This is a genomic window from Roseobacter denitrificans OCh 114, from assembly GCF_000014045.1.
Classification (GTDB): Bacteria; Pseudomonadota; Alphaproteobacteria; order Rhodobacterales; family Rhodobacteraceae; genus Roseobacter; species Roseobacter denitrificans.
In genome coordinates this window covers 4030548-4088218 of the sequence record NC_008209.1, presented here as the reverse complement: position 1 = coordinate 4088218, position 57671 = coordinate 4030548, and the positions used below count along the sequence as shown (strand labels likewise).

Genomic DNA, 57671 nt, shown 5'->3' with positions numbered 1-57671 from the left:
GCAACGTGTTCGGCTCCAGATCCCTGAAACTGTCTAGGTCGTTGAAGGCAGCAATGGCGAGGTATTTGCCCGCATCCTTGTAGATCCTGTAACACAGCATCGGCAGCGTATCCCCGCTTTGCACGCGCACCACATGGGTCAGGTCGGGCGAGCGGCGTTTCGCCTCCAGCGCCTCCTGTGCGGCCGTGCGCGCCTCGATGAAATTCATCGTGATCTTGGCCCGCAGCGCGGTCCCGTCGGGATGAAACAACGTGTAATCCACGGCCATGTCAGTCAGCCTGCCGAAAAACGCCTTGAGACCCTTGCCCCAGATGATTTTCACCGCCGTCGGTTCGTGTTCATCACCGTCATAATCATAGACGATCTTGCGCAACTGTTCGAGTTGCGCGGCGACGGTCTTGCCCTTGGCATCGGGCACGACGCCCGTGCCATCCACCGTGATCGAGAACCCGATCTTTTCAGGGTCGGCCATCGAGTATTTCGGCACGGTGCCGGATTTTCCGACGGGCGCGTCCTTGTTGTTCTTGGTCCCGGTGTATTGCAGAGAATAGTTGTGCTTATAGCTTTCGGGGTTGATCGTCGCCTGAAACGTATTGGCCGCACCGCTTTTGGGTTCGATCTTGCTGGATTTGATCGCACATTTGATGATCTTGAGCTTGGCCACTGATCAACGCTCCCGCGCGCGGCGTGCCGCTTGTTCCAGCTTTTGATCGACATCGCGCAACACTTCCTGCCTGAGCGCTTCAAGCGCATCGCTCAGGTCTGGCTGCGCTTGCGTGCTTTCCGGTTCGGCAGGCCCAAAGCGACCCTTCAGGACAAGCGTTCCAATCTCGACAGCCATCAGGTTTTCCTCTTCAGGGTGGTATAGGCCAGTTCGATTGTTTCGACGGCCAGTTCGTTTTTCATCGCGTCAAATCCTCCTACTGTCCACTTGACCGGATAGGCGTTCCCGATGGACCAGACGGCCACCGGGTCACGCTCTTCATTCAACAACGACACCGTAATGTCCTTGGGTTCGATCGGTTTCGACAGATCGTTTTCGATCGTGGCCTTGCACCATTTCACCAGACCACTGTCCGCAGGCGTCATCCCGCGCTTGAGCTTGAGGTTGCCCTGTTTCAGCGGCTTGGGCAGTTGGTGGACAAAGCGGTTCTCGCCGCCTTCCACCAGCGCTTCGGTCTCAAGGCCACTTTCGAGCCCTGACACCTCCTGAAATGCCGTATCCGACACGGGCGGCGTACCGCCCACGAACATGACCGAAAAATGAAACGCGACAGGCGGGCTAAGCGGGTCCATCGGCGTCAGGCGTTCTCGATGACAAAGCCTTCGTGCGCGATCTCGATGCTTTCCACCGCGACCTCATTGCCCTCGGCTTTCAGATCCGTGCCCGTGACCTTGATGGGAAAGGCGTTTTGAACCTTCCATACCATCGTCGGCGCTTGCGCTTCATCCAGCAAGGAAATCGTGATCGCCTTGCGCTTGATCACGTTCATCTTGATCTCTGCAAACCAGTCAAACAAAGCATTGTCTTTGACAAATACGCCTTTTTTCATGGTGATATTGCTGTATTTGATCATGCCCGGCATCTTGATCTTGGAAAAAACCGGGTTGTTGCCCGCGCGATATTCCAGCGGCTCGGACTCGATGTCGAGACCGGAAACCTCCTGAAACGCCAGTTCCGTATCGTCCCATTTCACCTGAAAATGGAACTTGGGAAGCGGCCAGATTGCCGTTGTTTGGGCGGAGCCATCATCTGCCATAGTCTATATCCTTCTTGTTCAATTCTTATGATTTCTGCATTTGTTGCTGGAACGTGATTTCGATGAATTCCGCAGGGCGCGAGACGGCCACCAGAACGGTGATCAGCAGCTTGCCTTCCAGAATATCCACCGGCGTCATCGTCTGACCCAGACCGACTTGGACACTGAACGCATCCGTCGGCACCGCACCGGCAAGACCGCCCGCTTTCCAGACCGAGGTCAGGAAGTTTTCGATCATCGACCGGATCGTCACCCATGTCTGCGCCGTGTTGGGTTCGAACACATAGGCCTTGGCGGCCAGCCGGATGGATTCCTCGATCATGATCATGGTGCGACGCACGTTGATGTAGCGCCAGTCCAGCGAGTTGCCGTCAAGCGTGCGCGCGCCCCAGACCAACGTGCCTTCGCCCACAAAGGGACGGATCGCGTTGATCGATTTACCGGTTGTCGACACGTTCAGGTTTTCCTGTTGTGCATGGTCGATATTGACCATGGGGCCTGTCACCCCGGCAACGGACACATTCGCTGGGGCCTTCCAGACGCCGCGGGTGTTATCCACGGCCGTGTAAATCCCCGCCATCGCCGCTGCTGGTGGCATGGTGTTCATGTATTTGGTGATGGCGTTCATCACATCGGTGTAAAGCGGGACCAATACGCGCATGGTTTTGTCTGTCGTCTTTGCCGCCTGATCTTCGGTCGTGTCGGTTGCCACGATACCGTCCACAAGAATCTTGATCTCCTTGGGGGCGGATAGTCCGTCGGCGGTCATGAATTTGTAGCGCACGGATGTCTCTGCCCGATCAAGGGCAGGGTCAGGCGTAAACTTGATGGCCTGCGTGCCGTCGACTTCCCAAACACCGATATCCTTGCGCGTCAGTTTTTTGTCCTTGACCGCAAGGATTGCCGCAGCTTCGGCGTCCTCCAGTGTTTTGGCAGCCTCCGCCTTGGCGGCATCTGTCGCATCCGGGGGCAATGCATCAACCGCCGCAAGCGCCTGCTGGACGGCGTCATTGTCCTTTTTGACGGCAACGGGGTCTATCTCATCCGCGCCCAGCAGAACCACGTTCTCGATGGTCACACCATCTTCATCGACGGGGATGCTTATGGTTTTCTTCTTTTTGACATCCGGCAAAGCGAGCACATCGCTGCCGATCAAGACGGCGATCTTTCGGGCAGATGTCTGCACGCCCTCGTTGTCCGTGATGATCAGTTCGAAAAAGCCCTTGTCGCTTGTGTCGCCCGTGTGAACGTAGCGTACCTTTCCGCTGTCGATGTCGTCTTGCGTAAAGTCATAGACCGGTGCCGCTTCTTTCAGCGCGTCATCCGTGGCATTTTTCGCACCAAGGACGATTTTGCCCTTCATGTTATTTGTCAACTCGGTGAGCGCCTCTGTATCCATCGCATTCTTTGGCGCACCGACGACTTTGTATTTCAGCTCTTTGGCATCGGCCAGATCATCGGCTGCGTGGATGTCCGAATTCTTGATGACGGATACGCCGCCCTTGGTGACGGAAACGGTGAAGTCACCGGATACGACCGCTGTCCCGACTTTCAGGATTTCCGGCACGATGGTCTTGTCCATTTTGACGCTGGACTTGAGCAATGAGATGAAAACGTTGCGGTATTTCTTCAGTTCGATGTTTTCAAATGTGAAATCGCGCGACTGGTAGACCGCGCTGTCGAGCCATGGGTAATAGGCCGCCCCATAGTCGAGATAGTTTGTACCTGCGTCATTGCGGAAACATTTGATCGGATCGCCGCGCGGGCTGCGCTCATCCAGATAACCGCCATGAATATCGAGGATCGCAAAACGGTTTTTCATCTTGAAGCCGCAATGGGCCAGCATCTGCTGCTGCACCTTGAGCGAATTCTGACGGGTCAGGCGCGTGGTTTCCGGAATGACCAGCATCGTCGGTTCGGGTTCTTTTTCCAGCCGCGTGATCGCATTGAGCATCTTTTGCGCGTCGATCTGGTCCTTGTAAGACCCGATGGAGGTTACATAACACGTACCGCCCCCATTCAGGAAAAACGCGCGCATGGCGCTGTAAAGCGTAAAGGCGGTATTTGTCTGGATCAGTTCGTATTTCATGGGCCCTGCCGGGCCGTCGACCGTAAAGACGGCCTGCGGCAACTCAGCCGCTGTGGCCATGTCAGCATCGTCACCGTAGGGCTGTGCGGATTTGCGTTCTTCGAAGGGCTTGATTGCGAAGAGAGGCTCGGACGCGCCGCCAAAGTAGTTGTGATACTCCGAGATCGAATTGATCTTCATCGGGGTCTCGTGCAAGGAGACGTTTCCGTTCACCGCTTTTTCTGTATAGCCGATAAACGCCGGAACGGCCGTGGCGACCTGTACGACGGAGTTGGGAAAGGCGTTCTTTTCGACAATGTAGACGCCGGGGGTTTTCATGACCATGCTGCAGGTCCTCCTTTAAAAGATCGAGACGTAGATGTCAGATTGAATGAGTGCGCCGGTCCCGTCAGGGGCTGGTACGGTTGCGAACAGGGGCTGCGGTGCAGGCAGTACGGGAATGAGAGTGCGTGGACCAAAGGGCCCGGGTTTTGAAAGGCTGAAGCGCTGGCCGGGCCGCGCCCGCGCAGGCAGGGCATCGCTGGAACGCAGGACATTTGCCGGTCTGCCGTCTGGCAGCACCCTCACGCCCAGAGGGGAAAAGGACACACGCCCGTCCGGGTCCTCGATCATCACGTCGTCATGTCCGGGGCCTATGACGTGATAGGCCCAATGCGATGCGATCGCCTTGAATGCCACATGCAGTTTGCGATGCAATCTGGGCGTGATCCCTATGTTCAGCTGCGCAAGCCGCAAGTGACCGGGTGTTTGAGCAGGCAGCGCGTCTTGCGTCAGCGGGTCCAGGGTCGCGTGATCGGTCCCGGTCGTCAGGTCGATTTGCGGGACGTTGTCCCAGTTTCCGCCTGCCGTGACGGTGATCACATCAGTGCTTTGCGCATGCAGGTCAATCGCAACCTGCGCGGGCAATTCAGGTGTATCTTCCTCGGCAAGAATGAATCCTCTGCCGCCTTGCTGGCGCAGCAACAGCCCATCCTTGTCAAAGCTGTGCGCATCATTCGGGCGCAGCGTCACCGGGGGCATATTGGGCGCATAATATTCATGCTCAACCGTCAGTTCTGCCAAAACGTCCCAGCCCATCATCCTGCCTCCGCTTTGGCAGAACTTGCAGGCGCGCGGATGAGCGGGGTGATGGATTTCACCAGACCCGCGTCGATCATCACTGAGCGGACCTTGAACATGACCGATGGCACATATCGCCCACCAAGGTTGCCCCACAGCTGACCGATCTCTTCAACTTTGAGATTGGCAATGTCGATTGACAGTTGCGAGATACCAGAGGGCATCTCGGGCGTATTCTGAGGGGTCATGACGGAATTCGACTGGAAGAACATCAGCGCCGCCGATACCAGCTTCAAACCCTCTTCGTAGATTTCAGCGTCGTGACCGGAGGCGAGCATGAAGTAGATATCAAGATGGACGGGCCGTGCCTGTCCAATCTGCGCAACCCCGCGTGCCGCGTCATTTCTCGGCATGCTGTCCTGTGCGATATTTGTCACAAAGATGGTTAGCCGGTTTCGCGCCTCTGCCGACGGTTTACCTTCTGCGTCATTTAGGGGTCCGATTGCCACAAGGTCTTCAGGAACTGAAAAGAGCGCGGATAAATGCGCGTTGAGCCGGTCGCAGATGAGCTTCAGCGTGAGGTCAATCATGAGGCTGACCGCCGTGCGGACACCAGATGGAAAAAACAAAAGCAGGCGCGAGACAAATGGCGAAAATACACCAGTCCACCTTTCAAGGAAATTTCGGGTAGCGTAACCTGAAGTTGTTTAAAAGCAACAAAACTCTCTGTTTTTTTCTAAATTTCTACGAGAGTTTTGGCGTTGAGCATCAACCAAGGGTCGTTTTTCTCTTACGAGCGGCGATTGGCGAAAGAATAATAGCGTGAAAAAACTGTAATAAAATCATTCAGATAACGGTTATCTCAGTTCTGGCGCCGCTACTTTTTCCGACTGTGTTGAGCAAAGGTCGTACGACCAGAATGTGAAGGTGGAACAAGTCAGCTTGAAACCGGAACGACCAGCAGATCGCAGCCATCACGGGCCGATTTAAATCGAATGCAGCATAAACACGCTCAGCAGGATGCCTCGGCATAAATCCCATATCCCCAACGGGGCGGACACAGCGGCGTCAATAGCGCATCGAGCCTTCTTGCGAGGCCATTGCGCAAAAGCCAGCTTTCGGGGAGAACGCTTTCACACCCGATGCGGCGCAGGTTGAAGCCCGCTGCTGCAAGCTCCTGCACCAGTTTTTCAGGGTCAAAAAGCTGGTAATTCAATACGACATTCTGACCGTCCTCTGTCCGCCGACTATAGCGCACCAGCCCGCTGGTGTCTCTGTTTCTGGCTTGTTCGGCGCGAAAACGGCGCGCCCTGTTGGGCACGGAGATCAACACCCTGCCACTGTCTGGTTTCAGAGCCTCGCGCATGCGCAGCAGGGCCTGCGCGCGGGCCGTTTCATCCGTAATGTGCCCGAGAACACCAAACAGGCACAGCACGAGGTCCACCTGCCCATACGCTTTAGTATGGTCAGCAATATCCGCCTCGTCAGGGCCGAGGACATGCAGATCGTGCCATTCAGACCGCGCCGCGCGCTCACGAATTGTTTCCAGTGCGGTCGGGCTGACATCAAACCCTGCGGCACGTGCAACACGCCCCTGCAGACGCATCAGGTAGCGACCACTGCCGCAACCGAAATCCAACACCGCAGCACCAGCGTGCAAAAACTGCTCAATCCGTTGCCACATGATCCGGTTGGGACTGGGATAGCGCAGGTCGTAAAGGCCGGATGAAAAATAGAGGTGGTAAGAAGCCTGTGTCGTCGCATCCGCAGTGGTGATCGGCGGCGTCGCGGACGGCGGAGGCTTATGTCCCTGCATCGTCAATTTGGTGACACGCTGCCTGTGCCAAGCTCATCTTCGAGGTTTTTGCGCCAGTCCCTGTTGCGCATCTCGCGGATCAACGCGCGATCAATATCGCGCCGCATGCTTTGTGTGACCGATGCGCGGGAAATTCCCCAACCATAGGGCTCATTGCGATAAACGTTTGGCAGAACCGATATCTTGTCGCTGTATTGATCCTGACGGCTCAGATATGTGAGTGCGATCCAGTCACCAAGCACTCCGTCGACTTCGCCCTTCGCGAGCAGGTTCGCAGCTTTGGGCCAGCTTGAAACCAGTGTCACATGTCCCTTCAGTGTGGGGTCATTGTCAACGGAAATGTCTTCTCGCTCAGGATCCTCGGGCCGGCAAGTGAGTTGTGCCACACGCGTCCTCAATGCCGCAGCTTCTGGCGAAACAGGGTCGGCGTCCTGAAGACGTTTGCGATACTCCACCAACAGCAGGTTCTGCGAAGTCGAGCAGTCGAGTGTTGCAATTGACATTTCCGTAAGTTCTTGCGCCGCAACCCGTTTTTGTCCGCCGACAGAACCGACAAACGCGGATGTCAGAACGCCCAGCAAGGTCGCGGATAGTGCAGTTCCGACCACGGCCAGAAAAATCTCAAGTACTTTTGCCATCGCTGTGCTGTATCCATCGCCAACACCGCGCAGCCCAATGGTTCGAATAATCGACTCAAGTATCGATCGCAGCCATAGCGAAGCGGTTGTGTGTTCGCCATCCGCTGTTTTGCCGAACAAAAGCCAGCGGATCAGGAATGCCATCAGCAGATTGAAACTCAGGAACAGCAGCACGGCCCGGGCGACCGTCGGGTGAAAGATTGTTTCTGAAACGATGTCTTTGGCTTGCGAGAAGTCGATTGCGTTGGACGGCGGTAATGCAAGTGCAATGCCGGATGACAGGTACTGTTGGGAAAAATCATAGGACTGCATGCGCTCGGACGTGATTGTGAGCGGTGCAATCACAACGTCGATGCGACCGCTCACCAATCCGATTTCCTGCCCATCAATGGTGTTGCAGGGGACAAAATTCACATTAGGGGCAACGGATCTGCCGTCACTGTCGAGGACGGACAAGGACCGTTCGACATTGCGCCAGAGATCATAGGCAAAGCCTGCGGGGTCGCCATTCGCTTTGAAATAGGAGAATGGCTCGGCATCATCGCGCATTGCCACGATGATGTCGCCTTCCGGTCGCGTATCAGGACAAGCATGCGATACCGGCGCGAGGGTGAAAATCGCGCAAGACAGAATCAGGACAAAGAGGACGGCGCGGGTCATCGCTTGCTTCTTCTCATTTGTATGGTTTTGAATGAAACTGATTAAACGGGCATTAAAAAGAATTGGCCAATCGTAGGGCACTTTTGCGTTTTGGCGCAAGAAAACAATTCAGGGTAGAATCCCCTTTGCAAATCGTAGCGCGGGTGCAGTGGCTTTGATGAAAACGGATACATTGAAAAGAGGTTGGCGAAGAGCGGTTGATCATGATCACCATGCTGACGGATCGCTCTGCGGTGAATTCCCGGCAGGCGCTCTTTTGCAACGAGCCTGCGTTTGACGCACAAACGAGCCCGCTTCAACCATGTAAATGCACAACGTGGTAGCCTGCGAAACACATAGGTGTTTTTTCAATTACTACGTGTTATCGTGACACGAACGAAAGGACCGCAAATGGCTCAAATATTCGCGTCGGAACGTAGCAACACATCTTCAGGCACACCGAAAAAGGCCACAACTGCGTCACCTCACAGCAGTGCAGAGAAGTCGCTGGCCGCGTTGCAGCGGAAAGCGGATCAAAGCAGTGCAACCGCTTATTTATCGCATTTGCAGGGTCAATCCATTCAGCGGATGGAAGACGAAGAAATGCTGCAAGGCAAGGTGATACAGCGGATGGAAGACGAAGAGATGCTTCAGGGTAAGACCATCCAGAAGATGGAAGAAGATGAAATGCTTCAGGGCAAGGCACTTCAGCGCGAAGAAAAAGCGGGGGCCGTTTCTGATGGGGGACTACCCTTGCAATTGCAGGAGGGAATTCAGCAACTGTCGGGTACCGATATCAGTGGTGTGAACGTGCACTACAATTCATCCGCACCGGCGGCTGTGAACGCCCATGCTTTTGCGCAGGGCAATGACATTCATCTGGCCAGCGGACAGGAACGACATTTGCCGCATGAAGCTTGGCATGTTGTACAGCAAAGACAGGGTAGAGTGAGCCCTACAACATCTGTTGCGGGCACTCCCGTCAATGATGATCCGCGTCTCGAAACAGAAGCTGACGTCATGGGGGCGAAGGCGAGCCAATTCGTTTCGCGCGACAGAAACCTGTGAGCCGTGTTTGATGACTTGGGCGTCTGCGTCGGTTCGCGCACCTTGTTGAAGGGGTTTACGGTCTGAGCGACACGCTTTCTTCGCGGCTGCCTGCGGTGTTCGTCCCCGCTGGCCAAAAGCGTGTTTCGATGGGCTGCTGAACCGGCCAGATGATACCCGGACGTTGTTACTTGTTGTCGCTCGCTTGGTCGCGGCGCACGGCAATGGATGCGATCCCGTCCAGCTTGGAATCATAGCCATCCTTTATGAATTCGCGAAGCTGACCAAAGTCCATCGGGCGCGCAAAATAGTAGCCCTGAAACGTGTCGCAGCCCAGATCACGCATGATGGCGGCATGTTCGGCAGTTTCGATACCTTCCGCAGTCACGGAAATCCCCAGTGCCTTACCGATGTCGACCATGCTTTTGATCAGCGTGCGGGCAGATGCGCTTTCCGTAACCGGCGACACGAGGACGCGGTCGAGTTTCATGATGTCGGGGTTGAGCGCTTTCAGCCCTACTACGGACGCATGGCCTGAACCGAAATCATCAACCTCAATGGTAAAGCCCATGTCGCGCAGCTCTGAAATCCGTGTCTGGAACCCGGTCGCATCCTCCTCAACGAGCACACTTTCGAGGACCTCAAGCGACACGCGCGTGTTCCCAATCTTAACCTGGCCCGCAAGGTAGTCTATGACCGGGTTCATCAGTTGATGCATGCCCACGTTGAACGAAATTTTCGGAACTCTCAGGCCATCTTCGTTCAGGATTCTCATGCAATCGAGGCCATATGCAAAGACCTGGCGGTCAATGTCGGAGAGAATACGCAGCTGTTCAGCGACTTTCAGAAACTCATTCGGTGGAAGAATGCCGCGTGTTGGGTGCCACCAGCGAACGAGAGCCTCCACGCCGACCAATTCCTCTGTCAGCGCATCAATCTGGGGTTGGAAGAATGCTATGAACTCGCCGCGCGCAATGCCATGTTCTATCTCTGAAGACAGCTGCCGTTTCGCGAGGACAGCATGGTGAACATCGGGGGTATAAAGGGTTGTCGTATTCCGACCCGTGTCTTTGGCGACATACAGAGCCGCATCAGCACTTTTGAGCAGGTCCTCATTCCCGACCAGACCTTCGGATGCCGTGGCGATTCCAAAACTGGCCCCGATCCTGCAGGTTCTCCCCTCGAAAACCATATCTGTCCCGAGTTGAACGCGGAGCTTTTCCGTCAGCGCCGTTGCAGCCCTCGTATCGCCATCGACAGCGAGCAGTATAACAAACTCATCGCCGCCAACCCGCGCGGCCAAATCGCTTGGCCCGATCGACCGTCGTAGACAGTTTGCGACTTCCACCAAAACAAAATCCCCGGCAGCGTGCCCGAGGGTGTCGTTGACGTTTTTGAAATGGTCCAGGTCTACCCGGATAAGGGTGCGCGGAGCGGCTGAGTTGCACACTTCGGATTCCAGAACTTCGTCGAGGTAGCGGCGATTTGGCAGCGCTGTCAAAGGATCGTGTCGCGCCTGATGTTCCGTTTCCCGTTTCGCATCGGAGATCGCGTGTTGCGCTTCTTTTGATTCCGTCACATCCGTTGCGATCGCTGTAAACCGAAGTTCCCCGGTGCGCAGCGAGATCAGAGGCGCGATGCTGAGTTTGATCCAGTAGCGCGACCCATCCTTGTGATAATTCACAATTTCAGTTTGCACGGGGCGACGTGCTTTGACCGCCTGTCTGATTTCATTTCGGGCCTCCGCGCTGGTTTCTGGCCCTTGTAGGAGTTGTCGCGGCGTTCTGCCCACGGCTTCCTCAGTGGAGAAGCCGGTCATCGTTGTGAACGCCCGATTGACCCAGAGTATCCGCTGATTTTCATCCGTGACCGTAACGCTTTCTGAAGCCATTTCGGCAATTTGCGCCAGTTCTTCCAATTCTCCTTGCTTTTCGGCGAGCAAATCTTGTGACTGAAGCAGGTCTTTGTGGGGCCTTACGATGGCGCGCATACCTGAGACGGCCATCAACGCAAAAGGCAGAAGCAAGGCGACCATTGCTACTGAAATTGCCGTGAAAACAAGTTCAAAACCAATGGACTCAAACACGTTGCGCACTGTTGGGGAAGCGACGAAAAAGCTGCGATCAGCGACCCGAACGTCGATGATCTCTCCACCATCATTCCATGCGGACCACTGCGCTTTTTGGAAGGGCGTAAGCAGCATTGTGACCAGAACACTGTCTGCGCCACTGAGGACCGCAGATAAGTCCATATGTGCTTCATACACCAGCAGGGCGACAACAGCTTCGTTTGAGAGTAATGGAATAGTGATCTGAAAAACTGCATCGAATTTCGAACTGCCGGGGCGATATGTGATCTGAGGGACGGCGGGTTGTTTTCCCGCAGCCATATCTGCAAGTCCTGCCAGACCTTCAACTCTGAGGAATGGCGATGGTGTCTGGCCAGTTTGCTGATCAAGCAGCAGCCGTCCTGAGGCGTCGAAAAGCCTTGCATTCACGAGACCTGACAACTGCGTTCTTGCTTCGAGCTCCCTCACGCTTTCACCGGTTGCAAAAGCGATGACGTTCGCATCGGATACGGCTTCGCGTCCAAGCGCAACAACATCATCCAAAAGGCCCGAGATAACGTTTGCCTTGGTTTCCAAGTGAACCCGTTTGGCATCATTTTGTATGTCCTGGAGCACCGGGGCTGACGCAAACCAAACGGCGGCGGCAACGGTCACGACAGAGGCCAAATAGCCGGCGACTGTAAGTCTCAAAAATCGAGCGGTGAACCCGTACCTGACCATCACATAACTCTCTACAACGTCGATGTGCCCACAGTGCGATTTTGGCCGACTGTCATGGTGTAAAAGTCAGGAGTGCTGAAAGTGTAAAATTCGGCGGAACCCAGACCCGTTTCGTGCGTATTGCCTAATGTCGTCAAACAAACTGAACGAACCCTGAATCTCGGTTCGGAATTAACGGTTCTGGTTAATGGTTTACTACCCGGCACAGGCGCGGTGACGGTTGACAAACTACTTTGGGTTTGGACAAAGCCGCGCCGCTGGTTCTGAAGCCTCTGACGAAACACCTGAAACATCGGGTATCACGTAGCGCGTTGAAATCATTTGTTTCAGGCAGCGTTACGTGGTTCGGGGTTTTCGCATGACGCTTTAGGTGGCTGCCCTCGATGCATGCAACCGCGCAGGCTATAGGGCCATATCAAATGTACCATCGCCCGATTTTAGAAGGGCCGACATCAGATTTGTCTGCATACGCAGTCGGAATGCCCCAAGCCAAGGTGCCGGGTGTCAGAAATCGAGGCGTTCCAGCATGCGCGATACGATGGCTTTGTTGCTTCGACCAGCGGTCTCATGCAGCCCCCTTTCGCGCAGCAGGCGCCGCAGGTCGGGCGTGTCGATCAGGGTCTGAATATGGGCTGCGATCGTCCCGGGCCCGGCCAGCGACCCCATCCCGATACTGACCACACCAAACCGCGCGGAGGCATGTGTATGGGTAAGTTCCTTGCTGTTCTGGCACATGCACAGGACGGGAACGCCGAGGCTGACAAGCTCTGTGATCGTCCGACCGGCGCTTGAAACGGCCAGATCAGCGGAGCGCATGACCGCGGGCATGAACTTCAGGTTTTGATGTATGGTGCCCTTTAACCCGTAATCGTCCAGCGCAAGCGGGCGTCCGAAACCGGGGCCGATCACGACCGTGCACTGCCCGCCGTAGTCCACATCCCTCAGCGCTGCCAAGGTTTTTTCCGTCAGTTGGGATGGGTCCGTACCGCCGAACAGAACCAGGATGTTCTCCACCGTCTCACGAAAAGGGGCCGCGCCGGTTATGGTCTCAAAATTTGGCGCAAGGATCGCATTGGACAGGCCCGAAAGTTGCCGTGCATCTGGGACATTGAGGTTTTTGTAAAGGTCAGAGACGACGAGATCGGCCTCCATCGCCCCTTCGCCGAGGTCTTCGAAAGTCACGACGCGGTGGCAATGCGCCTTGATGGCGCGCACATAGGGCACATCGGTGTCCAACTGGTCGAGGATGACCAGATCGGCCGGATTATCCTGCAGCCATGCCAGAAAACCGCTGTTGCCATCCACCTGAACCACGTCGAAGGGCGATTGTGACAGCAGGCCAAAGGCGATCGCCTCGGCTTTCTCAGTCACGATCCGCACGCGGTGTTGCGCAAATTCCTGTGCCAGCGCCAAGGCGCGAAACACATGACCCATGCCCAGCTTCTTGCCCGCGTCCGCGCGGATCACGATGTCGCGGCGACCGATAAAATATTCCGCAACCACCCAATCGGCAAAGGTGTCAATATCAAGCGCTTCCTGCTTGCTGACTTCAATCAGGTGAATGGGTTCAATGATCCGCGTGCCTTGCGCGGCCAGATCTCTGATCCGGCAGCCGATCACGGCCCCGGTTTCACGGTATTGCGGGGGCAGCATCTGGCGGTTAACGCGTGCTGCGTAATCTGGGGTGGGTGCGCCCGCGTCATCAATCTGCCAGCCGAGGTGGCGGTCATCGACAACCGTGACAACAGAGCCGGCACCGTCCCGAAATTTCCTGACCGCTTGCGTTATGCGGTCTGACTTGATGAGGGGGCAAGTCGGTTGCACCGTCAGGAATATGTCGTCCTCAGCGGAGCCAAGCGTGCGCAGAAGCGGCAGGACTTTGGCGGCCACATCATCAAGGGTGGCCTTGCCGGTGGTTTGTTCTTCGCGCATCACCCGCGCGGAGGTTTCGGTCGCGATGGCGTCGATTTCGTCATCATCCGTCACCACAATGATCTGCCCGGCTGGAACAACTTGCAAACAGGCTTCGACCACATGGCGGATCAAAGGCCGCCCGCCCAAAAGACGCACATTCTTGCGCGGCAGCCCGCGCGATCCCCCGCGTGCCGGGATCATGATCCATACGTTGTCATGGCTCACATCCGTCCCCTCCGTTTCGCGTGATACCTGCATCCAGACGTCTGCGCGTAGACTGCTGGTCGAACCTTGAAATGAATCCTTGCGACATGCAAACGGCGGAACTTGGCGTCAAATCGTTGCAAGAAACTGTTTCATGACGGGATAAGTCTCTCGCATGGTCTCTATGCTGGTCTCGATATTGGCCCCTTTTGAGGTAAAGTGTTCTTCGACTGCGGCCTTGATGTGTTCGATGTCGCCTGATTTATCCGTATTGAGGCTCGGGGCGTTCAGTGCCTTTGCCTGACCCTCGCCACGTGAATCCTCGTTGATCAGGATAGAGGCCTTGCGTTGTGACAAGCATAACAGATGGGCATGAACACGATATCCGACGTGCATATCTGCACCGGCATAGAGCGCTTCCATCTTGTCAAGATTTCCCCCAAGGGAGGACATGGTCCAGCCTTTGAGGCCCGCGGCCGCGGCAAACTTCAAGAACCCTCTGGCGCGTTTGAACCCTGCCTTGTCCCGCGTCGGGAGGAAACCGTGATGCAGGCTCGCAATTTTGCGCGTTTTGGGAAACCGCTTCGACAGCCATGCCATCAGATCGAAAAGATCGGGCTGTATCTTTGGTGGCATGCTGAGAACGAGCGTCTTGGGGGTTTCCTGGAACTGATAGGTTTTTTCAAAATGCGCCAGATCATACCAGGCCGGGCATCCGGTCATCAGAACATTGTCGACACCGTTGGCCGCCAGAACGGTCTTGGTCAGCGGGTCCCGGACGCTTGAGGTCTCGATGTTCGAATGTATGGCCTGAACGAAGGCTTTGGCTTGCGGTTCAAAGGAAAACGCATCGCTCTGGATGTCCAGATGTGCCTTCCAACCGAGCCCATAGGGGATAATCCGGCTGGAAACCCTTTCGCGATCAATAGGGTAGATGTCGGGATAAATGCCGATCTGATAGGCAGGTCCCCCCGTCAACAGCACCGCGCGCGCGTCGTTGAAACGGGCGTAGTCTTCAGGCGTGATTGCCTTGCGGTCTACGACGAGAATATCCTGCTCCACATGTTCCCGGAGCAGGGACCTTGCACGCGCACCAATCAGGTGGTCGCCGCAATTCACATAGGCACCGCAGACAGTGACGATCATGACAGGTCGTGCCACTGCAGTGGAGTGCCACCGGCGACCTCCCGGGCGAGGCTGCGCCCGACCACACGGTCCCAATGTGCGATCTCTATTCCGTCGTCCGACCGTAGGGCGATCAGATCGTTTTCTGTCAATGTCGTACCGGCGGTCAGGGGTCTGGCGGCCACAACCCGGCGCCGGGCGTTCTTGATCGCGGTTGCCTCCCCGGAGATGTCACGCTCTGCGCTGCCATAAAGATCCCGGTAAACCGCCAGCTTGTCCATGAAGGCAGTGCAATCCGCCTCATCCATGGCGTGGTAATGGTCATTTCCGACACCGGATTTATCATCGGTAAAGTGTTTTTCGATCACGACGGCGCCCATCAGGGCAGCCATTTCCAGCGCGGGCATGCTGCCGTCGTCGTCAGGTTTGACGTGATCGGAGTAGCCGATGACACAGTCCTGTCCAAAGGTCTTTTGCAGCAGGGGAATCTGCGCCAGTTGGGCATCTGCGGGCAGGGTAGGGTAGTTCAATACACAGTGCAGCAGGGCGATCTGTCCCGCGCCGGCGGCTTTCAATTCCGCGCAGCCGGTGGCGATTTCATCCAGACGGGACGCGCCAGTGGACATGATGGTTGGCAACCCTCTGGCCCCGATCCGGCGCAGTAGCGGGATATTGGTCAGGTCAGCGGATGCGACTTTGATGACCGGAGAGATATCCGCCACCATATCAACGGCTTCGAGGTCGAAGGGCGTCGACATGAAATCAATACCGCAGTTGCGGCACTCGTCTGCCAGCGCCTGATATTCCTTGGGGCCGAAGGTGTCCCACCTCTGGAACAGTTCATGCTGGCTGGATGCGGCTTCCTTGGTGCGGTCCCAATAGGCGGGGCTGGAGGTGCTGGTGGCCAGTAAATCGGCCTTGTAGCTCTGGAATTTTGCCGCATGCGCACCGCTTTTCGCGATGCTCTGGATCATCGACTTGGCACGGTCCAGATCACCCTCGTGGTTGACGCCGATCTCCGCGATCACATAGGGCGACAAGACACCGTAGCTGTGTGTGTTCAGCAAAAACTGCGCCATCATGTCTCCGTCCTATTCTGCTCGCGCCGCACGCACCTGTTCCATAACCGATGCGACAGGTGGCGCATAGTAATAGGAAGGATCCGTGGCATAAGGCGCGTCATCTACACGGCGCACCAATTCCTCAAGCGATTGAACCATCAGAGCATCCCCGCGGTCAATGATCGGTTTCATATACTCTATTCCGGGCAGGTTGATGACAATCGTCCGGCAATCGAGCACCATGCCCTCGAGAAGCGTGGTCGAGAAGGCCCCGACCAGAATCTCGGTGCGCGCCAGAACCTCGAAAATCACGGGCGTGCGATGCGAGATTTCAAAGTTTGCAGGTGCATCGCCATGGGTTTTAAGCGCTTGCTCGTAATCTTCGACACTTTCACTGGGATGCAGGCGGAACATGACCTGCTTGTCACTGCGCGCCTGCGCGAAACGAACGGCCATATCGAAAAGCTGGCGACCGACCACACCTTGTGACGTGAATGTCACCAGACCGATCCGGGAGTCCGTGTCCGACAGCGCGGCCATATCCTTGACGTAGGGCGCGCCAATGGTGCGCGCATTCATGTTCTCAGGCAATGGGGTCACATCCGGCCAGTAGTCGCCGAACGTCAGCAGTGTATCCGCCACATACGGTACGTGATCCCTGTTTGGCCAACTGTAGCCGAGGTGAAACTGCGATATGAAACCATGCTGAAGCTCGACCACCTCGATGCCCCGGTCTTTGGCGGCTGCCAGCGCGGCGCGTTCTCTGAAGCCGTATCCATTGGTCAGAAACAGTGTTTCAACGGGGTGCGCTCGCCAGAACTGATCGAATCCTTCGTAGAGGAACAGGAAGTTCTGGACATTGCGTCGGACCACTTTGATCAGGTCATCCGGTGCCACTCCCAGACGGCGTTCAAAAAACATGCGCAGGTTTGCCAGTGCTTCCAACGCGTTTTCCTCGATCACCAAATCACGAGAGTTGATCCTGTATCGCTTGAACTCTGTGAGCAGCGCGTCAAAGTCTATCGCATCATCCGCAGCCCCGGCGCCACTGTGGGAATCCAGCAGTAACGCATGCGCGCCTGCCTCATCCCTGAGGGCCTTGGTATATGTATCCTCGCCCTTGAGTTTGCGCGCGTTCATGATCACAGCGATGGTTTTGCCAGACTGCGACCAATCCGAAACGGGATGACCGGCAGCAACATTGGCGCAGCGCTCAAGCGCGGCGGCAGTCAATGGATCGGCGGTCGGTTGCTCGTTCTGCCGCTTCAGGTTCGGGTGTGGCGCATCGTAGAGATTGAGGCGCTGTGCGGTGCTGTAAAAAACGCTCATCCGGACCAGCGGCCAGACAAAAACGCCTTCGATTTTCAACTCCAGCAGCGACAGTTCCTTTTCGGCATCCCAGAAGCACTGGCACAGGCTGGTGATATCAATGGTCTCAGCGCGCTGGATATGTGCCAGTGACGAGGATGCGCACCGTGCCTGCTTGAGGGCCACCTTCAAACGGGCCTGCTCATTGCGCAGCCTCGGGTTTTTAGGGTCACGACCAAGCGCGCGGGTCAGGATATCGAGGGCCTTTTCGAGCTTGCCCGCCTTTTGTGCAGCGTTCGAACGGCGCAGCGCGATGTAGCAGAGAATGCGCGACATGGTCCCGGTTTCGGGACGTGTTGCGCTTGGCGAGGCATCCGTGCTTTTGTTCATCTGCAATGCCGCCCCGGCCCGCATGAGCGCGCCAGAAACCGACCTTTTGACTGGCCTTCGACCGTGCGCCTGTTCATGGTAGTCAGGAATGCAGCACAGACGATTAAAGGGACCTCTGCTTTGAACATTTTACTCACAGGTGGGGCGGGATATATAGGATCGCATACGTTCTTAAGCCTCATCGATGCCGGTCACAAGCCGATTGTCGTTGATACCTTTGACAACTCTTCGCCACAGGTGCTGGACCGGCTGCACACGCTCACGGGGGAGAAACCTGTGTTCCATCAGGCTGACGTGCGTGATTCAGACAGGATCGCGGACATACTGACGCGCGAGAAATGCGATGCGGTTGTCCATTTTGCCGGTCGCAAAGCTGTGGGCGAAGGTCAGTCCAAACCGCTTTTGTACTTCGATCAGAACGTCGGCGGGACAGTCCAGCTTTTGCATGCGATGAATAGAACCGGCTGCAAGAAGCTGATCTTTTCCTCCTCCGCCGTGGTTTATGGCAATCCGGAATATCTGCCCATTGATGAAGAGCACCCGCTTTCGACCTGCAATGTCTATGGCGATACGAAACGCACAGTCGAGGACATGCTGCGTGCGCTGTCTGCATCTGATCAGGAATGGTCCGTCGTCTTGCTGCGGTATTTCAACCCGGTGGGTGCGCATAAGTCCGGCGAGATCGGTGAATTCCCGCGCGGCATTCCCAACAATCTGATGCCTTATGTCACGCAGGTCGCAGTTGGACAGTTGGAAAAGCTCTCCGTCTTCGGGAATGACTTTGACACGCGGGATGGCACAGGGGTGCGGGATTACATCCATGTCTGTGACCTTGCCGATGGCCACGTCAGCGCGTTGAAGTTGCTCGATGAGGCCGGATGCACTGCGATGAATTTGGGAACCGGCAAGGGATACTCGGTGCTCGATATCATCACGACATTCGAAACGGTGAACGACGTGCGTATTCCCTACCAGATCACAGCCCGTCGTCCCGGCGATGTTGCGGCCTGCTATGCGAACCCTTCGCGCGCCAGGTCCTTGACCGGCTGGCAGGCAAAACTGGGGCTTGCGGAGATGTGCCGGGATGCCTGGCACTGGCAACGCAAGAATCCCAAGGGTTTCGCCGAAACCTGAGTTCGGGCAGGCAAAAACAACATGCCTGCGATCCTCGCTTCATCTTCGCGCCCGGCGTGATGCGAATATCACGACCGAAGCGATGAGGGTCCAACCAAGCAAAAGAAGCATCTGGCGCGGCTCCCATGCGGTGCCGTCGATGGCTGCCCAGCCGAGTTCCCCCATGGCGCGGGTCGGTGTCCATACTGAGATGGCGGCGATTGGCGCGGGCATGAACATGGGCGGCACCCACAGCCCGCCCAAATAGGCCAAAGGCAGAAAAATCAGGTTGGCAACCGGAACCGCTGCACGGGCGGTGGTGACGGTGCCGAGTGCGATGCCCATCACGGTTGCAGGAATGGTTGCGACAAGGCAGACGAAAGACAGCCGTGCCCAAGCCTGCGCACTGAGGTTGATGTCGGTCATTATCCGCGCGACGACAATCACCAGACAAACGGCCAGAAGTACAAAAACAAGTGAGGCGATAATGCGCGCGATCCAGTGATTGACACGGTGCCCCGGCAGGCTGCGTTGCCATGTTGCAAATACGCTTTCCCGGTCCTGTGCCACGCTGACGCCAAACTGGAAAAACCCAACCCCCAGAACCGCATAGATGGCAAAGGAGGCCATGGCCTGCGCCGCCCAGCTTCCTTGGCCGCTTTGTGCGCCGAAAAACGCATAGAGCATGGCGGGAAACAGAACCGTCGGTACCCAGAAGCCGGGCTGTCGAAACAGAATGGTCAGGATCAGGCGGCACTCCGCGTAAAGATGGGGGGTCATGTGCTTGTCTCTTTGTGGCGTGTCCGGTCGATAAGACCCTGCAGGGTCAAGGGTTCCAGCGACAGGTCGTGAAAAGGCAGCTCTTCATGCACCATCCGGCGCAGGACGACGTCGCAATCCCTTGCGTCCATGTGCCAGCGATGCCCATCGCGAACCGCTTGCATCCACTGCGGCGCAACGGTGCCCTCCGGCAGGCTGAAGCTCAGCCGTTTGGTATTGGCGCGCGCGCGCATATCATTAATGCGCGCGTTCAGAACGCTTTCGCCTCTGTCGATCAGCGTGATGCTGTCACAAATGGCTTCGATCTCGTCCCAGTGGTGTGACGTCAGCACCAAGGCACCGCCCGTTGCGACATAAGCCTTTGCAACTGTGCGAAACGCGGCGCGCGCCTCTGCATCAAGGCCGGTTGTGGGTTCGTCCAGAAACACAAGCCCGGGCGCACCAACAAAGGCCAGAGCGAGCGCAACGCGGCGCAACTCCCCGCCTGAAAACCCGGCAACCCGGCGGTCGATCAGGGTGTTCAGGCCGAATTGCGCGCTCACCTCGTCCGACCGGGGCTGCCGCCCGTAGCATGCGGCGGTGTAGTCCAACAGTTCGCGCGGTGTGAGCTGGTCTGGAAAATCCGTCGCTTGCGGGGTCGCACCGGTCAATTTTCGCGCCGCCGCACTGCCGGCGGGATGGCCAAAGATCTGTGCACTTCCCTGGTCTGGCGTCATCAGTCCCATCAGCATGGACAAGGTTGTCGATTTGCCTGCACCGTTGGGGCCCAGCAGTCCGAGGGCGGATCCTGCCTCCACCTGCAAGCTGATGTCCGAGACAGCCTGAACCGCGCCAAACCGTTTCGCCAAGCCAGTCGCGCAAAGAGCCAGGTCCCTGTTTTTTGAAGCCATGAGCGATCCCGAGGTTTGCTAACGTCTGTCAAACACGTATTCACGGGGATATGACCCGAACCAAGCCGACTTTCGTGCCCGACAGGAAAAACCCCGCGAAAAGCAGCCCGATGTCGTTGGCGCTTCGCCAACTGCAGGTGACGCTCACCCGTCCCGTTTTCTGGATTGTCATATGCGCCGTCGTGGTTTTGACGGCGATGGCGGGCCCTTACTATACATTGGAGCGGTTGAGCTTTCCCGAACGTCTTGTCTATTGGGGCACGGCTTTGCCGTTGTCTGCGCTGACCATGACGTTTCTGTCGATCCTGACCTACAGGCTGACAGACAACATGTCCCTGAACTGGGTGTTTGTCGCCGTTCTTGCGGGTCTGGCTGGCGTCCTGCCGGTGGTGGGCAGCGTGTATCTGAGCGAGGGGATGGCGACGGGTTTTGCGGCTGGCTGGCTTGATGGTGTCGGGTTCCTGCACCTGACGATGTACATCGTCCCTTCTGTCGTCGGGGTCACGCTGGTCATCAATGCGCTCTTCGAGTTCGGAGTGCTTGGGCAGCAGTCTGCCGTGTCTGAACCCGCCTTGCCAAAACCAACCCTGTTGCAAAGCAAGTTGCCGCATCATCTGGGCACGGCGATCGTCACGCTTCAGGCACAGGATCACTACGTGGAAGTGACGACGTTGAAAGGTCGCGCGACGGTCCTGATGCGCCTTGGTGATGCCATCCGCGATCTGGAACCGCTCGGCGGGCTTCAGGTGCACCGGTCCTGGTGGGTAAATCCTGCCTACGTCCGTCGCATTGAAACCGGCAAAAGCGGACAGGAACTGGTGATGCAAACCGGCATAAATGTACCCGTCGGCCGCAGCTTCCGAAAGGCGGTGAAAGACGTTCTGTGAGCAGGGCCACACCCTACGGGTCGTGTTGGTGGCGGTTGTGTCATCTTGACTTGATACTAATGACGAATTGTTTTTGCGCACCCGGTGGGGGTGGGGGAAAGGGTGCCGCGCGGCGGATAAGGTTGAGGGCGGCCCGGTCTAGATCCTGATTACCGGAGGATTTGGCCAGACCGACTGATGCAAGCCCGCCATTGCCCGCAATCTTGAAAGACACCCGCGCCACCCCGCGCGTGCGTGCGCGCGGCAGGGGCTGTCGGGCAACTGCGGCAGATACACGGCCGGGGTAGTTTGACACATCCGCATTGCCTGCGGTTTGTGCGATTGCGCTGCCTTGGGTGGTGGACGTGCCGGTTCGCACCCCCGTCGCAGCGCCGCGTCGGGTATCTGCCTGTGCGTTTCCGCGTGGTTGCGGTGTGGCTTGCGCGCGGGCAGTCTGCTCTGCTTTGGCGCGTTCCATGATTTCGGGCGGGCGGGTTTTGGGCCGCATGGACAGGGTCGGACTGTCGGTTTCCTTTGCAACGGGTGACGTGAATGCTTCGGCAGTGACGGGTTCGGAAAGCAATGCGCCTTGTGGCGTGACGGGCGCAGATGCAACATTTGGTTCGGCCTGCGCAACGGATGGGGCTGTCGTGGCGAGCGGTCCCGTCACAGCAACTGTACTTGCCACTGGTGCGGTAACGGCGGCGGGTGGCATCGTGGCCGTGATCGTCGGTTCCGGGGCGATTGGCGGTTGTACGGGCTGCGTTGTCGGCGGTTGGGGTGTTTTGACAGGTTCAGCGGAAACCGGGGTGCTGACCCCTGCTGCAAAATCCTGAAAGGAGGACCCTTGCAGCGCCAATGCGCCGGCCCCCCCGGCGATCTCAACCCGCTCCGGGGCCTTGCCATATAGCACACCGGTAAAATGTGCGCCCAACGATACGCCCAAAGCAAGCAGGGCAACTGATCCAGAGGTCGGAATGCGGGACTGAAATATCATTCCAGCCCCCGCGCGGCCACAACGATGATCCGTTCCGCGCCCGCTGTTTGCAGGGCAAGGGCGGCGTCCAGCAGCGCAGAGGCTGGCGCGTCACGATCCGGCACGATGCGGGCGACCGGCTCTTCCAGCGTGCTGAAATACGCCGCCGCATCGGTGGGTTGTCCTCGGAATGTCAGGTTCCCGTCCGCTGACAATACCATCGCATCGGGTGGCGCGCGCCCTTCCAGATCGGCTGCCGTCGCGAGCGTCAGGTCAGGGTCAAGCGGGGGCGCCACGGCACCTGCCACCAGAAAGAAGACCAACATCAGGAACACCACATTGATCAAGGCGATGGTGGGTTCCAGACGCCGCCGGGTTGCGGGGCGCGTCATCGCAAGACCGTCATGGAGATGTTCGGGATGGACCGAAGCACGACCAGCACATCAATCATGCGCTGCGCTTTTATGTCCGTGTGCAGCGAGACAAAGACACGTTCGTCGCTCAATGAATCCGCGAGGGCGTCGATGTCCACGGCTACGCCGGACAAACGCAGTTCATCTTCGGTGATCTGAAGGAACTTGGCGCCGCGCGCACTTTCACCCGAGCCACCGGCGGCGGCTGTGATATCGATTTCGCCGAATTTGGAAAAGGTCGATGTCAGCATGAAAAACAGCAGCAACAAAAAGATGACATCCACCAGCGGTGTCAGCGAAAGCGCGCGCCGCTGAAAGCCGCGCCTAGGCATGGGCAGGGTCTGCCAGTGAAGCGGCCGGCTGCGTATTGCGCAGGTCCATCGGTGCTCTGGCCCGGGCGAGAGCAAGTTCGGCAAAGTCACGCTCGCGGCTTGTGCGCCCCTCCAGCCAGGTCAGCACAAGCGAGGTCGGTATCGCAACCGCCAGACCCACTGCGGTCGTCAACAAGGCCACCCAGATCCCACCGGCAAGCAGCGACGGATCGACCGCCGCCCCTGCTTCCTGCAACGCTCTGAAGGCGTCGATCATCCCCAGAACCGTGCCGAAAAGCCCGAGCAAAGGGGATATCTGCGCGATGCTGTCCAGAATGCGATAGCCCCCCTCCAATCTGGACAGATTGGCCGCCGCTTCCTTGACAAGACGGTCGTTCACGATGGCGTCCCCGGGGGCTTTCAACGCCGCCTCAATCAACGGTGCGAGATGCGATGTGCTCGCGCGTACCTCTGTCAGGGCGGCGGCGGGGTTGTTTGCATCCCTTTGCCGCAGCGCAGACCTGATGTGATCATGCCGCCCGACGCGTGCCACGCGATGTTGCCAGACCTTGTACAGCGTCACGGCCAGCGCCACGATCGACAGACACAGCAAGAGCATGACGACAGGACCACCGAGGTCGAAGATGCCCCAAACGGACTGCCGGATGGCGGAAACAGCATCCGTCATCCTTGCAACGCCACATCGGTGCGGGATGAAACGGTCAACGCATCCTCGCAATCCACATCGCTTTCGCAGGTCTGCACACCGTTCACCAGCAGACTGCCGAGCGCGGCGCAACTCATGTTCGGCAGGTCAAACTGGCGAACCCGCATGCTGCCGGCGGGAATCTTCTGAAAGTCAAACAGCGTCATGCTGGCAACGCTTCCCTTTGTGTCGAAGGCCACGGTTTCCAATACGATGCGGTTCACGTCCTGCTCAAAAGCGTTCTGCGCCACAAAGGTCAGTCGGCACGCCGCCTCCATCTGCTTCACGTTATCCAAGTGCACTGAAATCTGCGTCTCTGCGGCATAGGCCTGAGACGTCGAAAGAGCGAAAACCGCGCAAAGGCACCGGGCGAATTGCATGTTTCAGAATCCCTGATAATTTTAGTCGGAATTATGCGGAATCCGCCGAAACATGCAAGCGGCTTGGACCCGTTTGTGCCGTGTTTCAGCGTTGGTTCAGGGAATGGTCAGGCAGAATCTTGCGCAGAAACATGTGTTCTCAACGCCAGCCATGACCAAATATGCGCGGGGCACATGAAACCGATACCTGACAATCTTAACCTTTGGTATTGATGAGGCGGCAAGTCCCGCGTGATCAGTCCTTTTTGAACTGCACCGTCAAAGGGCTGTTCTGGACTGTCCACCGCCCGGTATCAGGCTGTCCCGTGCTGTTGATCACAAGATAGCTTTGCCTGCCGTAGTACCGCAGTGCAGACAGGGCGTCGGGCAGGGTTTGCACATCACGTGCGGAGATGAAAAGCCAAGGCCGGGCGCGGCGATCCACTTCGACCCAGACGCGGCTGTCGCCTGACTGGGCCATGTCCGGCGCGTCATCTTCAAAATGTGGCTGCCGCAGGGCATCGACCTGCTGCGCTGTGCCAACCGCTATGATTGCAGATGTCTCCGAGACGGTCCCATCCGAGATCGAGATGCTGGCGGGGGTGCGAAACAATCGTGCAAGCACCTGCTCGGCGATATCCCGCGCGCCGTCAGATGCGATCAGCGTCACCTCATCCGCGCGCAGAACATCCTGAAGGGTCGCGGGCAATTCACCTTCGGAGAGTTGCCGCATTGCGTGAAAACCCGGGTCTATGGACAGACTTATGGGCCTGTCTTTGACGGCGAGATTGAACTTTGCCACGGTCGTGTCAAAGGTGACCATGTGCCCTTCGCGACCCGTCGCGGTTTCCAGCACGACCGGAAGTCTGACCGCATAGGGGGTATCACCTTGGCGCAATTGAAAGCTGACCTCAAACCCATCGGCTGTGTCGGTAACGGCGGCTTCTGAAAGGGTAATCTCGGGCAGGCCATTCCTGTCCAGTGATTGGCTGAAAAAAGCATCCATGTTGCGGCCTGCTTCCGCTTCGAAGGCATCTTGCAGGTCATACCACCCCGCCGCGTCGCCATTGTGCGCATGCCAGAAGCGTTTCAATGCGGCGTCGAACACTTCCGCCCCGATGCTTTCATGCAAACTGTGAAAGACCATGGCGCTCTTGCCATAGCCCACCGACTGATTCCCGTCATGGCCGCTCGATCTGAACTCCCGCAAGGGGCGATCCCGGTTTGCGGGCAGGGCGGTCAAGGCGGCCAGCCAATCGCGCCGCATCGCCTTTGCGCTTGCCTCACTGTGCGCGGCGGCCAGCGCGTAATCGGCCTGATAGGTGGTCAGCCCTTCGGCCCAATTCCCAGCGTCGTAATCGACCCGCACACCCGAACCCCACCAGTTATGCAAGACTTCATGCGCGAGCGAGCGACCCAGCATGTAGGGGTGGCTGAGGATGTCCTCACTGATATAGGTAAGCCCGTCAAAGGCGTAACCGACCGGGATCGGTGCGGAAACAATCGCAAACCCGGCATTCGGATAGGCACCGATGCGCCCTGCATACTGTGTGATATAGCGTTCGGCAGCGGCCAGATAGTCCTGCGCGAGGCCCTGATCCTCGGGCGTGAAATACGTCCGCAAACGGATCTCGCCCGAGGGCATCTGGAGCATGCGTTCCTCGATGACGTAGGGGCCAAAGAACACATCCGCGTCGGACCAGCTTTCATCCAATTGAAAGGTTGCCGTATATATGTCGTCCGTGATGTTTTCGGAGATCAGGTCGCCTGTTACGACACCCCGGTGGGACGCCGGGGTTCTGATCGTGATCCGGTCCGCAACGGCATCTGCGTAGCCCGGCAACCACGCAAGCGCACCGATCATATAGGCCCCTGTCGCGCCTGCGCCGAAAAAGGGGTTTGTGGCGTCGATGCCGGGTACGACCCCTTGCAGGACCATGGTGTTTGAATCCGCGTCCGCGTCAGACGCGATCTCTAACCAGTCGGGCAGTTGCGCCTGTGCCAGATCGTTCGCATCTGCGCCGGGTAATGCGATGGATACCCGCGCGTTTTCGGGATCAAAGCTGAGGGTGATCACATCTGTCTGTGTGTCTGCATGGCCTTCCGGCGCACGCATCAGCAGGGCAAGCACAGCCACGGCAACGGCCCGCAAAACTGCCCCGTTTGGTCTTTGTCTGCGCATCTGTTCCAAGCCCCTTACATTTGTGGTCACGACCTTCTGTGCCAAAACTTGGTACATAGCGCCGGTGGCGATCAGGACAAAGCCGCCGAGGCGCAGGGCTGTGTCACGCAGACAGGGTGTGCCCCGCCTGCACGTGCGCACATCGCGGCCAATGATGGCGCCGCAAAGACGGACGGTGCGTCACAAAGGGGCAGAACGTCTGCGTGAGGGATACTTTGAACGAACGCCCGGGCTGGGACAGGCCGTTGGGAAAGATCGTGTATTGTTCATCGAACAGGTTATCCACGCCGACGCGCAGCGCCGTGCCATCCCACGCCCCGCGCGTTGGGGTCAGCGTGGCAAACAGGTCCAGCAATGCATATGAATCCGCAGGTTCGTTGCCGCCGGATCCGTCATCCACGCTGGCGGCGTAGGTGGCGCGCGCGCCGACGGTCCAGGTCTGATTCGGACGCCAGCCGAGCGTGCCGGTGATGCGTTCCTGCGGAATTGAGCCCAGACGATCCCCGCCCACGGTCTCGCCCCGCGGGATGCTCAGCCCGACGCCCGCAAACCAAAGCCCTGCGTCATAATCGAGTTCGGCCTCCACACCCCACAATCGGGCGTCCACGTTGCGTTGCGTTGTTGTCCCGCCGACAACACCACCGCCCGGCCCGAACACCAGTGTCGAAAAATCAATGAATTCGACCCGTGACTCGATGAAATTGTCCACCTCAGCATAATAGGCATTCGCCGAAAACCGCAGCGTATCGCCACTTGTTCGCACGCCCGTGTCCTCAAACCGGAAGCCCAGCTCGTATTGAATGGATTCCTCTTCTTCGAGGTTCGGGTTGGGGACAAATTGGTTCACGCCGCTGAACGTGATGCCGCCTCCGATGGGAAATCCGGGTGACGTGAAGTGCACGCCGTCATTGTAAAGCTCCGTCAGCGTCGGGGCGCGATAGGCTTGCGCGACATTGCCGAAAATCTGCCAGCGGTCATTCGGGCGATAGCTGAAACCAACCCTTGGGGACAAGAAGTCCTCATCCACATCGGCAAGGGTCGGGTCGTCCACATCGCGGCTGTAGCTGTCAAAACGCAGGCCGGCGATCAGGTCAAGCTGATCCGAAACGCCGAAGGACGCTTCCGCAAAAACGCCGGTGGTCTCTGCTGTGGCGTCGGGAAGCTGCAAACGGTCCGTGCCATTGCGCGTGCCGTTCTGATCGTCGCGGTAGATCTCCGCGCCGTAAACCAACGCCACCGGAATGCCCCAGTCAAACGAAGAGCGGTTGGTGATTTCCAGCCCATAGGTGTCATAGTCTGTGACATCCGCTCGCCCGTCGCGGGTGCGGTCTTCTTCGATGCGTAGCGTATTGCCGTAAAGTAGGACGGACAGATCAACCAGGTTTGAACCCTCCGGGTTGAAATCCCACGACAGCCGAGCCGTGGAGATTTCGGCATCGCGGTCCACGTCATCCTCGCTTGAGGCGGCATTCGCATTGGGCGGCGTTGTTCCGTCATCGCGATAGTGCGACCATGTAAACTCAAAACGCTGGTCCTCTGCGGGTTCAAATCCGAGTTTGAAAAGACCGTTGGTCGCGTCGAGTTCCGAGTTGCGGATGTCGCGCCCGTTGCCATCGTCAAGGTCAGATCCGAACTGACGTGTGCCGATAAAGGCCAAGGCATCCAAATTGCCCCAATCGCCATAAACCGTGGTGCTGCCGCTGAAAATATCGCCGTTCGACGCATATCCCAACCGGACGCGCGCACCGGTTGTTTGCCCTGGCCGCAGCAGGTCCGAAGGATCGCGCGTTTCAACAGAAATGACCCCGCCCAAAGCGCCTGAGCCAAAGAGGGTCGAGCCACCGCCGCGCACGACTTCGACGCGTTGCACGATATCAGGATCAAAGAAAAACCGACCGCGATGGGCCTGATTAAAATTCAAGCGCCCGCCGTCAAACCGCAACACCACCTGTTCATCCTGAAAGCCCCGGATGTTGGGTTCCTGTGAAATACCCCTTGGGCCGCCTTCGATGACAACGCCGGGGATATCCCCGATCAGCTCTTCATAGGTGTCCGCCTGTCGCTGCTCCAGCGCCTCGCCTTCAAGAACGGAGGCGGCGACGGGTGTGTCGCGGATGTCCCTTGTATCACGCAGGGCGGATTCCAGCGTGATCGGCGGCAACTCAACCGGCGCTACCTCCTGAGCCGTGGCTCCGGTCGCGGTCAAGGCGGTTGTCAGCATGAATACTTTGCGCACGTTAGTCCCCTCGGTCGGTATCAAATCCTTGCGCGGGATCTGCCTGAAACACCGAGTGGGGCACGCTTTGGCAGCGTTAATAATTTACCTGAGTAATTCTGTAAAGATTTAACTGTGCAGAAAATCAAGCCCGGAGCGCAGAATTCGGCGCACCGGACACTATTGTCGAAGATCACAAATGCTGAATCACCGAAAACCCTTCGAACTGCGGAGAGCCCTCATGCAGTTTTGCGGTTTTCCCCGCATCCTTATGCGCCAGCCGGAACGCATCAGATCGTGTCCATTCGCGAAACGCCTCTTCGGATGCCCAGACCGTATGGGAGGCATAGAGGATATGACCGTCTGAATTCTCCGGCCCCTTCAACATGTGAAATTCGACGAAGCCTTCCATGGATTTCAGGTGGCTGTCTCTGCCCAGCCACAGGGCCTCAAACGCCGCCGCATTCGTTTTGGTGACGGTAAACCTGTTCATTGCGATATACACGTGATGTCCTTTTTGATCCTGTATTGGTGATGCACATATGCGCGCTGTGTCTGATGCGGAACGCAATCGGCTGTCCTAATGGGGATTGCTGCCATTCTGGTGCGTTTGCCTGTCATTTCTGTTATCTAGGTCGCCTGCCTGTCAAAACCAAAATACCCGGTGCGTTCTCTCTCATGCGTTTTGTTCTGCGTCTGGGTCACGGTCATTCTTCTTCCTATTCGGATGCATCAGGGCTGCGGCGGTTTTCTAAAGGCGGTTGGCGGCGTGGGGCAGAACATATGTCGCGCTGTGCGGTGGCGGGGTGTTCACGCGCAACGCGCAGCCATAGGCCTGTGACAGAATGGCATCCGTCATCACCTGTTCGGGTGGGCCTGCTGCAAGGCACTGTCCGCCTGACAATATGGCCAGATGGTCTGCAAACATCGCGGTCAGATTGAGGTCATGCATGACGGCAACGACGCCGCCACCAGCGCTTGCGTAGGCGCGCGTGATTTCCATCACTTCAAGCTGATTGGCGATATCGAGGCTGGCCACAGGTTCATCCAGCAGCAGCCAGCGCGGCGCACCGCCGACGACGGGCCGCCAGACCTGTGCCAGAACCCGCGCCAGTTGGACGCGTTGCTGCTCACCGCCGGATAATTCGTGATAAAACCGATCCGCATAATGGGCCAGCCGCACCTGTGACAGGGCGGCCATGGGCGCGTCGCAGTCGCGCGCACAGACGCCCGCCTGCACGCCCAGCCTGACGACCTCGGCCACGGTAAAGGGAAAGGCAAGCACCGCGCTTTGGGGCAAAACGGCGCGGATCGCTGACAACTCCCAAGGTTTCATGCGGCTTGTGTCTTTTCCGTTCAGGCGAACGGTGCCGTCGAAAGGCAGATCCCCCGTTATGGCCCGCAACAGCGTGGTTTTGCCGGAACCGTTCGGGCCGACGATGGCGCTGACTTCGCCCGGTTTTGCACAAAACCCGATCCCGTGGAGGATGGGTGTGCGCCCCAGTTTGACCGTGATGTCAGCGGCGTCCAGCGACATGCTACATATCCACCAGATCGCGGCGGCGCAGGAGTATCCACAAGAAGACCGGCGCGCCCAGAACTGCCGTGATGATCCCGATCGGCAATTCCGCCGGTGCGATGATGACCCGTGCGATCATATCCGCAAGCACCAGCAGAATAGCCCCCAGCAAGGCCGAGTTGATCAGCAAGGCGCGATGATCCGGCCCCGTGGCCAGCCGCAACAGGTGCGGGACGATGATGCCGATGAACCCGATCCCGCCGGACACGGCCACGGCAGCCCCCGTGGCGGCGGCAACCATCAGGATGCTTGCGTTTTTCAGCCGCTGCACCGAATGCCCGATATGCGCGGCGGTCGCTTCGCCAAGGGCCAGCCCGTTCAGGCCCCGGCCCAGAAAAGGCGCGGCGATGATTGCGGCCAAGATGATCGGGCCGGCGGCGGCGACCTTTGTCCAGCTTGCCCCGGCCAGCGATCCCAGCCCCCAGAACGTCAGGTCCCGCAGTTGTTGATCGTTCGCCATATAGATCAGAATACCCGCCAGCGCACCGGTCAGCGCGGCCAGCGCGATTCCCGCCAGCAACATGGTGGCCACGGATGTGCGCCCCCGCCGCGTCGAAACACGGTAAAGCAGAATGGTCGACGCCCAAGCCCCCAGAAAAGCCGCCACCGGGATCATCTGGTTGCCCAGCCCGTCGATCAGCGTGACAGGCAGCAGCCCGCCCAGAACGATGGCGCAGATCGCGCCCAGACCCGCCCCGGCCCCGACCCCGACAAGACCCGGATCGGCCAGTGGGTTGCGAAACAGCCCCTGCATCACAGCGCCCGACACCGCCAGCGCCGCGCCTACGAGGATACCCAGCACAAGGCGCGGCAATCGGATATCCCACAGCACGACCTGTTCCAGCCGGGTCAGCGGTTCGCCCTGTGCAAGTTTGCTCAGCGCGCTGCCAAGGCTGATGTCGGTTGCGCCGACGGTCAGGCTTGCGGCGCTGATGACAAGCAGACCCGCGCCCAGCAGCAGATGGCCGAGGCGTGCGCGGCGAATGCGATCCACGGGCAAGGCGCGCGGCGCGATGTTCAGGGGTGTGGCGTCAGCTACCATAGAGCAATTCGTTAAGTTCCATCGCCGCCGCCGCCGTGCGCGGCCCGAACCCCAGAATGAACAGCCCATCCATCCTTATCACGGCACGATCCTCCGCCGCCGGTGTTGTCATGATGGCAGGCATGGCAAACAGCTTGTCGTTGCTGGCCCCATGCCCGCCGCCACGATCCATCATCAGGATCACGTCGGGGGCGGCAGCGCTCACGGCCTCGTCGGTGACCTGCTTGTAACCCTCAAAGCAGTCGATGGCATTGACCCCGCCGCTCATCTCTATGATGGACTGCGCTGCTGTGTTGGTGCCTGCGGCCATGATCCGCCCGCCCTGCGTGCTGAGAATGAACATCACGCGCTTTGGATCCTGCGTGATGCCCCTTGCGCGCTTTTCTGCCCTTTGCAATTCGGTATCGAGTTCACGCGCCAGATCGGCGGCTTTGCCGGGCACGCCAAGGGCTGCGCCGACCGCCTCCACCTTGGCCAGAATACCGGCGCGGTCATGCGCATCGGGAATCGTTACAAATGTGATCGCCGCCTCGTTCAGCACGTCGATGGTTTCGGGCGGTCCGGCGCCTTCTTCAGATATGATCAGCGTGGGGTTCACGGATAATATGCCTTCGGGCGACAGGGCGCGCAGGTATCCCACATCGGGCAGCGCAGTCGCAGCCGATGGATAGGTCGAAGTGGCATCGCGCGCGATTAGCCGGTCCTCTTCGCCAAGGGCATAGATGATTTCGGTGACCGACCCGCCAAGGGCCAGAATGCGGGGCTCCTGCGACGCCTGCGCAACGCGCGCGACAGACAGCACGCATAAAACCAGGCTTATTGCAAAACACCGGGCAAAGGGCGTTTTCATGCCGGGCTCCGTTGCTTGAGGTCTGCGAGGCCCTTCACGATTTCCTGCCACGCGGGGCGGCTGTCCTTGCCTTCTTTCGCGACACCAAAGATTTGAAAGATCAGCATCCCTTCCGCGTTGAAGGCTTCGAGGGATGTGGCCATGCCGCGCTGTGTCGGTTTTTCCACGGCCCAGACCTCGGCCACGTGATCCAGACGCAGGTGCAGGTTGAACCGCGGGTCCATGACATTCTGCCAAGGCCCCGTCGGTTTCAGCGTCGCAATCGGCCCCGTGTGAATCTGAATACACCCACGGTTGCCGGTAAAGATCATCACATCCGTTCCGGTCTGTTGCACCGTGTGTAGCGCCGCATCGACCGCGCCGGTGTCAAGCCGGCGCACGAAGGGATCACCAGCGATCCGGTACGCCCCCAAACGGTTCATCTTGAGCTTGGAGGTCAGGCGCATGAACTGGTGGGTATCCGTCATGCGCGTCCATTCCTTGCGCAGGATGTCGATTTTATCCGGGGCTGATTTGGCGGCTTCGGCGGGTTGGCGCGGGGCCAGTTGCAGGGTTTGCGGTTGACTGTGCAAGGCAAGATCACCTTTGGCCGCGTCCCATGCCGCCATATCGGATCCCTCACGCAGGAATACCTTGTGAATGGCATCACCGGCGGCATCAAAGACCTGAAGGCTGCGGCGCAATCCGGTGTCCGTCTCCTTTTCGACCATGAATGCGTGATGCCAGTGGGAGGGGAAAATCCGCAGATCGATGTCGTGGCTCAACACCATCGCCGCATGATTGCCGGGGTGGTAGTTTTCATAAAACCCCACCTTTTCATGGACACAGGCCGTATTGCGGGTAAGCGCCATCACCTCGCCAAGCGTCAGCGCCAGACCCATGACAACATCCGGATGGGCGTCGATCTTTACCGTGCCCATGCCACAGAATGCCGCCACCAGTTGTGCTTCGGAAATTCCAAGCCGATCGGCGAGGTCCCTGTCCCTTAGTTTTGGCAAGTCTTCGCGAAAAGCGCGGATGGTTTCCGGATCGACTGTGTTTTGCTCGGCCATGCTTCACCCTCGAAAGTGGTTTCATCAATGGCTGGCACTGGCGTCTGGCGCGTGGCTTGCTCTCACATCCTATGACTGACAAAATTAGTAAGGAAAGCGCGGAGTGCAAGGGCAAATTTCTATTTCTGCCCGTAAGAGCCGATTGGCAGCTCAGAGTCTCATGCGCAAAGCCGTTCGCCGGACGGTGTGAGGGGCCGGTGGGTCGGCCGCCAAAACCTTCATGGCGCACGCCGGGACCCTCAGATCCGGGCTGATCGCTTAAACGATCTTGGTGCCGTCTTTCTTTGCCTGTCTGACCTCACGCAGAAATGCGGTGACAATCACTGCCAGCACAACGGCCGAAATGAGCGGCCAGATCAGAATATACAGCGTCAACATAAGCGCGGTCCTTTCGCAGTAGGGTTTCGGGCGGTCATAGTTTTTCATCCACAGCGCGCACGGCTGCCAATGCGGCATCATCGTCAAAGCTGGTGACACGGTCGTTGATCACATTGAAATCGAACTCTTCCTTGCCGATCAGGCTAAGCGCGACGCAGATGATCGTGCTGGCGCCATAAGCCGTCAACGACCCCAGCAAAACGGTGTATTCCCGCAGGAATCCGGTGAAATACACAGCGCAGACGACGCCACCGATGGCCGCGACGGCAAAGCCGACGATGCGGCCGAAAAACCCGAAGGCCATCAGCCCCAGTACCACACCACCGCCCACGGCTGCGATGAGTTCAAAGAAGCCACCGACGATACCCCCAAGCGTGAGCATTTCAAACCGCACGACGGTGAACATGACCAAACCGCCCACGACCGCCCAGATAAACGCCTGATTGGTGACGCGGGTCCAGTAGCAGCTGGCGATCACCGGGAACACGATCGCCCCCCAGAGCGCGCCGACAAAGACCAGCATGACCAGAATATCCAGCGAAAAGCTTGCCAGGATCAGACCCGCCATGGTCGCCACAATCATTGTCAACCGGCCCAGCATGAGCATCTTGCGGGGGCTCGGGTTGCCCTTGGAAAGGTTGCGCCCGTAGATATCCGTCATCATGATCGCCGCCAGCGCCGACAGGTCGGAATCCGCCGTCGAGGACAGCGAGCCGATCACAAGAATGAAAAACAACGCAATCATAATGGGCGGCAGATAGGCCGATGCCATTTGCGGAATGATGTTATTCACATCGCCTGCATGCGGTGCGATGCCCAGCATCAGAGCCATCAACCCCAGCATGCCCAGCCCGATCACGATTGAGCCGTAGCCCAGTGTCGCGGTGATGAAAGTGGGTTTGATCAGGTCCTGCCGCACCGCGAAAAGGCGCTGCGCGATGGTCTGATTGCCGATGGCATAGGCCAGGACCGCCACAAAGAACGGCGCACCTTGCTCAAGAATGGCGGTGGTCGAAAAGAAATCGGCCTGTTCTTCGGTGATGATTTCAAAGCCGGCGGTCAATGCCTCGCTGCCGCCCGCGCTGAAATAGACCCAGGGAATGATGATCACGGCAATCGACATCATCGCCACCACCTGTGCAAAATCGGTCAGGATCGAGGCCCGGAAACCGGACCAAAGCGTGTAGGACAACACACCGATCCCCGCAATCAACACGCCCGCCTGAAAGGAGAGTGGTGACAAGACGGATACGAGCGCGCCTGCAGCCGTGAAATTCACCATCAGGCTGATCACGCTGCCAAAGAGGTTGGATATGGCAAGGATCAACTGGCTGCCGGAGCCATGGCGGGCATGCATGATCTCGGCAAGGGTATGGGCGTTGGGTGCCAATGCACGAAACCGCAGGCCAAAGGGGTAGATGAACAGGATCATCAACGCCCCCCAGAACCCGTAGTGTATCGGTCCCGACAACCCGTAATTATAGCCCGAAATGGCCGCGCCATAAAAGGACGCTGCCCAGATCCAAGTGGCTGTCATACTTGCGGCGGATATGCCAAAGCCAACCTTGCCGCTGGACACCATGAAACCATCGACGCTTTCGTCCTTTTCGTTCACGAATGTCGACATGAAAAAGGTGCCACCGTAAAAAAGCACCAAGAGAGCGATAACCGTTGCTGTAGAAAACTGAAAAAATACCGGATCAGCCATGGATTGTGTCCCCCACTTGTTCTGCACGCATATTTTTCGCAAAGCCCTTAAGGCCAGTTTACCACATTTGTCAAACCGTGATCTGCCGCAGAATAAGCATTCTGATGTGTCACAGCCTGCGCCCCTGTTTTTTCGGTGCGGGGCCGGGGCCGCGATTGGATGATCGTCTTCAATTCTGTGATGTTCTCGGGCAATTTTTTCAGGAAAACGCAGGGCCGTCGCAGCCACAAAACAACCGTACATTGATCCGCGCCACTACCCGCGTGTGTCATCACGCCACCAACTGCTGTGCAGACACGACCCGTTTGCGGCCCGGCGTAGCATTCCGCGCGAAGTTGACCCGATAAAAAGGGGCTGATGGCGGGGTATGTGCGTGGCTTTCAAAGGGCCAAGGCGCGATCTTTGTGCCCAACCGCGACCCCATCGTGCGGGCGGCGACCCCGCAAAGGGCCGCCTGCTCAGTGCCCATTTGCGGTGGCTTCATGATCGCTTGGCCGTTCATGCGGACGACTCTTGCCAGCGATGGAGCCTCGCTGGCGGTCCTGGTCTGGCGACAGGTCTTATGCGGATCGCACGCCGGACATGCCGTGAGCGGCCCGAATGAGTTGGAACAGCAGGAAGCCTGCCGGCCCGAACAGAAATGTAACCGGCAGGCACGGCGCCACCAGCCAGAAGGGCAATCCATCGCGCCGCCCCTGCCGGCAGATCCACGCGCCAACCACAAGGTCGAAGGCAAGGAAATGGATCCATCCCGCCATCAGCGCGTCGGCGTGCGAGAAAAGTTCCCTCACCTCGGCAAAACTGCCAAAACCGCCGCTTGGGGCGGGAAAAATAAACAGGATCACAATATAACCCATGGACAGCACCGCAGGCAGTACGAGGCCCGCGATCCGGTCCGACCAGACCGGGATGAGCGGTGACAAAAGCAGCGCGGCCCAGCCGGTCATCGCCAACATTCCCGCGAGCGAAAAGATCAGGTCATGGTTCATTGGATGTCCTTTCGCAAGCAGCGTGGTCAAGATCCAGCATGATCTGGGGTGTGCCGTCGGACGTCCGCTCCTTCGAGTGCCCTTTTGGGCCGACCTCTACCCGGATCCGTTTACGCAGGTTCGAGAAACTGTCGAAGCGGACGACGTCCACCGCTTCGTCGAGGTCGAGTACCAGCCGGAACCACCCGGGCTGGAGCGGTTCGGCGCTCAGCACCGTCGCGGCGAAGGGCTGCGACAGGTAGCGCCCGGTCACATGCCCGCCGACCTTCCAGCCTTGCGGGGGGCGGTCGCGCAACACGGCATGAAACGCGTTCCAGTCGCGCAAGCCATGGCGCTGGGCAACCCGCTCAAGCGCTTGCGCGTGGCTGATCCCCACGCCCTGTTCGAAAAGGCGCGCGCGCAGGCGCTTCGCTTCCTGTTTGGCCTGCGTGATCGTTGGTAAGTCGCGTGTCATGCCTGCCCCTCCCAAGCCGTGGTGAAAAGACCGCCGCGCAGGGCCTGCGCAGGTGCGCGTTGCACCACCGCAAGCCCCGTCAGCCCAACGAGCAGACCCTCGGCCAGAGGCACGGCGTGCCAGATAGTCAACGCACCGACCGACCCCGCCGCGCCCACGTCGAGAAGGCAGATCAGGACGCAATTGAAGCCCATGCTGCTGCGTGGGGCGCGCAAACTCATCGCGGCCATTGACTGCCGTTTCGCGAGATGCCCTGCACAGAGCGCATCGACCCTGGCGCGCAGGCCGGTCACGCCCATGACGAAGATGACGGGAGGCGCCGTGCGCGCATAGATCGGGCTGATCGGCCCGGTGAGAAATGAGTTCATATGGGACGACATGACCCGGTGTTCCTTCTGGCTCAGGTCGCGCAAGGATTGGACGGGGCCCGCATTACCATCCGCGCGACAGGTGCCGAGGATGACGAAGATCGTGTCTGCTACAGAACTTCACCGTGACAGGATGTCGGCGGGCGGCAGGCGTCTGTTGCCTGCGCGCCGTTTAGATGGGCCGTACCACTTTTGTCAAGCGAAACGGTTCCCACGGCGCACGCGCTCGGACAAGCCCCGCGCCAGCAGGTCAAAGACCACCCTTATGCGGCGGCTGGTCTGCAACTCCCGGTGCGTGACGAGCCACATCGGGAATTCAAGCGAAGGGAAGTCCGGTAGAACCCTCTCTATGCCGGGGTCGGCGTCACCAAGGGCTTCGGGCTGCATGGAAACGCCGTAGCCCGCCTTCACCAGTTCCCATGCAACAACCCCGTTTGCGCTCGACATGACGAAGCTCTCGGGGCGGATGGGTACGCCCATGTTATGCAGCGGGGCCATCAGGCGTTCGGGATCGGCGTTGCCTACGAAATCGAGCGTGGCCACATCGCGCGGTGTATGCGGGCGGCCCACCCTGTCGAGATAGTCCGATGCGGCGTAGAGGTTGGCGCGGAAGTCCCCAAGATGGCGCGCGATGAGGTCCGGCTGGTCTGGCCGGACGTGGCGTATCGCGATGTCGGCCTCGCGTTGCGTCAGATTCTGCATTTCGCTCGACGCTAGGATGCGGACACGGATGCCCGGTGCTGTCTGTCGCAACGGCTTGAGCACGCGCGGCAGGATTGCTGCTGACAACAGGTCCGTTCCCGTGACCGTGACCTCTCCGCTCACGTCCTGTGATTTGCCGTCGGCCACCATCGAGATGAGCGTTGCGGCCTCGCCCATGGTGCGCATGTGTTCCAGCAGATCGCGCCCTGCCTCCGTCAAGGTAAGGCCACGGACGCTGCGCTCAACCAGCGTCACGCCAAGCGCCTTCTCCAGACCGCCGATCTGCCGTCCGACCGTCGGCTGCGTCGTCTTCAGCACGCGCGCTGCGCCACTGAACGAGCCCTCTTGGACCGTCGCGAGGAAGGCGCGCACCTGGTTCCAGTCGAATGAGATGGCCTGCCAGTTCATATATCAGCGTATAGCAGATGGACAGAAATCGGCAATCGACCAATCGCGGATGCATGGCGATACCGTTCATAACACCGGGATGTGACGCGCTGACTGCTTCGGCATGTTCTACCCGGTGCCTGCAAACAAGGCTTTGATGGAACGACCAATGGAAACTCAACTTTTCTGGGACCGCATTGCGCCCAAATATGCCCGCAAACCTGTGGATGATCCCGACGCCTATGAAGAGAAGCTCGCGCTTGCCGCATCCCTGCTACGGCCCAGTGACCGCGTGCTCGAAATCGGCTGCGGAACGGGGACAACTGCGCTGCGGCTCGCCCCCAGTGTCATGCACTACACCGCGACCGACGGTGCGCGCGCCATGATCGGGATCGCCGATGCGAAGCTTGGCCCCGGGGCGCCGGCGAATGTCAGCTTTCATCATGCGGATGCGGGCGATCAGATTGCCGGGGCGCCCTTCGACGCGGTTTGCGCCTTCAGTCTGCTGCACCTTGTCGAGGACCTGCCGGACGTACTGGCGGCCGTCAATACGCAGCTGAAGCCGGGCGGTCTCTTCCTGTCCAAGACAGTATGCACCAAGGCAGCAGCGTGGCCGATCCGCGCGCTGATCCCGACGCTGACTGCACTGCGTTTCGCGCCGCCGGTGACGCCTTTGAGCGAGGCGGAGCTTGTCCGGTTTCTAAAGGACGCAGGCTTTACGGTCGAGCGAAAGATCCATCTTGGCACGAAACGCATGAGCCCGATCATCGTCGCGCGCAAACCCGCCTGACGCAGCCCGAACCGCTCTTTTGAAAGGCCGAAGCATGCATTTGATCAGCCGTCGCGAATGCGCCTTCCTCGCCCTCGTGTTCCTCTACTCTTTCCTTCCGGCAGTCATCGGCCTGCTCCGCATTCCGGAGCTTGTCGGCGGTGCTGCGATCATCCCGCCGAACCCCCGTGCGGTGATCGATCCCCTGCCGATTGCCCTGCATATCCTCGCCAGTTCGATATTCTGTCTTGCGGGGGCCGTTCAGTTACTGCCGAGCCTGAGGCAGGCTCGACCCGCCCTGCACAGGATGCTTGGGCGGGTGGTTGCGGCAGCAGGATGCCTCAGTGCGCTCACCGGTCTCTGGATGACCGTGTCCTACGCGTTTCCGGAGTCCCTGCAGGGACCACTGCTTTATGGCGTGCGCGTGACATTCAGCCTCGCGATGATCGCCTTCATCTTTTGGGCCATCGTGGCGATCCGGGCGCGCATGCCTGCCGCACACCGCGCTGCAGTCTTGCGCGCCTATGCGATCGGCCAAGGGGCCTCGACCCAGACCGCGCTGTTCCTGATCGCCATGGCCTTGACGAAGACCGAGCCGTTCGGTTTCGCCCGCGACCTTCTGATGGTTGGGGCGTGGGTCATCAACCTTGCAGTCGCGGAACTCCTTATCCGCGGCATCCGCGCGATGCCCGGGCGACCTGCTGCGATCTCCGGCGGGTCGTGACCTCAAGTCAAACATCAAAAAACTCAAAAGAAGAAGAACTCAAAATGCGAAAGCTCGACCCACACACTCTCCTATCCGCGCTCTGGCTGTTCATCCTGCTGAACATCATCTTTCGTGACATCCACCAGTTTTTGCTGAAGTCTCATCTCGAGATGCTGCTGACGGGCCATTACAACGGCACCCCGATCACAGACGAACTGATGCTGATGGGCGGGTTTTTTGCGCTTGTGATCATCTCCATGGTCCTGCTCTCGCTGCTGCTGGAGCGGCGCTGGCTGCGGCCGGTGAGCGCATTCGGGGTGATCTTCACCGCGGGCTCAGCCGTGATGGCGCCGCCCACCGACTTGGACGATACTCTCCATTTCGGCGTCGCGTTTTGCGCCCTCGCGGCGATTTCCTGGATCACATGGCGGTGGCCCGACGATCAAGCAATGCCGGCACGGCCATGACAAATTCTCTGCACGCGCCAAAAGCCCGCGATGTGCGCTTGGGCCTCCGCCCGCGCAGGCGCTGGCCCATGGGCGTCCTTGTCCTGATTGTCGCGGTGACTGCGATTGCAGTGGCAAGGTTGGACGTTTCGCCGATGCTTTCGACGCTGCCGGATCAGATATCCACATCGCGCAGCGGGGTCTGGACGTTGCTGTTGCTCTACATGATCCTGCTCGCCATGCCCTTCATGCCGGGTGCGGAAATCGGCCTTGCGCTGCTGGTCGTGTTCGGCGCTGCCATGGCGTGGCCCGTCTATGTCGCAACGGTCCTCGCCCTATTGATTGCCTTCGCGATCGGGCGGCTTGCATCCCGATTTCGAAACCCGGCATATTATCGTAGGGGGACTGCGACTTTGGATGCAATCACGTCACTGGTCGAAGACCTGCGGGATCGCCCGTGGAGTAACGGGCTGTTGCGCTTTCGCTGGCTTGCGCTCGCCCTGTTGATCAACATGCCGGCCAATACCATGATTGGCGGCGGGGGCGGTATTGCGATGGCGGTCGGGTACAGTCGGACTTTCACCTTCCCGGCGTTTCTGGCCTGCGTGGCGGTCGCCGTCGCGCCGGTGCCGACCCTCGTCCTGCTGGCGGAATTTACGGGGTTCGGGGAGCGACTGAGCCAATGGATAGGCGGCTTCGTCTGAGCGTTGTCGCGGTCCGGGACACCGAGGGGTCATGGTGCTGAAGGTATGGGTTGGAGGAGACGAGATTGATGCACAACGCGCGTCCCACATTGCATATTCTTTGCGGCAAGATCGCCTCGGGAAAGTCGACGCTGGCAACCCGGCTGAGCGCAGAGCCTGACACGGTTCTCATCACCGAGGACGCGTGGCTTGACGCCCTGTTCAGTGACGAACTGCAGACCCGTGAGGACTACGTCCGATGCGCACGCAGGATCAGGGCCGCCATGAAACCGCACGTCGCGGCACTCCTTCGGGCGGGCGTGTCGGTCGTGCTCGATTTCCCGGCAAATACGCCCGGCCAGCGTCGCTGGTTCAAAGAGATCATCGAGGCCACGGGTGTCACGCACAGGCTGCACATTCTCGATATCTCCGACGAGGTGTGCCTCGCGAGGCTGCGCGCGCGCAACATCGATGGAAGCCATCCCTTCGTGGTGAGCGACGCGTTGTTCCATGACGTCACGAGCTACTTCTCGGAACCCGCGGCGGATGAAGGGTTCACGATCATTCGCCACGGCGCAGGCATGCGCGATGCGCCGACACCATGACCGACCCAACGCTGGAACCGTTGCGCTGTACGGGCGCGAATACCTGCATTACGGGGTATGCGAATCCACGCATCGACAGCGGGGGACACCGTCTTGAGAACTGAAATCGCCTTTGTTCGGTTGTCGCAGATCGCACCAGCCGAAATCGCAGAGCACATGTCCGACCCACGGGTGGGGGAACACATGCCGCTGCTGACCTCGGGCTGGGACGCTGCAATGGCAACCAAGTTCGTTGCCATGAAGGAAGCCTGCTGGGCGCGCGACGGGCTGGGGCACTGGGCGTTTCTGGCCAATGGGCGATATGTCGGCTGGGGCGGATTCCAGAAGGAAGGACCGGAGTGGGATTTCGGGCTGGTCTTGCGCCCGGATGCGTTCGGCCTTGGGAGGCGGATTTTGAAAAGAGCCATCGATTACGCCATTGCAGACACGCGCATCCCCTTCGTGACGTTCCTTTTGCCACCTTCGCGAAAGAACCTTGGTGCGCTCAAAAAGCTTGGTGCGCGCGAAATCGGACAGATTGAATACGACGGGGCCACTTTTTCGGCTTGAGACAGAATAACCGCTTATTCCCGCACGATCGTGCCGTGAGCTTGTGATGGCGATTCCAAAGGCGCCGTGCCGCGCGCACAAGATCCGCCACGAAGACGCCCGCTCAACCCGCCCGCGACACTCCCAAAACCAAACATTGCAAAGTCTCGACGACGCTCCGAACCAAGGTGGACATGCGCTTTGCACTTCTGAAACGCATTCGCGGTGGCGTTTCGGGCTTTCGGTTGAGATGATCCACTGCGTGTCCCAAACACATTGGGGCCAGAAGTTTCAGACTGCGAAAAAAATGAGCATCCTTGCCTGCATGCTTCTTTTACGTGCTGGCAGACCCTTGCGACGGCGGCGTTCTTCGAGATTGGCGTTGACCCCGGACATGCAGGGACATCTTACGGTGGCATGAACCAAGATCTGCGCATTCTTGTCGTTGAGCCTGACCCCGAAAGAGTGCGGGCGATTTTTGACGCCTTGAAGGATGCAGGCTGGTCGGACGTCAAGGCGCTGGGGCATATGTCGGCGCTCGACCGGACAGTCAGGGAATTTGCACCCGATATCGTGCTCATCGACCTCGCTAACCCGGATCGTGACACGCTTGAACATATCTCCCATGCGACGGAGACATCCAAACGCGCCGTTGCGTTGTTCGTCGACGAAACGGATGACATCCTGACGCAAGCGGCGCTGAGCGCGGGGGTAAGCGCCTATGTGGTCGATGGTCTCAAGATGGAGAGGATCAAGTCGGTTCTGGAAACGGCAATTGCCCGGTTCAAGATCATGCGCCAGATGCAGTCCGAACTGGACGCCGCCAAACAGGCACTGGAGGACCGCAAAACAATTGACCGCGCCAAAGGGATTTTGATGCGCCAGCGCGGTTTTTCGGAAGACGACGCATACAACTTGCTGCGCAAAACCGCGATGAGCCAGAACCGCAAAGTCATTGATGTCGCCCATGCGCTTGTCACCGCGGCGGAGCTGTTGTCGTGAGCCACACCGTTTTGAATTGCGGCTACGTACCCTTGGTGGACTGCGCCCCGCTGGTCATTGCGAAAGAGCTTGGCTTTGCGGGCGAGGAAGGGTTGGCGCTGAACCTCGTGCGCCAGCCGTCGTGGTCTGCGCTGCGTGATATGTTGGCCCTTGGGCATCTGGACGCCGCGCAAATGCTGTCGCCGATGCCCGTGGCGATGTCCATCGGGCTTGGGGGATTGCCGGCGCGGGTCGATACCCTGATGGTCTTGTCCGTGAACGGCACCGTGTTTGGCGTTTCAAACGATGTCGCTTTAGACATCGGCGCTGTGCAGTTTGGCGATGCCAAGGCGCTTTTGTCAGCGTTAAGTTTTCGAAAGGGCACCGCTCTGCGTGTCGGCGTACCCTTTCACTATTCCATGCATCGCTTGTTGTTGTCGCTTTGGACATCCAGCGCACCTGACTTGCAGATCGAAGAAATCACGGTGCCGCCGCCACGAATGGCCGATGCCGTTGCTGACGGGTTCGTTGATGCCTTCTGGGTGGGTGAACCCTGGGGGAGCGTCGCGGTCGGGCAAGACGTGGCTCAGCTGATGATGACGGGCAAGGATGTCTGGCAGTTCGCCCCTGAAAAGGTTCTCGCCGCGCGTCACGATTGGGTCGAGGCACATCGCGATGCCGCCGCGCAACTGATGCGCGCTGTCTATAAGGCATCTGCCTGGCTTGATGCGAAAAAGAACACACCCTTGGCAGTCGAAATACTAGCCCGCAGCGAACATCTGAGCATGTCGCCGGATTTAATTGATCCCGCGCTTTCCGGTGACATCGTCACCAAACGAAATACCGCTCCCACACCCGTGGGCCGTTTTTTGCAGTTTCATAAACATGCGGCGACGTTTCCCTGGCGCAGCCAGGCCGCATGGATCGCATCTCAGCTTGGGGCGGATGCGGTGGGGATAGAAAAAGCCAAGGCATGTTTTCGCGCAGACCTTTATCGTCAGAACCTTGCGAGCATCGGTGCCGACATGCCCGGTGCATCGGAAAAAGAAGAGGGCGCACTGCACTTTGAAACGGCAGTCGCATCCAGCCGTGGCCATATGATTCTTTCTCCTGATGCCTTTTTTGACGGCAGAACCTACGATTTCTCCTAGACGAAACGCCTAAATACTGAGCGAACTTTGCATTGCAGTAAAAATTCATGCGGCGGCGCAGCAAAAAGATTGCGCGCGTCGCATGCGCTGGTTCATCGTAACCACAAGGGGCAACGATGCCCACGAACAGGCGCTGACCGATGCCGGTCGCGCACCTCCCAAGAGCAAAGCCGCTCGTATAGACCACGGTCCTCCCCCCGTGATCTCTACGTGCGGCTTTTTTGTTTTCCCTTCCGGGTTTTGAAAAGGAACACTCAATGAAAAAGACATCTGCGATCTTGCTGGCAACGTCCAGTATTCTGGCCTCCACCGCGTCGGCCCAATCCCTGGATCTTGAAATAGAAGATCTGACACTCGGATTTATCAAACTGACGGATATGGCCCCGCTCGCGGTGGCATATGAGCTCGGGTATTTTGAGGATGAGGGTCTGTTCGTAACCCTTGAGGCGCAAGCAAACTGGAAAGTTCTGCTCGATGGCGTGATCAGCGGAGAGTTGGACGGCGCGCATATGCTGGCCGGTCAGCCCTTGGCGGCAACAATCGGCTACGGCACCGAAGCCCATATCATCACGCCGTTTTCAATGGACTTGAATGGTAACGCGATCACGGTTTCCAACGAGATTTGGGAGCAAATGCGCCCGAACGTGCCTTTGATGGACGATGGGCGTCCGCAACATCCCATCAGTGCGAGCGCATTGGCGCCCGTGGTCGAGGAATACCTCGACCGTGGTGAGCCCTTCAACATGGGCATGGTGTTCCCTGTGTCCACGCACAACTATGAAATCCGCTACTGGTTGGCTGCGGGCGGGCTTGAGCCCGGGTTTTACAGCGCGCAGGACATTTCAGGTCAGATCGGCGCGGATGTTCTGTTGTCCGTAACACCGCCGCCACAAATGCCATCCACGATGGAAGCGGGCACGATCTTTGGCTACGCGGTCGGTGAACCATGGAACCAGCAGGCTGTGTTCAAGGGCATTGGCGTTCCAGTGATCACCGATTACGACATGTGGAAGAACAACCCCGAAAAGGTTTTCGGCATCACCGCTGAATTTGCCGCCGACTACCCCAACACCACAATCGCTCTGACCAAGGCTTTGATCCGCGCGGCGATCTGGCTGGATGAAAACGACAACGCCAACCGCGAAGAAGCGGTCGAGATGCTGTCGCGACCTGAATACGTCGGGGCGGATGCCGAAGTCATCGCCAATTCCATGACGGGCTTTTTCGAATTCGAAAAAGGCGACGTGCGCCCCGCACCAGACTTCAACGTCTTCTTTCGCTATAACGCGACCTATCCGTACTATTCGGATGCGATCTGGTATCTGACACAGATGCGCCGCTGGGGCCAAATCCCGGACACCATGTCGGACACGTGGTATTTTGAAACCGCCGCCAACGTCTACCGCCCTGACATCTACCTTGAGGCCGCGCGTCTGCTGGTTGATGAGGGCATGGCGAATGAGGCCGATTTCCCATGGGACACCGACGGTTTCAATGACCCGACGCCTGCCAGCGATATCATCGACGGCATTCCCTATGATGGTCGCGCACCAAACGCCTACATCGACAGCCTGCCGATTGGACTGAAGTCCGGCCAGACCGTTCTGGACGGCGAAATCCAAGGCTAAGTCAAAGCAGCCCGCCCAGCGTCGCCGCGCGGCGGGCACCGCCCCCTTTTTCAAAAGCAGCAGTTGGACACCCGATATGACCGCCATTGAACCCACCACCCTTGACGCAGAAGCCCGCCGCGCACACCGCTTTGCCCTGATCAACAAAGCCGACACTTGGTTTGGCGTGCTTGGCCTGTCTTGGGTAACGCCCATCTTGAAAGCCGCGGCGGGGGATAATCCGCGTGCGCAGGTGCGCGAAATCTGGCGCCTGCTGGGTGTGCCCCTGCTTGCGATTGCGGTCTTTGTGTCCATGTGGGCCACCCTTGCGCCAACTGTGCAGACATCCCTTGGTGCCGTGCCGGGACCCATGCAGGTCTGGGAGCAGGTGGGTGAGTTGCGCCAGGACGCGATCCGTGCAGCCGAGCGCGAAGCTGCGTTTTACGAACGCCAGGATGCGCGCAATGCAGAAGCGATCGCAAACGGGGATACCGACGCTGTGCGCAACCGTATTTATACCGGTAAACCGACCTATTACGATCAAATCTGGACGTCCATCAAAACGGTGTTCTTCGGCTTCATGATCGCGTCGATCGTGGCCATTCCACTGGGCATCGCGGCGGGGCTGTCTGTCACCGCAAACGCAGCGCTGAACCCGCTGATCCAGATCTTCAAACCGGTATCCCCGCTGGCCTGGTTGCCGATTGTCACCATGATCGTGTCTGCCGTCTACACCACCAACGACGGGTGGTTCGAAAAATCGTTCCTCGTGTCCGCCATTACGGTTACGCTGTGCTCGCTCTGGCCCACCCTGATCAACACAGCCCTCGGTGTCAGCAGCATCGACAAAGACCTCGTCAGCGTGTCCCGCGTGCTGAAAATGAACACATATACCAAGATCACCAAGCTGGTGCTGCCGTCGGCCCTGCCGCTGATCTTCACGGGGCTGCGTTTGTCTCTGGGTGTGGGCTGGATGGTTCTGATCGCGGCTGAAATGTTGGCGCAAAACCCTGGCCTTGGCAAATTCGTCTGGGATGAATTCCAGAACGGATCGTCCCAATCGCTTGCCCGTATCATGGTCGCAGTGTTCACCATCGGCATCATCGGGTTCCTGTTGGACCGCGTCATGTATGCGCTTCAATCCATGTTCACATTCTCGAACAATCGGTGATCGGCATGGGCATTTTACAACTGAAAAACGTGTCCAAGAACTATGGCGACACACCGGTGCTCAAAGGCATCAACCTTGATGTGGCAGAGGGGGAATTCATTGTCATCCTCGGGTTTTCGGGAACCGGAAAAACGACGTTGATCAACCTGATGGCCGGGCTTGAACACCCCACCACCGGGTCGGTCACATTCAAGGGCGCGCCGATCATGGAGCCGGGGCGCGAACGGGGTGTGATCTTCCAAAGCTATTCATTGATGCCGTGGCTGACGGTGAACGGCAACGTGGCGCTGGCGGTGGATACGATGTTTCCGGAACTGCCCAAGACCGAGCGCGCGGCCAAGGTCGATCATTATGTTGGCATGGTGGGCTTGAGCCACGCTGCCACGCGCCGCCCTGCGGAATTGTCGGGCGGCATGCGCCAACGGGTCAACGTGGCGCGGGCGCTGGCGATGGATCCTGAGATGTTGCTGCTGGACGAGCCGCTGTCTGCACTTGATGCGCTGACCCGCGCAAATCTGGCGGATGAGATTGAAGCGATCTGGGACAAGGACAAAAAGACCTGCGTTTTGATCACAAATGACGTGGATGAAGCCATCATTCTGGCCGACCGGATCATTGCGCTGAACCCCGACGGCACGCTTGGCGATGAATTCAAAGTCGACATTCCCCGCCCGCGTGATCGGATCGCGATGAACAACGATGCGTTATTCAAGGCGTTGCGCGCGCGGGTGACGACCTACCTGATGGATGTCGGGATCGCGTCCAAAGTCGAAGAAACGCGCGCCTTGCCCAATGTGACACCCATCCACGGTTTGCCCGCCGCCGTTGCCAAGGCGCAGAGCGGCGGAATAGAGGAGAGGTTCCTGAACTTCTCGCAATTGGACAAAGTCTATCCGACGCCCAAGGGGCCGCTAACGGTGGTTGAGAATTTCGACCTCAAGATCAACAAAGGAGAATTCATTTCGCTCATCGGGCATTCGGGTTGCGGCAAATCCACCGTGCTGACGATGGCTGCGGGTCTCAACCCGATTTCCAAAGGGGCGATCCGGCTCGATGGCTGGAATGTCGAGGGCGCGGACCCGGAACGTGCCGTCGTCTTTCAATCGCCCAATCTGTTTCCATGGTTAACCGCAAGGGAAAACGTCGCAATCGGTGTGGACAAGGTTTACCCGCGCGCCTCCCAAGCGGAACGACAGGATGTTGTTGAATATTACCTCGAACGGGTGGGTCTGGCCGACAGCATGAACAAAGGGGCCGCATCCCTGTCAAACGGTATGAAGCAACGTGTTGGAATCGCGCGTGCTTTTGCATTGTCACCAAAGTTGTTGCTGCTGGATGAACCCTTCGGGATGCTCGACAGTCTGACCCGTTGGGAGTTGCAAGAAGTCCTGATGGAGGTCTGGTCGCGCACCAAAGTGACCGCGATCTGCGTCACCCATGACGTCGACGAAGCAATCTTGCTGGCGGATCGCGTGGTGATGATGACCAACGGGCCGCAGGCCACAATCGGCAAAATCACCGACGTCAAATTGCCCCGTCCGCGTACCCGCAAGGCGCTGTTGGAACATCCAGATTACTACGCCTACCGCCAAGAGGTTCTTGATTTCCTTGAGGAATACGAACACGGCGCGAAACCCAAGCCCAAATCAATTGCAGCGGAGTAATCGGTATGACACAGAAACTGATCGTCATCGGCGCGGGTATGGCCACGGGGCGGATGCTTGAAACGCTGGTGGAGGCCGAGGCCGATTACGACATCACGTTGATCAACGGCGAGCCACGGGGCAATTACAATCGCATCATGTTGTCGCCCGTCTTGTCAGGTGAAAAGACATACGACGAAATCGTCACGCATGACGATATATGGTACGATTTGAACGGCATAAAAACGCGATTTGGTTGTTTTGTGCAGGACATTGATCGCGAAAACCGGACGGTCACGACCGATACCGGAGAGGTATTTGCCTACGACAAGCTGGTCTTTGGGACGGGGTCGAACCCGTTCATGATCCCGTTGCCCGGACATGATCTTGAGGGCGTCATCGCCTACCGTGATCTGGAAGATACGCAGCGGATGATGGACCTTGGACCCGATCACAAGTGCGTCGTTATTGGGGGTGGGTTGTTGGGCCTTGAAGCGGCAGCAGGTATGGCCGCGCGCGGGGTAGATGTGACCGTGGTGCATATCATGGGGCACCTTATGGAACGCCAGTTGGACGAGGCGGCGGGCTATCTGCTGCGCAAGGCACTGGTGGACAAAGGGATCACCGTGAAGTGCAGCGCCAACTCAAAGGAAATTCTGGGCGAGAATGGCCGCGTCAGGGCGCTGTTGCTGGAGGATGGGACGCAATTGCCGTGTGACCTGCTGGTTATGGCTGTTGGTATTCGACCCAATGTCAAGCTCGCCAAAGACTGCGGATTGGCCGTTGGCAAGGGCATCCATGTGGATGATCAGATGATCACATCTGACGCGGATATCTTGGCCGTGGGCGAATGTGTGGAACATAACGGGGCGATCTTTGGGCTTGTGGCCCCGCTGTACGATCAGGCCAAGGTGGCGGCGCGGACGTTAATGGGGGAACCCGCGCAATTCGTGCAAAAAGAGCTATCCACCAAGCTGAAGGTCACCGGTTGTGATTTGTTCAGTGCGGGCGATTTCGCAGATGGTGAAGGCCGCGAAGACATTGTGTTTCGCGACCCGGCGCGCGGTGTCTATCGCCGTTTGGTGATTGAAAACAACGTGATCATAGGCGCGGTGATGTATGGCGATACCGCTGACAGCAATTGGTTTTTCGGCCTGATCCGTGACAAGGTCGATATCAGCGATATGCGCGATACGCTGATTTTTGGCCCCGCCTATCAAGGGGGGACCCCCCTGGACCCTTTAGCAGCTGTTGCAGCCTTACCGCGTGACGCGGAGATCTGCGGCTGCAACGGAATCTGTAAAGGACAAATCGAAGATGCGATCGCAGCGGGGGCCTCTGATCTGGGTGCCGTGCGATCAACCACCAAGGCATCGGGGTCCTGCGGGACCTGCACGGGGCTGGTCGAACAGGTTCTGGCCGTCACGCTGGGCGATGATTTCGTCGTGCCCGCAGCCGCGGCCATGTGCGGCTGTACCGACATGACCCATGAGGATGTGCGCCGCATGATCAAATCACAGCGCCTGATGTCGATGCCCGCCGTCTGGCAAGAATGCGGGTGGAAGACTTCGTGCGGGTGCCATGTGTGTCGTCCGGCGTTGAACTTTTATCTGCTGGCTGATTGGCCGTTGGAATATCAGGATGATCCTCAGAGTCGTTTCATCAACGAACGCAAACACGCCAACATCCAGAAAGACGGCACGTTCAGTGTCGTGCCGCGCATGTGGGGCGGGATCACCACACCCAACGAATTGCGCGCGATTGCCGATGCCGCCGACAAGTACATGGTGCCAACGGTAAAAGTCACCGGCGGGCAGCGTATCGATCTGTTGGGTGTCAAGGGCGAGGATTTGCCTGATATCTGGGCCGATCTGAACGCGGCTGGCATGGTGTCGGGCCACGCCTATTCCAAGGGTCTGCGTACGGTCAAGACCTGTGTCGGGACGGACCATTGCCGTTTTGGCACGCAGGATTCCACGGGTCTTGGGATCAAGTTGGAGAAAGAGCTGTGGGGGTCTTGGACACCACATAAACTGAAGCTTGGTGTGTCCGGTTGCCCGCGAAATTGCGCCGAGGCAACGTGCAAGGACATCGGCGTTGTCTGCGTCGACAGCGGGTATCAGATTAGCATTGGTGGTGCGGCCGGGATGGATGTGCGCGAGACCGAGCTGTTGGTGCAGGTCGCCACCGAAGACGAAGCGATTGAGGTGATCAAGGCTGTGACCCAGCTCTATCGTGAGAACGCCAAATACCTTGATCGTATCTACAAATGGATGGGCAAGGTGGGTCTTGTTTGGATCAAGGAACGTGTTGAGGCCGAAGGTCCAGCGTTGGTTGACCGGTTTGAATTGAGCCAGTCGATCTATCGCAAAGACCCTTGGGCGGAACATACACAGACCAAAGCGGATCGCTATCAGCCTTTGGCGAACTTGTCTCTGGAGGCCGCAGAATGACGGACTGGATTGATATCGCCCCACTTGAAAACGTTCCGATGCGGGGAGCGCGAATGGTAAAGACCGCGTTTGGCTGCGTGGCTGTTTTTCGGACGGCTGAGGATGAGGTATTTGCGCTCGACAATGCGTGCCCGCACAAAGCCGGGCCCCTTGCGGAAGGGATCGTGCACGGAAAGTCAGTGACCTGTCCGCTGCACAACTGGGTCATTTCGCTGGAAACCGGGCGCGCACAGGGTGCGGACGAGGGCCGCGTCGCAACCTATCCCGCGCGCGTTGAAAATGGGCGCATTCTGCTGGATCGCGCCTTTTTGCGGGCGCGGGTGGCCGCATGAGCATGACGCGCACCACATGTCCCTATTGCGGCGTAGGCTGTGGGGTTCTGGCCGGGGCTGATGGCACGATCAAAGGGGACCCGGATCATCCGGCGAATTTTGGACGGCTGTGCTCCAAAGGGGCGGCGTTGGGGGAAACGATTGATCTTGAAGGACGACTTTTGCACCCCAAGGTGAACGGCGCGGATGCCGATTGGGATACTGCCCTTGACCTCGTGGCGCAGAAATTCAGGGCTGCGATTGCTGAACATGGCCCCGAAAGTGTGGCTTTTTATGCTTCTGGCCAATTGCTGATCGAGGATTACTACGTCGCCAACAAGCTGATGAAAGGGTTCATTGGCGCGGCCAATATCGACACCAATTCGCGGCTGTGCATGGCGTCATCTGTCGCCGGGCATAAACGTGCATTTGGCACGGATACGGTTCCGGGCATCTACGCTGATTTGGAACAGGCTGAACTGATCGTGCTGGTTGGGTCCAACCTCGCATGGTGCCATCCAGTGTTGTATCAACGCATTGCGGCGGCGAAAGCGGCGCGGCCCGGCATGCATGTCGTCAACATCGACCCGCGCCGCACTGCCACAACGGACCTTGCGGACATGCATCTGCAAATTGCGCCTGATGGTGATATCGCGCTGTTCAATGGGCTGCTTGCACATCTGGCGGATACAGGCCAACTGGATGCGGCATTCACCAAGAACCACGTGAACGGCGCGCCTGTTGCGATCGACGCTGCGCGTGCGTCTGATCCGTCCCAATCCGGTTTGACCCCTCAGGAACTGGCGAATTTCTTTGACCTTTGGGCACAGACCAAACGTGTTGTTACAGTCTATTCCCAAGGGGTGAACCAAGCCAGTTGCGGCACCGACAAGGTCAACGCCATCCTGAATTGTCATCTGGCGACGGGCCGCATCGGGCACCCGGGGGCGGGGCCTTTTTCTGTCACCGGTCAACCCAATGCGATGGGCGGTCGCGAAGTCGGGGGGCTTGCCAATATGCTGGCAAACCATCTGGAATTGGACAACGCAGATCACCGACAGGTGGTGCAGGAATTCTGGGACAGCCCGACCATATGCACCAAACCGGGCCTGAAGGCGGTCGATCTGTTCGAGGCCTGTGCGAAAGGGAAAATCAAGGCGCTTTGGGTGATGTCGACCAATCCTGCCGCGTCCTTGCCCGATTCAGACGGTGTCTCGGCTGCCATCGCAAAGGTTCCGTTTGTCGTCACCTCCGACATCATGGAGAAGACAGATACCAACGATCTTGCTCATGTTCTTTTGCCGGCCACCGGGTGGGGTGAAAAGGACGGCACTGTTACCAACTCCGAACGCCGTATTTCGCGTCAACGGGCCTTCTTGCCGGCCCCGGGAAGTACGCGGCCCGATTGGAAGATCCTCAGCGAAGTGGCGGCGCGTATGGGGTTTGGCGATGCCTTTGACTACCAAAAACCTGCCGATATCTTTGCGGAATACGTGGCGCTGGACAAGGCCGCCTCCCATATCGCGCGTGATCTGGATCTGAGCATTTTTGCTGATGCGGATTATGCCCGTCTGATCCCGACACAGTGGCCGCGAGATGATCATCGGTTTTTTGCGAACGGTCGTTTTTTTCACCCCGACGGCAAGGCGCGGATGATCGCGGTGACCGCCCCGATACTGGCAAAACCACGGTTCACGCTCAACACAGGGCGAAACCGTGACCAGTGGCACACGATGACGCGGACGGGAAAATCAGCGCGGTTATGCGCCCATCTCGCCGAACCTTATGTTGAGGTCAACCCCATTGACGCGGCTGAACTGGGTGTCACCCCCGGCGCTTTGATGACAGTGGAAAGCATCTATGGCCGCGCGATTCTGCGCGCGCTCGTCACTTCCCGCGTGGCACAAGGGCAGCTTTTTGCGCCGATGCATTGGACACGTCAATGTACGACAAGCGGGACCGTGAACAGTATCACAACGCCGAGGGTGGACCCGTTTTCTGGCCAACCTGCATTGAAATCGAACGCCGTGACCGTGCAGGTCTACGAGGCGAAATGGTACGGGTTTCTGGCCTGTATCAACGAGCCCGACCCCCAAACACCCTACGCTGCCATCGCGCGCACGCAAACGGGCTGGCAGGTGGAACTGGCAAGTGCAAAAACCCCAAGCGATTGGGAAACCGAGGCGCGGCATCTCAGTGGCCAAGCGGGGGGCGATGCATCCATCCAAACGGACCCCGCCACGGGAAACACACGCGTCGCCATAACGCAGAACGGCCAAATCACAGCGCTGCTCTTTGCCGCGCCGATCCCTGTTGTCGTATCGCGCACAACGATCGTTGACATGATCGGCACAGAGACACCGCCGCTTGCCGCATTGGCAGGACGCAGCCCCTCTGGCCGGCCAGACGTGGGCGCAACCATTTGTGCATGTTTCAACGTGGGTCGAAATACGTTGTTGGCTGCCGTTGAGAATGGCGCGCACAGTGTTGCCGCTTTGGGCGAAACAACTTGCGCAGGCACCAACTGTGGAGCCTGTAAGCCTGAATTGACCGCTCTCCTGGCGCAGGCTCACCTTCCGATGGCGGCAGAATGACCCTCGTGCGGTTCGTTCAGGTCGTGGCACGTGGCAAGGGCCGTGCGTGGACAATGATGGATGCTACGCAAGGTGTGATGGCGTCGATTCTGACGGCGCGCGCCGCACCCGCCGCGGTGCAAGGCACGGTTCATCCGTCTGACCGCAGCCGTCATGCGCAGGTCGCGACCACCAGAGCCGCCGGGCTTGCGCTTTGGACGCCAAAGGCGGCACCAACCCCCGATAAAGCACATCAGATCGCGCAGGACCTGTGGGACGCGCGTCATCACATAGAGAGCCCGTCCGCATGAGAACCTTCCCCATGTTCCTGCAAATGGCAGACCGCCGCGTTGTCATCATTGGTGGTGGCGAACAAGCCGCGCAAAAAACACGGCTGATCCTTAAAACCGAAGCGTCGGTCGACATCTGGGCACCGGCGCTCGACCCTGAATTATCGGGCCTTGCAGTTGAGGGGCGGATCACACATCAAACCGGTCCGATTACGCCCGACACGTTTTCAGACACCGCGTTGGTGTTCATCGCTTCGGGGTGCCCCGGGATCGACATGGCGCTGCATTGGTTGGCAAAAGCGGGCGGCGCGACGGTAAATGTGGTGGACCAGCCCCGGCTCTGTGACGCCATCACGCCGTCAATTGTGGATCGTGACCCTGTGGTTGTGGCCATCGGCACCGAAGGCACAGCCCCCGTGTTGGCGCGCCAGATCAAGACCAGACTGGAAGAGGTGCTTGAACCGCGCCTTGGCGACCTTGCGGCCCTTGCAGGTCGTATGCGCGGGGCGGCGGCGGCCCGTCTTGGACCCCGCGCGCGGCGTGATTTGTGGCGCTGGGTGTTCACTGACGCACCGCGCCAACTGTTTACCAGCGGGTCCGAACGCGCAGCAGCCAAGCTGATAAAAACGGCCATCGAGACAGGCGACTTTGGGGCCACAAAGGGTGGTAGCGTGAGCCTTGTGGGGGCGGGGCCCGGTGCGAAGGATCTGATCACCCTGCGCGGCGTTCAGCGCCTGCAAGAAGCAGATGTCATTTATTATGATCGCCTTTTGGATCCCGAAATTCTGGAACTGGCACGCCGCGATGCCGAGCGCATTTATGTGGGCAAATCCCCGGGGTGTCATAGTTGGCCACAGGAAAAGATCACTCAAACGCTTGTCGCGGCCGCCAAACGTGGGCAAAGGGTGGTGCGTCTGAAATGCGGTGATCCCGGTGTGTTCGCACGCAGTACTGAGGAAACCGATGCTCTCAAAGCCAGCGATATCCCGTTTGAAATTGTCCCCGGTGTGACGGCTGCCTGTGCGGCAGCGGCGAGTGCCGGCCAAAGCCTCACGGAAAGAGGTAATATCGACACACTCGTGTTGACGACAGGGCACCGGCAAAGCGGATCTACGGTGCCCGATGCGATCAAGGACATCAAACCGGGAAGATGTGTCGCGCTCTATATGGCTGTTGGCGCAGCCCCCCAAATCGTCGCGCACCTTGAAACATGTCATCCAGACGTTCCATTTGACGTTCAGGTCGTCGCAAAAGCCCAGCGAAAGCGACAAACCGTCCTGAACTGCCCTCTGGGGGATTTGGCGCAGATCCTGAACCTCCATGATATTACGGGTGAAGCTATGCTCTTCGTGCGATGGCCGTTTGATGTTCAAGCATCAAATGGTGCCAGCATGAGAGTCCCGGCGATTGTGTAAATTGGCGGGCGGCCTCCGCTTTTGCCGCTGTGAACGACGCGTGCATCACTGAGACTGCGTTTGAAGCCAAACTGATATCCGCCAGGATTGGTGGCATTGATCGACTGCTTTGACGACACTAGCTGCGCTGCAGCAATAAATGCGCTGCAACTGCGAAAGTACAGCGCTTGTGCAAAGGCCGAACATCAGAGGTTCGTTTTGTCACGCAAAGTATGGGTGCACCGCGAACCCGATAGCGCAGGTGCGGCGACAGGTTGGTGTGACCTGCCGCATTTCAGACAGGACGATTTGATGCGAGAGACAGCTTTGGGCCGGCCATGGCGATGCGGACGGCGCAGTCGGGCGATATGCTGCGGTCGACCCAATCGCGGGTTCAGGCTGAACCTTCCATGCCTTGCTGAAAGGCGAACGCAATGATACGCGTTTAACACGCTTGGCAGACCAGCCGGGCGATGGAGATTTTATGTTTACGATTGCGGGAAACCGCTAGGTCCTGAACGTCAGGACAACCAAGCCAAACAGAGCCTGTGCGCGTAGCGGCAGGCTGTGTTCGTTGCGCGGTTCGTGCACTATCAAACCATCACGAAAATCATGACCGGGCACGTATCTTGCGCCCGTCACAACAGGCGGTTGTGCTTGTGTGGCGATATGAAGAAAGATGAAAAACCGATGAAAATACGACCAACAATGCACGACGATATTGCCGCCCTGCAGGAGGTGCTTGACCGCACTGCGCTTTTCCCAAGCGAAATGCTGCCTGACATGATGCGCGATTTTTTATCCGACACTCAAAGCTCTGATATCTGGCTGACTTGCGAAGCAGACGGCAAGGCTGTGGGCTTTTGCTATGCAGTCCCGGAAGAGCTTGCAGAAGGGGTATGGAATATGCGCGCCATTGCAGTCCAGCCGACAGAGCAGGGCGGTGGGTGTGGCAGTGCTATTGTCGCGCATCTGGAGGCCGCGCTTAAGGAGCGCTCACAGCGCATTCTCATAGCCGACACGTCAGGTGCGGATGCGTTCGAACCAACGCGCGCATTTTACCGCAAGAATGGCTATATCGAGGAGGCCTGTATCAGGGATTTTTGGGCAGAAGGAGATGATAAAATAGTCTTCTGGAAGTCACTCAGGTAGAGCCGGAATAACTCTACTGGCCTGCTCGATGGGGCGGGCCAGTTTCAAGCCTGTACCACTGTGGCAGGGGCGGCTTTTTCGGCAGCCCCCTCTTGAATCGCCCCTTGATTTTGCGTTTGCTCGAACGACAGGAATACCGGCTGCAGCCGCAACAGTTGAATATCACGACCAATGTCCGCAAATTGCCGATGTGCCTTCCTGTGAACGGTTTTGCCTGCGACGGCGCAAGGTTCCATCGGTGGCAGCCATTTGTGCGATGTCATCTGACGCCTTCATCCGAGAGGGTCTTGGCCATCAACGCAATGAATTCGCGTGACGCAGCCGGCTGAAAGGGCGTCGGCGACCATATGGCGTGAATTGGAAAGCCTTCGAAACGGGCTTTGGCCCGCAATTCTTCGACGCGCCCTTCTTTCAGATCGACACTCAGGTCCGGGTGGACTTCTAACATCTGCGTCAATACAGGGGCGACATAGAGCGCGCCAGAATCGGAGGGTGCTGTCACGCGCAATCGGCCTTTCGGCAGATCCTGACCACCCGTGACGTCGGGGCGGTCGCGCTGTTGATGAACAATGCAGGCGTCGCGCGGCCGACGAAGGCTTGGGAGAATGGGGACAATTGGCGCCGCGTGTTTGAAGTCAACGTGTTCGGGGTCCTCAATGGCGTGCAGAGTTTTTTGCCCCGCATGATCGAGGCGGACAGGCCTGCCGTTGTCATCAACACCGGCTCGAAACAGGGCATCACGACACCACTGGGCAATCCGGGCTATAATGTTTCCAGGGCGGGTGTGAAGGTGCTGACAGAAATGCTGGCCTATGAATTGCACACTGCAAAAGCACCTGTGTCCGATCACCTGTTTGTCCCGGGCTTCAAGCATACCGGTATGATCTCTTCCTTTCCGGCTGAAAAGCCCGCCTCTGCGTGGACGTCCGACGAAACGGTGGCCCATTTGATTGAGCGGCTGGATCGCGGTGATTTCTACATTCTGTGCCGGGACAACGAGGTCACGCCAGAGATAGATCGCAAACGCGTGGCCTGGGCTGCTCAGGACAT

The 57671-nt window shown here is 58.5% G+C and carries 57 protein-coding genes (2 of these 57 cut by a window edge); 22 read left to right on the top strand and 35 right to left on the bottom strand.

The genetic code is table 11. From position 1 onward, the window contains the following. The 9 genes from RD1_RS19310 to RD1_RS19275 form a co-directional block, all read right to left on the bottom strand. On the bottom strand, positions 1 to 664 hold the 5' portion of the coding sequence (locus RD1_RS19310; protein WP_011570268.1) for a hypothetical protein. 23 nt of this gene lie to the left of the window's left edge; only the first 664 of its 687 coding nucleotides appear in the window; its start codon is at positions 662 to 664; the stop codon falls past the left edge of the window. Between the two features lie 3 nt (positions 665 to 667). After that, on the bottom strand, positions 668 to 841 hold the full coding sequence (locus RD1_RS21195; RefSeq protein WP_011570267.1) for a hypothetical protein: 174 nt from the start codon (positions 839 to 841) through the stop codon (positions 668 to 670). Further along, entirely contained in the window at positions 841 to 1296 is a 456-nt protein-coding gene (locus tag RD1_RS19305) for a phage tail protein (RefSeq protein WP_011570266.1), read from the bottom strand. Before RD1_RS19305 ends, RD1_RS21195 begins: the two co-directional genes overlap by 1 nt. Positions 1297 to 1301: 5 nt before the next feature. Beyond that, entirely contained in the window at positions 1302 to 1760 is a 459-nt protein-coding gene (locus RD1_RS19300) for a phage tail protein (protein WP_011570265.1), read from the bottom strand. Between the two features lie 25 nt (positions 1761 to 1785). Continuing rightward, positions 1786 to 4173, bottom strand: coding sequence for a phage tail sheath C-terminal domain-containing protein (locus RD1_RS19295; protein ID WP_011570264.1), 2388 nt, complete (start codon positions 4171 to 4173; stop codon positions 1786 to 1788). A 15-nt stretch (positions 4174 to 4188) separates the two neighbouring features. After that, positions 4189 to 4929, bottom strand: a complete 741-nt coding sequence (locus RD1_RS19290) for a hypothetical protein (protein ID WP_245897150.1) — start codon at positions 4927 to 4929, stop codon at positions 4189 to 4191. After that, positions 4926 to 5498: a DUF4255 domain-containing protein gene (locus RD1_RS19285; RefSeq protein WP_074958697.1), complete on the bottom strand. Its 573-nt coding sequence runs from the start codon at positions 5496 to 5498 to the stop codon at positions 4926 to 4928. Before RD1_RS19285 ends, RD1_RS19290 begins: the two co-directional genes overlap by 4 nt. A 422-nt stretch (positions 5499 to 5920) precedes the next feature. Further along, positions 5921 to 6724 (bottom strand): class I SAM-dependent methyltransferase, encoded by an 804-nt coding sequence (locus tag RD1_RS19280; protein ID WP_245897148.1) that lies wholly within the window; start codon positions 6722 to 6724, stop codon positions 5921 to 5923. A 2-nt stretch (positions 6725 to 6726) separates the two neighbouring features. After that, on the bottom strand, positions 6727 to 8022 hold the full coding sequence (locus RD1_RS19275) for a transporter substrate-binding domain-containing protein (RefSeq protein ID WP_011570260.1): 1296 nt from the start codon (positions 8020 to 8022) through the stop codon (positions 6727 to 6729). Between the two features lie 390 nt (positions 8023 to 8412). Here RD1_RS19275 and RD1_RS19270 point away from each other — a divergent pair, with 390 nt between their 5' ends. Beyond that, a complete protein-coding gene (locus RD1_RS19270) occupies positions 8413 to 9069 on the top strand; it encodes an eCIS core domain-containing protein (protein ID WP_044033285.1) in 657 nt (218 codons plus the stop codon). Positions 9070 to 9235: 166 nt separating this feature from the next. Here the strand turns inward: RD1_RS19270 and RD1_RS19265 are convergent, their stop codons facing one another. From RD1_RS19265 to RD1_RS19245, 5 genes are all read right to left on the bottom strand, one after another. Beyond that, positions 9236 to 11770 carry a putative bifunctional diguanylate cyclase/phosphodiesterase gene (locus tag RD1_RS19265; protein ID WP_245897146.1) on the bottom strand — a complete coding sequence of 845 codons (2535 nt, stop codon included), beginning with the start codon at positions 11768 to 11770 and terminating at the stop codon, positions 9236 to 9238. A gap of 570 nt (positions 11771 to 12340) precedes the next feature. Next, positions 12341 to 13975 carry a cytidylyltransferase domain-containing protein gene (locus RD1_RS19260; RefSeq protein WP_171960003.1) on the bottom strand — a complete coding sequence of 545 codons (1635 nt, stop codon included), beginning with the start codon at positions 13973 to 13975 and terminating at the stop codon, positions 12341 to 12343. A gap of 108 nt (positions 13976 to 14083) precedes the next feature. Next, entirely contained in the window at positions 14084 to 15100 is a 1017-nt protein-coding gene (locus RD1_RS19255; RefSeq protein ID WP_011570254.1) for a polysaccharide pyruvyl transferase family protein, read from the bottom strand. Continuing rightward, positions 15097 to 16161 (bottom strand): N-acetylneuraminate synthase family protein, encoded by a 1065-nt coding sequence (locus tag RD1_RS19250; protein ID WP_050759109.1) that lies wholly within the window; start codon positions 16159 to 16161, stop codon positions 15097 to 15099. The genes RD1_RS19255 and RD1_RS19250 overlap by 4 nt, the downstream gene beginning before the upstream one ends. A gap of 9 nt (positions 16162 to 16170) precedes the next feature. Further along, entirely contained in the window at positions 16171 to 17838 is a 1668-nt protein-coding gene (locus RD1_RS19245) for a hypothetical protein (protein WP_011570252.1), read from the bottom strand. A 120-nt stretch (positions 17839 to 17958) separates the two neighbouring features. On the opposite strand from RD1_RS19245, the gene galE reads away from it, so the two are divergent. Further along, positions 17959 to 18972, top strand: coding sequence for a UDP-glucose 4-epimerase GalE (galE, locus tag RD1_RS19240; RefSeq protein ID WP_011570251.1), 1014 nt, complete (start codon positions 17959 to 17961; stop codon positions 18970 to 18972). 39 nt (positions 18973 to 19011) lie between these two features. Here the strand turns inward: galE and RD1_RS19235 are convergent, their stop codons facing one another. Beyond that, positions 19012 to 19731 (bottom strand): ABC transporter permease, encoded by a 720-nt coding sequence (locus tag RD1_RS19235; RefSeq protein ID WP_011570250.1) that lies wholly within the window; start codon positions 19729 to 19731, stop codon positions 19012 to 19014. Next, positions 19728 to 20621: an ABC transporter ATP-binding protein gene (locus tag RD1_RS19230; RefSeq protein ID WP_011570249.1), complete on the bottom strand. Its 894-nt coding sequence runs from the start codon at positions 20619 to 20621 to the stop codon at positions 19728 to 19730. The genes RD1_RS19235 and RD1_RS19230 overlap by 4 nt, the downstream gene beginning before the upstream one ends. A 110-nt stretch (positions 20622 to 20731) precedes the next feature. On the opposite strand from RD1_RS19230, the gene RD1_RS19225 reads away from it, so the two are divergent. Then, positions 20732 to 21508, top strand: a complete 777-nt coding sequence (locus RD1_RS19225) for a LytTR family DNA-binding domain-containing protein (RefSeq protein WP_245897144.1) — start codon at positions 20732 to 20734, stop codon at positions 21506 to 21508. 40 nt (positions 21509 to 21548) lie between these two features. Here the strand turns inward: RD1_RS19225 and RD1_RS19220 are convergent, their stop codons facing one another. The 17 genes from RD1_RS19220 to RD1_RS19135 all read right to left on the bottom strand — a co-directional run bounded on the left by RD1_RS19220 (position 21549) and on the right by RD1_RS19135 (position 37081). Then, positions 21549 to 22484, bottom strand: coding sequence for a TonB family protein (locus tag RD1_RS19220; protein ID WP_011570247.1), 936 nt, complete (start codon positions 22482 to 22484; stop codon positions 21549 to 21551). Then, entirely contained in the window at positions 22481 to 22855 is a 375-nt protein-coding gene (locus RD1_RS19215) for an ExbD/TolR family protein (RefSeq protein ID WP_011570246.1), read from the bottom strand. Before RD1_RS19215 ends, RD1_RS19220 begins: the two co-directional genes overlap by 4 nt. Next, on the bottom strand, positions 22852 to 23208 hold the full coding sequence (locus tag RD1_RS19210) for a biopolymer transporter ExbD (RefSeq protein ID WP_011570245.1): 357 nt from the start codon (positions 23206 to 23208) through the stop codon (positions 22852 to 22854). The genes RD1_RS19215 and RD1_RS19210 overlap by 4 nt, the downstream gene beginning before the upstream one ends. After that, entirely contained in the window at positions 23201 to 23875 is a 675-nt protein-coding gene (locus tag RD1_RS19205) for a MotA/TolQ/ExbB proton channel family protein (RefSeq protein ID WP_011570244.1), read from the bottom strand. The genes RD1_RS19210 and RD1_RS19205 overlap by 8 nt, the downstream gene beginning before the upstream one ends. Next, positions 23872 to 24273, bottom strand: a complete 402-nt coding sequence (locus tag RD1_RS19200) for a hypothetical protein (protein WP_011570243.1) — start codon at positions 24271 to 24273, stop codon at positions 23872 to 23874. Before RD1_RS19200 ends, RD1_RS19205 begins: the two co-directional genes overlap by 4 nt. Positions 24274 to 24508: 235 nt before the next feature. Beyond that, positions 24509 to 26434: a M1 family aminopeptidase gene (locus tag RD1_RS19195; RefSeq protein ID WP_011570242.1), complete on the bottom strand. Its 1926-nt coding sequence runs from the start codon at positions 26432 to 26434 to the stop codon at positions 24509 to 24511. 103 nt (positions 26435 to 26537) lie between these two features. Then, positions 26538 to 28670, bottom strand: coding sequence for a TonB-dependent hemoglobin/transferrin/lactoferrin family receptor (locus RD1_RS19190; RefSeq protein WP_074958700.1), 2133 nt, complete (start codon positions 28668 to 28670; stop codon positions 26538 to 26540). A gap of 172 nt (positions 28671 to 28842) precedes the next feature. Then, the gene (locus RD1_RS19185) at positions 28843 to 29154 is read right to left on the bottom strand and encodes an antibiotic biosynthesis monooxygenase family protein (protein WP_011570240.1); all 312 of its coding nucleotides are present in this window, start codon (positions 29152 to 29154) and stop codon (positions 28843 to 28845) included. Between the two features lie 246 nt (positions 29155 to 29400). Then, positions 29401 to 30186, bottom strand: a complete 786-nt coding sequence (locus RD1_RS19180) for a heme ABC transporter ATP-binding protein (RefSeq protein WP_011570239.1) — start codon at positions 30184 to 30186, stop codon at positions 29401 to 29403. 1 nt (position 30187) lies between these two features. Next, positions 30188 to 31270 carry a FecCD family ABC transporter permease gene (locus tag RD1_RS19175; protein WP_044033281.1) on the bottom strand — a complete coding sequence of 361 codons (1083 nt, stop codon included), beginning with the start codon at positions 31268 to 31270 and terminating at the stop codon, positions 30188 to 30190. Further along, on the bottom strand, positions 31260 to 32120 hold the full coding sequence (locus RD1_RS19170; RefSeq protein ID WP_011570237.1) for a heme/hemin ABC transporter substrate-binding protein: 861 nt from the start codon (positions 32118 to 32120) through the stop codon (positions 31260 to 31262). Before RD1_RS19170 ends, RD1_RS19175 begins: the two co-directional genes overlap by 11 nt. After that, positions 32117 to 33172: a hemin-degrading factor gene (locus tag RD1_RS19165; protein ID WP_011570236.1), complete on the bottom strand. Its 1056-nt coding sequence runs from the start codon at positions 33170 to 33172 to the stop codon at positions 32117 to 32119. The genes RD1_RS19170 and RD1_RS19165 overlap by 4 nt, the downstream gene beginning before the upstream one ends. 258 nt (positions 33173 to 33430) lie before the next feature. Further along, positions 33431 to 33550 (bottom strand): putative transporter small subunit, encoded by a 120-nt coding sequence (locus RD1_RS21225; RefSeq protein WP_216290004.1) that lies wholly within the window; start codon positions 33548 to 33550, stop codon positions 33431 to 33433. Positions 33551 to 33584: 34 nt separating this feature from the next. Beyond that, positions 33585 to 35258 (bottom strand): sodium:solute symporter family protein, encoded by a 1674-nt coding sequence (locus RD1_RS19160; protein WP_044033280.1) that lies wholly within the window; start codon positions 35256 to 35258, stop codon positions 33585 to 33587. Positions 35259 to 35818: 560 nt separating this feature from the next. Next, a complete protein-coding gene (locus RD1_RS19145; protein WP_044033277.1) occupies positions 35819 to 36247 on the bottom strand; it encodes an ABA4-like family protein in 429 nt (142 codons plus the stop codon). Continuing rightward, positions 36237 to 36701 (bottom strand): glyoxalase superfamily protein, encoded by a 465-nt coding sequence (locus RD1_RS19140; protein ID WP_011570232.1) that lies wholly within the window; start codon positions 36699 to 36701, stop codon positions 36237 to 36239. Before RD1_RS19140 ends, RD1_RS19145 begins: the two co-directional genes overlap by 11 nt. Then, positions 36698 to 37081 carry a hypothetical protein gene (locus RD1_RS19135; protein ID WP_146120766.1) on the bottom strand — a complete coding sequence of 128 codons (384 nt, stop codon included), beginning with the start codon at positions 37079 to 37081 and terminating at the stop codon, positions 36698 to 36700. The genes RD1_RS19140 and RD1_RS19135 overlap by 4 nt, the downstream gene beginning before the upstream one ends. Here RD1_RS19135 and RD1_RS21410 point away from each other — a divergent pair. Continuing rightward, positions 37070 to 37198, top strand: a complete 129-nt coding sequence (locus tag RD1_RS21410) for a hypothetical protein (RefSeq protein ID WP_281259755.1) — start codon at positions 37070 to 37072, stop codon at positions 37196 to 37198. The genes RD1_RS19135 and RD1_RS21410 overlap by 12 nt on opposite strands. Before the next feature lie 66 nt (positions 37199 to 37264). Here the strand turns inward: RD1_RS21410 and RD1_RS19130 are convergent, their stop codons facing one another. Then, entirely contained in the window at positions 37265 to 38179 is a 915-nt protein-coding gene (locus tag RD1_RS19130; protein WP_011570229.1) for a LysR family transcriptional regulator, read from the bottom strand. Positions 38180 to 38327: 148 nt separating this feature from the next. Between RD1_RS19130 and RD1_RS19125 the strand changes: the two genes are divergently transcribed. The 17 genes from RD1_RS19125 (at position 38328) to RD1_RS19045 (ending at position 56621) form a co-directional block, all read left to right on the top strand. Next, positions 38328 to 38948, top strand: a complete 621-nt coding sequence (locus RD1_RS19125; RefSeq protein ID WP_105880367.1) for a class I SAM-dependent methyltransferase — start codon at positions 38328 to 38330, stop codon at positions 38946 to 38948. Positions 38949 to 38982: 34 nt separating this feature from the next. After that, positions 38983 to 39651, top strand: a complete 669-nt coding sequence (locus RD1_RS19120; RefSeq protein WP_050759107.1) for a DUF2306 domain-containing protein — start codon at positions 38983 to 38985, stop codon at positions 39649 to 39651. Between the two features lie 44 nt (positions 39652 to 39695). Continuing rightward, positions 39696 to 40100, top strand: a complete 405-nt coding sequence (locus RD1_RS19115) for a DUF6326 family protein (protein WP_044033549.1) — start codon at positions 39696 to 39698, stop codon at positions 40098 to 40100. A gap of 68 nt (positions 40101 to 40168) precedes the next feature. Continuing rightward, the gene (locus tag RD1_RS20505) at positions 40169 to 40783 is read left to right on the top strand and encodes a hypothetical protein (RefSeq protein ID WP_011570225.1); all 615 of its coding nucleotides are present in this window, start codon (positions 40169 to 40171) and stop codon (positions 40781 to 40783) included. A gap of 68 nt (positions 40784 to 40851) precedes the next feature. After that, positions 40852 to 41367, top strand: coding sequence for an AAA family ATPase (locus tag RD1_RS19105; RefSeq protein ID WP_011570224.1), 516 nt, complete (start codon positions 40852 to 40854; stop codon positions 41365 to 41367). Positions 41368 to 41460: 93 nt separating this feature from the next. After that, positions 41461 to 41916, top strand: a complete 456-nt coding sequence (locus RD1_RS19100; protein WP_044033547.1) for a GNAT family N-acetyltransferase — start codon at positions 41461 to 41463, stop codon at positions 41914 to 41916. A gap of 396 nt (positions 41917 to 42312) precedes the next feature. Further along, entirely contained in the window at positions 42313 to 42897 is a 585-nt protein-coding gene (locus RD1_RS19095) for an ANTAR domain-containing response regulator (RefSeq protein ID WP_011570222.1), read from the top strand. Continuing rightward, entirely contained in the window at positions 42894 to 44027 is a 1134-nt protein-coding gene (locus tag RD1_RS19090) for a CmpA/NrtA family ABC transporter substrate-binding protein (RefSeq protein ID WP_011570221.1), read from the top strand. The genes RD1_RS19095 and RD1_RS19090 overlap by 4 nt, the downstream gene beginning before the upstream one ends. A gap of 257 nt (positions 44028 to 44284) precedes the next feature. Then, on the top strand, positions 44285 to 45655 hold the full coding sequence (locus tag RD1_RS19085; RefSeq protein ID WP_011570220.1) for a CmpA/NrtA family ABC transporter substrate-binding protein: 1371 nt from the start codon (positions 44285 to 44287) through the stop codon (positions 45653 to 45655). Positions 45656 to 45731: 76 nt separating this feature from the next. Further along, positions 45732 to 46805, top strand: a complete 1074-nt coding sequence (locus RD1_RS19080; RefSeq protein WP_011570219.1) for an ABC transporter permease — start codon at positions 45732 to 45734, stop codon at positions 46803 to 46805. A gap of 5 nt (positions 46806 to 46810) precedes the next feature. Continuing rightward, the gene (locus RD1_RS19075; RefSeq protein WP_011570218.1) at positions 46811 to 48469 is read left to right on the top strand and encodes an ABC transporter ATP-binding protein; all 1659 of its coding nucleotides are present in this window, start codon (positions 46811 to 46813) and stop codon (positions 48467 to 48469) included. Between the two features lie 5 nt (positions 48470 to 48474). Beyond that, on the top strand, positions 48475 to 50901 hold the full coding sequence (gene nirB, locus RD1_RS19070) for a nitrite reductase large subunit NirB (RefSeq protein ID WP_011570217.1): 2427 nt from the start codon (positions 48475 to 48477) through the stop codon (positions 50899 to 50901). Beyond that, entirely contained in the window at positions 50898 to 51233 is a 336-nt protein-coding gene (gene nirD, locus RD1_RS19065) for a nitrite reductase small subunit NirD (RefSeq protein ID WP_011570216.1), read from the top strand. Before nirB ends, nirD begins: the two co-directional genes overlap by 4 nt. Next, positions 51230 to 53806: a nitrate reductase gene (locus tag RD1_RS19060; protein WP_011570215.1), complete on the top strand. Its 2577-nt coding sequence runs from the start codon at positions 51230 to 51232 to the stop codon at positions 53804 to 53806. Before nirD ends, RD1_RS19060 begins: the two co-directional genes overlap by 4 nt. Beyond that, positions 53803 to 54096 carry a hypothetical protein gene (locus RD1_RS19055; RefSeq protein WP_011570214.1) on the top strand — a complete coding sequence of 98 codons (294 nt, stop codon included), beginning with the start codon at positions 53803 to 53805 and terminating at the stop codon, positions 54094 to 54096. The genes RD1_RS19060 and RD1_RS19055 overlap by 4 nt, the downstream gene beginning before the upstream one ends. Continuing rightward, positions 54093 to 55490 carry a siroheme synthase CysG gene (gene cysG / locus RD1_RS19050; protein WP_011570213.1) on the top strand — a complete coding sequence of 466 codons (1398 nt, stop codon included), beginning with the start codon at positions 54093 to 54095 and terminating at the stop codon, positions 55488 to 55490. Before RD1_RS19055 ends, cysG begins: the two co-directional genes overlap by 4 nt. Before the next feature lie 648 nt (positions 55491 to 56138). After that, entirely contained in the window at positions 56139 to 56621 is a 483-nt protein-coding gene (locus tag RD1_RS19045) for a GNAT family N-acetyltransferase (protein ID WP_011570212.1), read from the top strand. 259 nt (positions 56622 to 56880) lie between these two features. On the opposite strand, the gene RD1_RS19035 is transcribed toward RD1_RS19045, so the two are convergent. Further along, complete coding sequence (locus RD1_RS19035; protein WP_044033273.1) at positions 56881 to 57123, bottom strand: hypothetical protein; 243 nt, start codon at positions 57121 to 57123, stop codon at positions 56881 to 56883. Positions 57124 to 57183: 60 nt separating this feature from the next. On the opposite strand from RD1_RS19035, the gene RD1_RS19030 reads away from it, so the two are divergent. Beyond that, a protein-coding gene (locus tag RD1_RS19030; RefSeq protein WP_081432935.1) for an SDR family NAD(P)-dependent oxidoreductase crosses the window boundary here: on the top strand, positions 57184 to 57671 show its 5' portion. 106 nt of this gene lie beyond the right edge of the window; 488 of the gene's 594 nt are visible here — the first part of the coding sequence; its start codon is at positions 57184 to 57186; its stop codon lies beyond the right edge, outside the window.

Bases quoted from the DNA above. Each gene is read 5' to 3' on its own strand.
- RD1_RS19080 (WP_011570219.1), top strand. From the start codon at position 45,732: ATGACCGCCATTGAACCCACCACCCTTGACGCAGAAGCCCGCCGCGCA.
- nirD (WP_011570216.1), top strand. From the start codon at position 50,898: ATGACGGACTGGATTGATATCGCCCCACTTGAAAACGTTCCGATGCGG.
- RD1_RS19195 (WP_011570242.1), bottom strand. From the start codon at position 26,434: ATGCGCAGACAAAGACCAAACGGGGCAGTTTTGCGGGCCGTTGCCGTG.
- RD1_RS19305 (WP_011570266.1), bottom strand. From the start codon at position 1,296: ATGGACCCGCTTAGCCCGCCTGTCGCGTTTCATTTTTCGGTCATGTTC.
- RD1_RS19205 (WP_011570244.1), bottom strand. From the start codon at position 23,875: ATGACGGATGCTGTTTCCGCCATCCGGCAGTCCGTTTGGGGCATCTTC.
- RD1_RS19085 (WP_011570220.1), top strand. From the start codon at position 44,285: ATGAAAAAGACATCTGCGATCTTGCTGGCAACGTCCAGTATTCTGGCC.
- RD1_RS19300 (WP_011570265.1), bottom strand. From the start codon at position 1,760: ATGGCAGATGATGGCTCCGCCCAAACAACGGCAATCTGGCCGCTTCCC.
- RD1_RS19245 (WP_011570252.1), bottom strand. From the start codon at position 17,838: ATGAACAAAAGCACGGATGCCTCGCCAAGCGCAACACGTCCCGAAACC.
- RD1_RS21225 (WP_216290004.1), bottom strand. From the start codon at position 33,550: ATGTTGACGCTGTATATTCTGATCTGGCCGCTCATTTCGGCCGTTGTG.
- RD1_RS19140 (WP_011570232.1), bottom strand. From the start codon at position 36,701: ATGACACGCGACTTACCAACGATCACGCAGGCCAAACAGGAAGCGAAG.
- RD1_RS19095 (WP_011570222.1), top strand. From the start codon at position 42,313: ATGAACCAAGATCTGCGCATTCTTGTCGTTGAGCCTGACCCCGAAAGA.
- RD1_RS19120 (WP_050759107.1), top strand. From the start codon at position 38,983: ATGCATTTGATCAGCCGTCGCGAATGCGCCTTCCTCGCCCTCGTGTTC.
- nirB (WP_011570217.1), top strand. From the start codon at position 48,475: ATGACACAGAAACTGATCGTCATCGGCGCGGGTATGGCCACGGGGCGG.
- RD1_RS19220 (WP_011570247.1), bottom strand. From the start codon at position 22,484: ATGATATTTCAGTCCCGCATTCCGACCTCTGGATCAGTTGCCCTGCTT.
- RD1_RS21410 (WP_281259755.1), top strand. From the start codon at position 37,070: ATGGGACGACATGACCCGGTGTTCCTTCTGGCTCAGGTCGCGCAAGGA.
- RD1_RS19200 (WP_011570243.1), bottom strand. From the start codon at position 24,273: ATGCAATTCGCCCGGTGCCTTTGCGCGGTTTTCGCTCTTTCGACGTCT.
- RD1_RS19125 (WP_105880367.1), top strand. From the start codon at position 38,328: ATGGAAACTCAACTTTTCTGGGACCGCATTGCGCCCAAATATGCCCGC.
- RD1_RS19170 (WP_011570237.1), bottom strand. From the start codon at position 32,120: ATGAAAACGCCCTTTGCCCGGTGTTTTGCAATAAGCCTGGTTTTATGC.
- RD1_RS19060 (WP_011570215.1), top strand. From the start codon at position 51,230: ATGAGCATGACGCGCACCACATGTCCCTATTGCGGCGTAGGCTGTGGG.
- RD1_RS19295 (WP_011570264.1), bottom strand. From the start codon at position 4,173: ATGGTCATGAAAACCCCCGGCGTCTACATTGTCGAAAAGAACGCCTTT.
- RD1_RS19115 (WP_044033549.1), top strand. From the start codon at position 39,696: ATGCGAAAGCTCGACCCACACACTCTCCTATCCGCGCTCTGGCTGTTC.
- RD1_RS19175 (WP_044033281.1), bottom strand. From the start codon at position 31,270: ATGGTAGCTGACGCCACACCCCTGAACATCGCGCCGCGCGCCTTGCCC.
- RD1_RS19160 (WP_044033280.1), bottom strand. From the start codon at position 35,258: ATGGCTGATCCGGTATTTTTTCAGTTTTCTACAGCAACGGTTATCGCT.
- RD1_RS19105 (WP_011570224.1), top strand. From the start codon at position 40,852: ATGCACAACGCGCGTCCCACATTGCATATTCTTTGCGGCAAGATCGCC.
- RD1_RS19130 (WP_011570229.1), bottom strand. From the start codon at position 38,179: ATGAACTGGCAGGCCATCTCATTCGACTGGAACCAGGTGCGCGCCTTC.
- RD1_RS19075 (WP_011570218.1), top strand. From the start codon at position 46,811: ATGGGCATTTTACAACTGAAAAACGTGTCCAAGAACTATGGCGACACA.
- RD1_RS19165 (WP_011570236.1), bottom strand. From the start codon at position 33,172: ATGGCCGAGCAAAACACAGTCGATCCGGAAACCATCCGCGCTTTTCGC.
- RD1_RS19230 (WP_011570249.1), bottom strand. From the start codon at position 20,621: ATGGCTTCAAAAAACAGGGACCTGGCTCTTTGCGCGACTGGCTTGGCG.
- RD1_RS19255 (WP_011570254.1), bottom strand. From the start codon at position 15,100: ATGATCGTCACTGTCTGCGGTGCCTATGTGAATTGCGGCGACCACCTG.
- RD1_RS19135 (WP_146120766.1), bottom strand. From the start codon at position 37,081: ATGTCGTCCCATATGAACTCATTTCTCACCGGGCCGATCAGCCCGATC.
- RD1_RS20505 (WP_011570225.1), top strand. From the start codon at position 40,169: ATGGGCGTCCTTGTCCTGATTGTCGCGGTGACTGCGATTGCAGTGGCA.
- RD1_RS19225 (WP_245897144.1), top strand. From the start codon at position 20,732: ATGTCGTTGGCGCTTCGCCAACTGCAGGTGACGCTCACCCGTCCCGTT.
- RD1_RS19250 (WP_050759109.1), bottom strand. From the start codon at position 16,161: ATGATGGCGCAGTTTTTGCTGAACACACACAGCTACGGTGTCTTGTCG.
- RD1_RS19215 (WP_011570246.1), bottom strand. From the start codon at position 22,855: ATGACGCGCCCCGCAACCCGGCGGCGTCTGGAACCCACCATCGCCTTG.
- RD1_RS19290 (WP_245897150.1), bottom strand. From the start codon at position 4,929: ATGATGGGCTGGGACGTTTTGGCAGAACTGACGGTTGAGCATGAATAT.
- RD1_RS19275 (WP_011570260.1), bottom strand. From the start codon at position 8,022: ATGACCCGCGCCGTCCTCTTTGTCCTGATTCTGTCTTGCGCGATTTTC.
- cysG (WP_011570213.1), top strand. From the start codon at position 54,093: ATGAGAACCTTCCCCATGTTCCTGCAAATGGCAGACCGCCGCGTTGTC.
- RD1_RS19270 (WP_044033285.1), top strand. From the start codon at position 8,413: ATGGCTCAAATATTCGCGTCGGAACGTAGCAACACATCTTCAGGCACA.
- RD1_RS19180 (WP_011570239.1), bottom strand. From the start codon at position 30,186: ATGTCGCTGGACGCCGCTGACATCACGGTCAAACTGGGGCGCACACCC.
- RD1_RS19045 (WP_011570212.1), top strand. From the start codon at position 56,139: ATGAAGAAAGATGAAAAACCGATGAAAATACGACCAACAATGCACGAC.
- RD1_RS21195 (WP_011570267.1), bottom strand. From the start codon at position 841: ATGGCTGTCGAGATTGGAACGCTTGTCCTGAAGGGTCGCTTTGGGCCT.
- RD1_RS19235 (WP_011570250.1), bottom strand. From the start codon at position 19,731: ATGACCCCCCATCTTTACGCGGAGTGCCGCCTGATCCTGACCATTCTG.
- RD1_RS19055 (WP_011570214.1), top strand. From the start codon at position 53,803: ATGACCCTCGTGCGGTTCGTTCAGGTCGTGGCACGTGGCAAGGGCCGT.
- RD1_RS19285 (WP_074958697.1), bottom strand. From the start codon at position 5,498: ATGATTGACCTCACGCTGAAGCTCATCTGCGACCGGCTCAACGCGCAT.
- RD1_RS19280 (WP_245897148.1), bottom strand. From the start codon at position 6,724: ATGCAGGGACATAAGCCTCCGCCGTCCGCGACGCCGCCGATCACCACT.
- RD1_RS19145 (WP_044033277.1), bottom strand. From the start codon at position 36,247: ATGAACCATGACCTGATCTTTTCGCTCGCGGGAATGTTGGCGATGACC.
- RD1_RS19210 (WP_011570245.1), bottom strand. From the start codon at position 23,208: ATGCCTAGGCGCGGCTTTCAGCGGCGCGCGCTTTCGCTGACACCGCTG.